The following is a 57,357-nucleotide window of genomic DNA, read 5'->3' as shown; positions in this document are numbered from 1 at the left end:
GCTGATAGTAAACGCGTAAACGGTCTATATGTTTACAATCGTAAGCATAACTGCGTTGAGTCTATTGCCGCCAAATATGTTGCTTTGGCAACGGGAGGCGCGAGTAAAGTTTATCTCTATACTTCGAACCCGGACGTTTCGAGTGGAGATGGGATCGCCATGGCATGGCGTGCAGGCTGTAAAGTCGCCAATATGGAATTCAATCAATTTCACCCAACTAGCCTATATCACCCTGAGTTGCAAAACTTTCTGATCACCGAAGCAATGCGTGGTGAAGGCGCTCTTTTAAGACGCCCAGATGGTTCTCGCTTCATGCCTGATTTCGATGAGCGAGAAGAGCTAGCACCAAGAGATGTCGTCGCTCGCGCAATTGATTATGAAATGAAACGCTTAGGTGCAAACTGCGTCTACTTAGATATTTCTCACAAAAACAAAGATTTCATAATCGAACACTTCCCGACCATTTACGCAAAGTGTTTAAGTGTGGGCTTGGATATTACTAAAGAACCAATCCCGGTCGTACCAGCAGCACACTACACCTGTGGTGGTGTCATGACTGATTTTAACGGTAAAACAGATATTGATAATTTATATGCAATCGGTGAGGTTGCATACACGGGGTTACATGGGGCAAATCGCATGGCAAGTAATTCATTACTTGAATGTATTGTCTTTGCCCACGCAGCAGCACAAGACATTCTGTCAAATATTGATATCCAGCCAGAAATCAACACTCTATCACCTTGGGATGAGAGTCAAGTAAGTGATTCTGACGAAGAAGTCGTTATTACCCATAACTGGCATGAGCTAAGACTATTTATGTGGGACTATGTCGGTATCGTGCGCTCAACAAAAAGACTGGAGCGTGCACTAAGGCGTGTAGAACTGCTTCAGCAGGAAATTCACGAGTACTACGCTAATTTCCGTGTCAGCAATAACTTATTGGAGCTACGTAATCTCGTCCAGGTTGCCGAGCTTATTATTCGTAGCGCACTCGCTCGAACAGAAAGCCGCGGTCTTCACTATACTTTGGACTTCCCTGAACAACATGATAAACCAGAACCAACAATTTTAAAGCCTTAGTTTATCGCACTTGCAATGCAATGCGACTTAAATGACACCAACTGTCAGGGTCCATTGCATTGTCAATAAACATCAGCCTACGCTTTTCACCAGTCTCACTATAAAGGTCAAAGGTAACTATCGATGCATATTTTTGTGCGTTTCTTATCACACCTTCAAAAATAACCTCATTATATGAAAGCTGTACCCAAGCATCTTGCTCTATTAGTATTAAATCACCCGATACAGGCATAATTTGGGCTGTGTGCTTTAAAGAAAATAAATACCCAACGTAGCACAGCGCGCTGATAGACCACCACATGAAGGGAAAGATAAGAAAAAGAATAAAAGCCAATGAAGTGAAGCAGACCACAATTATCTTGTGGTCCAGAATATTGTTTTGAAAAGAGATACTAAACGCGGACTCTATCAAGGATAAATTTCACCATATTTTCAAGGTCAGGGTGAGGACACTTTTCATGGCCCATAAACCACGCAAACAAATCTGGGTCTTCGACCTCTAATAAGCGTTGAAAGACAAGTTTGTCCGCATCACTTAACTGATCATAAGCTTCGTCAACAAACGGCTCAAGCAATACATCTAACTCTAACATGCCACGGCGACAAGCCCACTTAATGCGGGGTTTTGGATACAATTGCTCCATATTGCTCAACTACCTCTTATTTTGCATATAAACATCTCGTGAGGCAGTATAACCGATACTAACTAATCAGGAAAATGAGTTCGTACTTCTATTGCGCTAGCGCAAAACCAACTGCACTGTATAACCCATAATCATTGTTAAGAATTATTGTCATTTGATCTTGCTTTTACCTATCTCAGCACCCATTTATCAGGTAACATTATCTAAATTATTTACTCAGGATCAGCTTGATGGCCACAGTATACAAACTCCCTCTTCGCTTGCTTTCAGTATCCGGGCAAGACAAACTTAGTTACCTACACGGGCAAGTTACCCAAGATATTAACCTAGTCCAAGAAAATAATTTTTTATGGACAGGTCACTGTAGCCCAAAGGGTAAGCTATGGGCAGCACTGCGTGTCTTTCGCCTTGACGATGCTTTTTGCTTACTAGGCTCAGAGCCTGAAGCCGAGGTTGCCTGCCGTGAGCTAGGTAAGTATGGTGTATTTGCCAAAGTAGATATCAAGTTAACTGAACACCTGTGCTTCGGTGTGCTAGCAGATGCCTATGATGAAGTATGTCAGGCACTTAACCTACAGTTCGAAGCAGATAACAATGCATGTCAATTTGCGTCAGGTAAAGCGCTAAAACTAGATGATAGTAGCCTTATATTAATTTTTGATAAAATTGAATCTTTACCTGAGTTGTTCAACATCGAGCAAGATGCAAGTGCCTTTCAAATTCGCGATATTTTGGCAGGAGAGCCACAATTAGGCGAGCGTGGTATCGATGAGTTCGTTCCACAGATGATCAATCTGCAAGCTTTAAATGGTATCAGCTTTAAGAAGGGCTGCTATACTGGTCAAGAGACAGTAGCGCGAATGCGTTATCTGGGCAAAAATAAACGTGCTATGTTCATTGTTCAAGGTCAATCTGACACGCAACTTGATGCTACAGATCTTGAAATGCAATTAGAAGAAAATAACTGGCGTAGAGCAGGTAAAGTCATTCATCAAGCATATGACTCGAAAACTAAAACATATTATGCACTCGCAGTCTTACCAAACGACTTAGAAGATTCAGCAATATTGAGGCCTAAAGACAACGACTCAGTATCGCTAAACATCAAGGCATTGCCTTACTCTATAGAAGATAATTAACGGAAATACTATGAAAATTGCTCAAAATGCAGTGGTAAAAATGCATTATGCTGTTTTGGATGATGACCAAAACACCATTGACAATACGTTTGACGAAGAGCCTCTTGAATTTATCATTGGCACAGGCTTTTTAATTGAAGGGCTAGAGAACGCCCTCATCGATAAGCAAGCCGGTGACAAAATTAGTGTGACTGTGCAGCCTGAAGAAGGCTACGGTGAGCGCAATGACAATTTAACCCAAGCTGTACCTAAGAGTATGTTTGAGGGCATAGAAGTTGAAGTTGGCATGCAATTCCGTGCAACAACAGATGAAGGTGAGCAGGCGGTTATCGTCATAGGTGTTGAAGACGATGAAGTGATCGTCGATGGCAACCACCCACTTTCAGGTCTTACACTGCATTTTGACGTAGAAATACTAGATGTGCGTGAAGCTACAGCCGATGAGCTAGCACATGGTCATGTGCACGGTACTGGCGGTTGTGGCCACGACCATTAAAAAAAGCGCCTATTCGGCGCTTTCTTCTTGCTTTACTTTTTCTTTCATTGCAGCAAGTAAACCAGCTTGATCTGACGTCCCTAATCGGTACTTTGTCCCATCAACCATGCTTACTTCTACAGCTTTAAAACCAGAAACGCTATAAACCCAACCGTCATGGGAAATTCGTATTCCAACCCCATGTCGAAAAGAGTTGGTAACCGCACGTACTTCCTCGATATCATCAAACAAAATCGTTTTCTTTGCGACTTTTGGCCCGAACCACCAGCTAAGTTGCTGATTCTTTGTATCAACTTTAATAGTTAAACCATAAAATGCGACAGCAACTAGTAACAAAATCACACCAAATGAAATAACACCGACATTTGCGCCGAGCAAAACTAACCCAATTACAACAAAAATACCTAGCCAAGCTAGAATTCCCCAAATAGCCCATGCGAGCTGTGTCTTTTGATACATATTGCCTCAATTAAAACTATACACAAAGGTCACACCAAACTCGGTGTCTACTTTACTTTTATCTTCTTCAGGGTCTGAATTATACCGATAAGTATAAGACACTTTAAGTGACAACCCTTCAATCACTTGGCTAATCAAGGATGTTTCAGAAAAACTTCGATTACCGAGACCAGAAACAGATCTTTCATAGCTAAAGTCTTGATTAAAGCGAGTTCGCTTCGAAATATTTCGCTCCCACTGCAAAGAAGCACGTAAAAGATACCCTTTTTCAGTTCTTTTTTCGTGAGGCATTAACTCTGTTTCATCATCAACGCGATAAACTAAAACACCTGGCCCAACATGAAAATCAACCGTGTTTTTCCGCCCCTCGAAAATACGATTTCCATAACCAACTACAAAGGTACTAGTATATTTTCTGCCGTTGAATTCATCAGCTTCGTAGTCTCCATAAAGAAAAAAAGACTCGTTATCTATACCAAATTTATAACTAGTTTGCGCCGAAATAAAGTATCTCGATGCCGTCTCATCCTTAATGCCCGTTTCAGTATCTGTTTCATCAGCGTAATGGCTATCAATCTTAAACTGATTTCGCCAATATCGAAAATCTTGGTAAAGATTCCCTTTTAACTTAAATGAGGAGTTGTCGGTATTACCACTATTGGAAATAAACCCAAACTCTACATCTCCGTATAAAAATTCACCTTTATGTAACTCATGGATTTCTTCTTCTGACAGCTCACCATATTCATGGAAGTCTTCAAATGGATCAACCGCATAGACCTGCATACTGCACAATGCAGAAATAAAAAGGAATAACTTCACACTTCTCACTACACAATTAACTCTTTACGATTGCTTCCAAACAACATGACAAAATGGTGCATCTAAATCTCTGCTTATCAGGACTTTAGCAAATACTTCATCACCATCATCAAATTCAATACCGATTATCACTTGCACAAAATGCGCTTTCTCAGCTTCTTGTTCAAATGCGACAATGTTTTGCCAACTGTCATCAACATCAGCCTCTTCGATAAAGCCAAATTCTTCTCTGTGCTCATTAAATAAATCAATATCTTCTTGTGACAAATTATCTGGCGCCAACTCAAGAAAAATATCGTATGCCTGATGTGTTACCTCTTCTACACTGCTTAATCTGACCGTCATGTCCTCACCCCTTACTAAATAAGCACTTTAATCATATCAAAACCTCTATTTTTTTTTCTACATAGATAGGGTGTAATAAATGAATTTAACGCCAAATAACCACTTTCCAAACCATATTTTGGACTTAACCTGTCAAATACCTCAACAACTACACTTGCTTGTACCCATAAAACAAATAACTGGAAGTGTTAGTTTTTTTACTCTAGTCTTTACCAAAAAGAAAAATAATAAAACCTCGGAGCCTTTATGGTGCACTATGAAGTTACTAATGACATAGCTTGGGTCACACTACAGCGTCCAGAAAAGCAAAACGCGCTGTCTTTTGAAATGTTTAAGCAGCTAGATAAGATCATAAAAGTAATCCGCTCAGACCATAGTATTAGAGCCGTTTTTCTTCAGGGAGAAGGTGAACACTTTTGCGCTGGGCTCGATGTCAAAAGTGTGACTAAGCGCCCAATGCAAATCTTAAAGCTTTTAGCCAAAATACTCCCAGGAAACCAAAATTTAGTACAACGCATTGTGCTTGGCTGGCGAACACTGCCTATTCCCGTATATGCAATTTTACAGGGAAATTGTTTAGGTGGTGGACTACATATAGCACTCGGCGCTGACTTTAGAATTGCTAAATCAAATACCCAAGTTGCCATTATGGAATCAAGGTGGGGGCTTTGCCCCGACATGGGTACGAGCATCATTATCCCATCCTATATACGCCAAGATAATGCTTTACTCCTTGCTATGAACGCTGAACGTATAAACGCACAACGTGCACAAGAACTAGGTATTATCACAACTATCACTGATGAACCGAAAAAATATGTTGAGCAACAAGTCGATGCGCTACGTCATCACTCACCCGATGCATTAGCAGCAATCAAGCTACTTTATAATCAAGCCTATCAGCAGCCCTCACGTAAATTATTATGGTTAGAAACCTGGTATCAAATTAAATTGTTAAGTTCAAAAAACACTCGTATCGCCATGAAAAATGGTGTAAAAAATAGTGACACTCAACCTTATCAGAAGCGTACGAGATGGAAGTAATCTCAGCTTGCTTATTAACTTGTCAATAAAACGCCGTGCAACTATTTAACGCTCTTTTCTCTATGCTCTGTATCGTGGTTTGCCTTTACAGTGCCAAACTGCTCGTCGCACTCACTGCTCTGAATATTCCAGCGCCTTTAGTGGGATTAGTGATGCTCTTTATTTTGCTGCATTGGCGTATTATCAAGCCACAGAGACTCGCACATACCAGCCAATTTTTGATTAAATACTTGCCACTATTTTTTATTCCCGTCGGTGTTGGATTTATCAGTGATTTAAATACAATAACGGACAACTTACTTCTAATAGGCTTACTGCTAACACTATTACCCTGCCTAGTATTAATCCTTGTTGGTAAGCTCGCGTCAAAAGGAAAGTATCGTGATTAGTATGCTTGTTTGTTTATTTACAATTTTACTTTTCATCATAGCGAGAAAAATACACCTTACTTGGCCCAGCCCACTATTAAACCCAGTATTAATCTGTATTGCATTAATTAGTGTGTTACTGCTCATTTCTGGGGGCAGTTACGACAATTACTTTCAGGCGAGTATGCCAATTGACTGGTTTTTAGAACCCGCAGTCGTCGCGCTTGCCTATCCGCTCTATCAGCAATATGCCTATATTAAACCCGTTTTCATGCTGCTGCTCGTATGTACCTTCGCGGGGATTTCGTGTTCAACGGTTATCGCGTATACGCTGTGTACTCTTTTCAATGCAAACGACGTATTGATGAGCACCATGATGGCACTGTCTGTGACCACCCCTATCACCCTACTGATCACAGAATCTTTAGGTGGAATGCCAAGTGTCGCTGCAGCCATGGTCATTTTAATCGGTGTGTTTGGTGGTGTATTTGGCATGCACATCCTAACACGACTAAAAATCACTCAGCCACAGGCCAAAGGGATTGCATTGGGTGTAAGCTGCCACGCCATTGGGACTGCCGCCGCTATGGAACATCACCCTTTAGCTGGGGCATTTGCATCAGCAGCCATGATTTTAAGCGCACTTATCAGTGCGTTTTGGGTTCCTGTATTATTTACTATACTCAATCACCTGAACACTTAGTTAACTCACTCTATAGATCAAGGAGCAACGCTTGATAGAGCAAGAAATCGCCCAGTTTGAAAAGTACTACGATATGATCCGCACATACTTGCTCACTTACAGTATGCAATTACTTGCGGCTATTTTGATATTAATTTTTGGTTTATGGCTTGCCAAAAAGTTGGCTGGTGCAACGCATACGTTGATGGCACGACATGATATCGACATCACCCTAACAAACTTTGTCGCTAACGTCGTCAAGGTCATTGTAGTGACCATGTTCATCATCATTGCCTTAGGTAAAATCGGCATAAGCGTAACGCCGTTTGTCGCAGCCATAGGTGCCGCTTCACTTGGTGCAGGCCTTGCAGTGCAAGGTATGTTATCAAATTATGGCGCTGGACTTGCACTCATAGCAACACGCCCCTTTGTTGTGGGAGATACAATCTCCATTAAGGGCGTCAGCGGGCAAGTGAAGTCAATTGAGCTTGGTCATACTATTTTAATCAATGAACAAAAAGTCGAAATCACCGTACCAAATAAACATATTATTGGTGAAGTGCTGCACAATTCATTCAACTATTCACATGTCGAAGGTCAAATTGGTATCGCTTATAGCGCCTCAGCCGACGCCGCCATTTCGGTGATCGAGAATATCCTCAGCAATTATGAGGGAGTGGCAACAGATCCCGCGCCACAAGTGGGCATTGAAGGCTTTGCTGACAGTGCAGTTACCATCAGCTATCGCTATTGGACACCAACTATTTCTCTGATTGAAAACAAGCTCAACGTTAATTTAGCGATTTACCAAGGCATCAAGGATGCCCAAATCGAAATCCCATTCCCTCAGCGTGTTGTCACTGTTAAATCAAGCGCAGCAAAGTTCGACTGAGCTTGAAGACAGTCAGTGGCACGTGCCACTGACTCACTGCGTTTGCGTACATCGCCAAAATAAAAAAGCCATTGATTAACCCTTAACATAGCTCTATGCTGGATACGTTTTGTTCACAAAACATACAACATGTAAGGAGAAAAACAATGAGAAAAAGCAATATGAGCTATTTGCTCGGTAGTAGCGTGCTGCTGCTATCTAGCATGCAAACCCTAGCTGCAAACTGTACAGGTTTAGCCACTTGGCAAGCGTCTGAAGTCTATCGTGCTGGAGATCAGATCAAGCACTTAAATAGCGCGTTTGAAGCAAGATGGTATAGCCAAAATGAAGATCCTCAACAAAATTCTGGGGACTATCGAGTTTGGAAAAATTTAGGGGCTTGCGGTGGCAACCAAAACCCAGAAATAACCCTATTAACCCCTGCTCAAGGAAGTGTTTTTAAGCAAAATGACAGCGTTGTCTTGTCGGCAAATGCATCCGATGCTGATGGCGCGGTCGGGCAAGTCGAGTTTTTTATCGATGATGTTTCAGTGGGCTTTGACAATCAAGCGCCCTATCAAATTAACTGGGTCGCACAATTGGGCCCGCATGTCGTCTCCGCAGTCGCAACAGATGATCAAGGAGCGATTAGCCAAGCAAGCTCCGCGAATATAGAAGTCAAAGAGACTAGTAATAATACGCCGCCAGTCATTGAACTGAGTTCACCTAATAATAATGACCAGTTTACGCTGGGTGATGTGGTACGTATCACAGCCACGGCAAGCGATACCGATGGCTCGATTGCTAGCGCATCAATTTCAGTCAATAGTACTGAGGTTGCTACATTTGCCAATGGCAATATCGCTTATGACTGGGTTAGTGACACAACAGGTCAAGTGCAAATTAAAATCTCAGCCACCGACAACAGCAATGCAACTAGTGATACCATGGTTAACGTTAAGGTCGCTTCTGCCTCGCAGGGGGGCTGTGCAGGTCTCAAGTCCTATCAAGCAGGGCAAGCCTATCAAAATGGTGAACTTGTCTCTCATAACAATAGAAAATATCGTTGTGACGTCAGTGGCTGGTGTAGCTCAAATGCTCAATGGGCATACGAGCCTGGTGTCGGACAACATTGGTCTGATGCGTGGAGTGATTTAGGCATTTGCGCCATCGCACCTGAAATACGCTTCATTTCCCCACAGCCAAATAGCACTTTATTGCAAGGGCAAGCCACAGAAGTATCAGTGACAGCAAGTGATGCAGATGGCTCCGTAGCACAATTAGATGTCTACGCCGGTCAAACCTTATTAGGTAGCTTTACAAGCGGTACAGCCACGGTCAATTGGCAGCCTTCGACACTGGGGGCCGCCACGTTATCTGCTAATGCCACCGATAATGAAGGTAATATCGCTACCCAGCAGATCCAAGTAAACGTTACAGACAAACCTGTTGTTATTGACTTAACCTCACCCACTGCGGGCACCCAATATGTGATTGGCGATACAATAAATATGAGTGCCCAAGCGCAAGCCCTCACCGGCACCATTAGCAGTGTAGATTTTTACGCCAATGGTACGTTGCTCGGTAGCGACACGACATCACCATACACTTGGACTTATACAGCCTCAGTCCTCGGTAATCAAACTCTGACAGCCGTTGCCAAAGATAGTGCTGGCAATCAAGCAACAAGCTCAGGGACAAGTATCTCTGTCATTGACAAGCCGATAGGTAAAACACATAAGCTCATTGGTTATTGGCATAACTTTGTCAATCCAGCAGGTTGCCCCATCCCATTGGCACAAATGTCGCCTGCATGGGACATCATTGATATCGCTTTTGCAGAAAATGACCGTAATTCAGATGGTACGGTACACTTCAAACCATTTGAAAAAGACATACGTTCAAACTGTCCACCGATCGATCCTGTGCAATTCAAAGCTGATATGAAGGCACTGCAAGCTCAAGGCAAGATATTTGTTTTAAGCTTGGGTGGCGCAGAAGGTACAATCACGCTCAACACTGATGCTGACGAAGCAAAGTTCGTTTCAAGCCTCACCAACATCATTCAAGAGTGGGGGTTTGACGGGCTAGATATTGACTTGGAGAGTGGCTCGAATTTAGTACATGGTTCACAGATACAAGCGCGTTTACCTAGAGCACTCAAGCAAATTGAGCAAAACATGGGCGGGAATATGGTCCTCACCATGGCCCCTGAACACCCTTATGTTCATGGCGGAATGATTGCTTACACCGGCATTTGGGGTGCTTATATTCCACTTATTGATGCACTGAGAGACACGTTAGATTTACTCCATGTCCAGCTTTACAATAACGGCGGACTACCTAATCCATATGAGCCAGGTAGTGCACCTGAAGGCTCTGTGAATATGATGGTTGCTCACGCCAAAATGCTTATTGAAGGGTTTGATTTAGCCGATGGTACGCGTTTCGCACCACTGAGAGACGACCAAGTAGCAATTGGTTTGCCTTCAGGTCCAAAATCGGCAAATTCAGGACAGGCCCCAACTGCAAATATTATCGCAGCATTAGACTGTCTGACAAAAGGCTTAAGTTGCGGAACGATTAAACCCGCCTTTAACTATCCCAAGTTCGGTGGTGTGATGACCTGGTCTATCAATTGGGATAAGTATGATGGATATAACTTCTCTAAACCAATTGGCGATAAATTAACGCAAATGAATCAAGGTAATTAATTACATCGAGTAATTTGCCTCTTAATATTTATAACACCTAACGCCTGATCGAATTTATCAGGCGTTTTATGTTTTCAAAGCCGCTACAGTTACTTGAGCATGCAAAGCTTATTAACCACTCACCTTGCCCTTAAACGGACTTTTTTTTCATCTAGAAAAATATTTTCTATTCCTTTGAACTATTCTTTGTCTTAACAAGGTCTCTATCACGTGATTCAATAACAAAGACTTAAATTATGACAGGACTCAGATCACTATGTAGCCCCGCCATTTCATTCATGGCACAACTTAAGTACAAAACTAAAATTAGCCTTGTATTTGGTATCTTACTCTTACCACTGGCATTAAGTCTGTTTTTTTTAAATTCCACGCTCACTCATTCAATAAAAGTGAGCCAGCAGCAACAAGAAGGACTTAATTTATATCCCAAACTGCTAGAAAACATCATTAATGACAGACAAAAAGACAACCAAAGGCTACTCGCTCAAAGCGGCTTTTCAGTCAACACTCAAGCCTCTAATACCCCTTTAGAACAGGTGTCTATCGCATCAAAGCTGGCCATTGATAACGATTTAAGTCGCTCTTACTTAAATCGCTCATTAGTCGAGTCATTACCCAAAGTTGTCTATCAAATCAATGATATTGCCGAGCAAGCAAATGGTATTATCAACCGTGGCAGATTTACGCCAGACTCCTTTATTGCACTGTCTAACCTCAATAAAGCGCTCCCCATTGTCAAATCACAGCTACTCGACAAACTTGAAGTTGCAGCCATAGAAAGCCCATTTGTTAAACAGCAGCTATCGACCCAAATTAATGCGCTCAACTCAGCGCTCGACAGCTACCAAAGAGCGATTAAAACCAAATTACTCGACCCTGATGACATTGAGTTAACCGCCAATGCTTTTTCAACAGCTCATCGTGATGTTCAGCGAAAAACGCAAAATTTAGTGGAAGCAGCCCTACCCACACTTAAAGCGATGCTGCAAGAAAAGCTTGAGCGCGAACAAACAATTCGCAATTTGGTTGCAGCCGCTTCTATTCTAAGCTTAGCGGTTGCGCTTTACCTGATGCTAGGTTTCTATTTTGCGGTTGTTGACACAATTTCAGAGTTTTCACTCTCAGCACAAAAAGCCGCACAAGGTGATTTACGCTCTCGCGCTATATCACAGGGCAATGATGAGCTTAATGATATTGTGGGGCAATATAACCGAGTTTTAGATGCATTCACTGAGTTGCTAGGAGATGTGCACAATACCACCAGCGATTTACATTATGCGACGGACAAACTCAGCCACATTAGCCAAGATACTCGCCATGATGTTGCTCAGCAGCAAATTAAGATTTCTGGGATCCATACTGCGTTATCAGACATGGCTAACGCCGCTGACTCTGTTGAAACCTCAGCGCAGCATGCCACGGAGCTTGCCAGTGCAGCAGCAGATCAAGTCAAACAAGGTAGCCTGAATACTACTGAATTAGCACAGCATATGACAGTGTTACAAAACGAATTTGAAGAGAGTAGACAAGCACTAGATAAATTAGCCCAAGATAGCCAAAACATCAGTAAAGTCAGCCTAGGGATCAGCGAAATTGCAGAGCAGACTAACCTGTTGGCGCTTAATGCGGCTATTGAAGCTGCTCGAGCTGGTGAGCAAGGAAGAGGGTTTGCCGTTGTAGCTGATGAGGTTCGTACCCTAGCCAAGCGGACTCAGCAACAAACAGAAGAGATCCATACCATCATCAAATCGCTACAAAATGCGTCCAACGATACCCAACAAAAAATGCTCAGTAGCGTTGAAAAAATGGAACGAGGCGTCACTGCAGCCAATGAGACAAATCAAATACTGAGTGCTGCAGAGCAAAGCATGAGTGACATAGATCAACAAGGGCATGTGATCCGAGAGCTTGTGCAACAACAAACGCAAGCGACGCAGCAAGCACTTTCCGAGTCTAGTGAGATAAGTGACCTCGCTGAACATACTTTAGGCTCTGCCGAGGCCACACAAGACGATGCACATCAGTTAAGTAGCATGGCCGCTAACTTAAAATCTGCGATGAGTCAGTTTAAAACTTGACGATCATTGGCAGCTTGGTTTCGGATCAAACAACTCTGCACGTAGCGGAAGTTGAATCGTCGGGCCACAATGTGGTGCTGCTTGTTTTCCTGTTTTCTTATTCACAAATGCCCATTTAACTCCCGCAGGTCGTTCATCAGCTATGGCCTGTGGGTTTAAGGGCTTAAGATAGCGGATATAGAGTTCAAGCGCCCCTGTACCGCCTGTTAACTTAGTTGGTTTGTTATCATCGCGACCAACCCAAGTAACAGTAACTGTATTATGATCAAACCCTGTAAACCAGCTGTCTCTCATATCATTACTTGTGCCTGTTTTACCAGCCAATTGAACAGATGGAAAGTGCTTGTTTAAACGCTTACCAGTGCCACTTTTTGTTACTCTTTTTAAACCATACTTAGTCATGTAAACAGAGGCAGGATCAAATCTCTTTGCGCTTTTTAGTTGATGTTTATAAAGCGTTTTACCACTGGCATTGGTGATCGCAGAGATACTTGTTAACTCGCTGTACTTACCGTTGGCAGCTAGAGTAGTATACATCTGAGCAACATCCAAACTTGATAACTCAACAGCCCCTAATAACATCGAAGGATAAGTAGGAATCTCGCTGTTAACACCCAACTCTGTCATCGTACCTGCGACTTGATGCACACCCACATCCAGTCCTAGATTGACCGCAGGGATATTTAAGCTTTTACTAAATGCCTCATATAGTGGTACTGGACCTCTGAATTTGCGATCAAAGTTTTCTGGCGACCAAGTTTTACCCGCGGAGTCTGTAACCTGTAATGGCGAATCATCAAGCAATGTTCCTAAAGTGTAGTCTTGCTGCAGTGCAGTTAAATAAATTGCGGGTTTAACTAAAGAACCGACGCTGCGTTTAGTATCGAGTACTCGGTTAAAACCCGAAAAGCGCATTTGTCGACCTGACACTAACGCAGATACACCTGCTTTTTCCGTATTCACAGAGACCATCGCCACTTCTAAACCGGATATGCCAAAACGACGTTCCAAGTATGGAAGACCAGAATTGATGGCCTCTTCCATCGCACTTTGCTTTTGTAACTCAAAGTATGTAAATATGCGAACGCCGGCATGGATCACATCGTCATTTGGCACCAAATCCTTCAACTCACGGTTCACCAGTTCAAGATAACCTGGATAGGATTGCAGTAAGCTTTCTTTTAAAGGCTGAATCTCAATTTTTCGATTCAAAGATTGTCGATATTCAGTCGTCGTAATAATACCATTCTCAGCCATCAGCCTAAGCACCAAATCTCGACGTTCCATGGTTCTTTCTGGATATCTGCGCGGATTATAAAATGACGGACCTTTTACCATAGCGACTAATAACGCAATCTGATCGAACTCTAGCTCATCTACCGGTTTAGCAAAGTAGAATTCAGACGCCAGCCCCATCCCGTGCACACCCTGATTGTATGCCTGACCTAAATACACTTCATTAAGATAAGCCTCTAATATTTCATCTTTGCTGTAACGATAATCTAAAATAAGCGCAATAAAAGCTTCATTGATTTTTCGAACCAAAGAACGCTCTCGAGTGAGGTAAAAGTTTTTAGCAAGCTGCTGCGTCAGTGTACTACCACCTTGCACCGTTCTACCCGCACGAATATTACTATATAGTGCACGCATGATTGACCAAACAGAAACACCATGATGTTCATAAAAGTTGCGATCTTCAACAACTAACAGTGCTTGTTTTAAAACACTTGGAAACTTTGCAAGAGGTACAAATTCTCGGTCCTGGTTAGTCTCATTACCAATTCGCGCAATTTGCACCGGCTCCAATCGCTCCCCAGCGATGCGGCGACCGCCTTTATCGACAATATTAGCGAGCTTTTTTCCTGCAAAATTAAGTGTAAATACTCGGGATGATTCAGCACCTTCATAAAACTCAAATGCACGACGGAAAATTGTTATGGTGCGTCCTTGTATTAAATATTGACCTGTCCTATTTATTCTATTCACTCTTGAGTAATTAAGTCTCTCTAGCTCCCAAATAACTTCTTGTTCGGATAAGTACTGATCTGGATAAAAGGTCATGGCGCGCGCATAAACCTGAACAGGCAGTTGCCATTTATTGCCTTCAAACTGCTTACTTACTTTCGCATCTAGATACACAACATACATGGCAACCGCACAGCAAACAGCGAGGCCACCTTTCCAAAATAGCGACCAAAGCGTTTGTAATACTCGAGATTTTAAAATACCTACACGTTGCTTGAACGAGAGCTTTTTTGAGTTTGACGATTTTTTTTTCGTAGTGCGTTTCGGTTTTGGTTTATTTGCAGGCGTACGTTTTTTCTCTGACATTTACCGGAGCGATATTTACCATAATTACAATGATGCTAGAGTAACTTAGATTAACAGCCACTGAAACCAAAAAAGCAGGCTAACGCCTGCTTTTTTAACTGCTTAAGTATTAATGATTTCGTATTGTGACAAATTCTGGGTAAGCATCCACCCCACAGTCATGCTGATCCATGCCACTAAGTTCTTCTTCTTCCGTAACACGGATCCCCATAGTCGTTTTCAATAGTGCCCATATCAAGTATGAAGTGATAAAGACAAACCCAAGAATTGAGACTAAACCAATCAATTGTGTGACAAATTTTGCGTCGCCATTTGAAAACGGCACCATCATCACACCCAAACAACCGCATACACCATGAACAGAAATAGCTCCAACTGGGTCGTCTATTTTCAGTTTATCCAACGCCACAATGCTAAATACCACCAAGCTTCCACCTAACGACCCGATAATACACGCGAGCAGAGGCGTCGGAGAAGCCGGCTCCGCGGTAATGGTGACAAGTCCAGCCAATGCACCGTTTAAAATCATCGTCAAATCCGCTTTCTTCCACATAATTTTACATACGAGTAAAGCTGATATCGCACCTGCAGCGGCAGCTGCATTGGTATTAAGCATGATTTGACTCACTGCAATGGCATTTTCTTTATCTGCTAAGAACAGCTGCGAGCCGCCATTAAACCCGAACCACCCCATCCATAGAATAAAGGTACCAAGTGTCGCTAAAGGTAAGTTAGAACCTGGGATCGGGTAAATCTCACCATGTTTACCATACTTGCCCTTTCTCGCCCCTAACAACAAGACCCCAGCTAATGCAGCAGCCGCCCCCGCACCATGAACAATCGCAGAGCCTGCAAAATCAACAAAACCCAACTCAGATAAGAATCCAGCTCCCCAACTCCAATAACCTTGAATGGGATAGATAAGCCCAGTCAGCACCACAGTAAACAATAAGAATGCCCACAACTTCATGCGTTCCGCCACTGCACCAGAAACAATAGACATCGCAGTTGCGACAAAAACAACTTGAAAGAAAAAATCAGACTCAAGCGCATGGTCAGCATCAGCTGACGCCTCACCTATCAGCGCACCAAAACTTGGCACAAACCCGCCCTCAGTGTTACCAACGTACATAATATTGTAACCAATAAGCAAATACATAGTGCAGGCGATTGCATACAGTGCAATATTTTTAGTTAAGATCTCCGTGGTATTTTTAGATCTCACTAACCCTGCCTCTAACATGGCAAACCCTGCCGCCATCCACATTACCAACACGCCCGATATGAGAAAGTAGAAAGTATTGAGTGAAAATTGTAATTCTATAATTGTGTTTTCCATCAGATTGCACCTCAGATTGCTTCTTCGTCTAATTCACCGGTGCGGATCCGCACGATTTGCTCTAGGTCATAAACAAAAATTTTGCCATCACCAATTTTTCCGGTATTTGCAGCTTGTGTTAATGTATCCACTACCCGTTGGCAGTTTTCACTGTGCGTTGCAATCTCAAGCTTAATTTTTGGTATAAAATCAACTTGGTATTCTGCTCCTCGATACAGTTCTGTGTGGCCACGCTGACGACCAAATCCTTTCACGTCAACGACCGTCATGCCTTCTATACCGAGTTCAGCGAGTGCTTCTCGGACTTCATCCAATTTAAAAGGCTTAATTATCGCACTTATCATTTTCATTGTTGGCCTCCAAAGGAGTGTGATTCCTGTTGATGATGCCATACACAATCCAACCTTTATGCCAAAAAGATTAGTGCTTATTTATCAGTGAGGTATGAAAAAAATAGAAAGGTATTTAGCGAAAAGTGCACTTAGCTGGTGCACTCTTCTAGGATTTGATTTGATTTGGTGCAAGCTGTCACTGCACTATTACGACCTTGTGCTTTGGCTTTATATAGCGCTTTATCAGCATGTCGCATCACTTCACTCAATGTCGCAAACTCACATTTTGCGATACCAATACTCAGGGTGCAATGTAGGCGGTGTTCATCGACTTGAAAAATGTTCTCAGCAAACTTTCGACGAAAAACATCAAATTTGATCTTTGCTTTTTGCACATCACTTTCAGCAAGTAAAACAGCAAACTCCTCTCCACCGACACGAGATACTAAACTATCGGAGAATGACTCATTCAGTAAATGAGCAACCTGAGTGAGGATACTATCACCACCTAAATGGCCATATTTATCATTTATTTCTTTGAACAAGTCTAAATCTAATAGGGCTAAGCAACTATCTTCCAGCCCTGATTTAAGTAATCTATCCATCTGCTGACAAAAATAGCGGCGGTTATATAAACCTGTTAGATAATCACGATGTGCATAGTCTTTAATCTCGGCAATCAGGTTTAATTGCTCCATTGTTTGCATAACACGGCAATGGAACTCCTCGTTCATAAATGGCTTCATTAAGAAATCATTTGCACCATATTTTATGAACTTTGCAGAGAGTCCATGCGTCCCAGCACCGGATAGCCCAACAATAGCTAAATCATCACGTCCACGGAAGTTACGTACTGCTTTAACCAATTCAAAGCCATCCATCGTAGGCATGGCATAGTCGGTTAAAAGAAGCTTAACCTCATGATCAGACTTAAGCATAGTAAGTGCTTGCTCACCGTCTTGAGCCTCAAAAACAGTGAATAACTGCTTTTCTAACATCTGTCTCATAACAGCACGACTGATCATAGAGTCATCGGCAATCAATGCTTTACAGCCTTGATTACGCAGCAAACGGCTTACCAATTTGATGGCATACAAGTAGGAATCGCGATTATCTTTAATCACATAATCAACGACCCCCATTTCAAGCATCTGCTGTCGGCTATACTCATCGATCTTAGAGGTCAAAACTACCGTGGGGACATTGTGACTTAAAGTTAACTGGACGACTTCTGCATCCATTGCATCAGGCAATGTTAAATCTACCAAGGCCAGTGTGTAGCTATTGCTCGCAAGTAACGCTTTACTTTCCTTGAGAGACCAAGCAAAGTCTATATCGACACTTAAATGTTGTGATGCCAGATGGCGTAAGATCTGTTGGACAACCTTACTATCTTCAACAATCAATACTTTTTGCATGGAAACTTTCTCTAGTGACTGCAATGAGAAATGTAGCTAAACAAGTATTTAACAGACTTAAATACTTTAATACTACAGACATAAGGGTGAAATATACGCGATTTTTGTGACAAAAAAAACCTGCACCGCCCCTAAATGGTAAACAAATTGTAATGGGCAGCAAATATTGCGAGTTAGTCTCATTGACTTTGAAATCAACGTTAAAAACGATTTAAATGTAGGCGATAAGTGAAAACACGAGGAACCCCATGGCAGCAGTACCTAAAATAGTATCTAGTTTACTACTACTTTGCGTCAGCACATTCAGTGTTGCTAATAGTAATCAACAAGGCACATTAAGCTTTGATATAGATCATCAAGTCACCACAAAACACAAAGCCACGATTAATGGCTCAAAAATAAACTATACCGTCTCGACTGGCACACAGCCTTTATGGGATGACGAAGGGCACCCAATCGCATCTTTACACTACACTTACTATAAAAAAGACAAAGTGAAAGATATTGCCAAGCGTCCATTGCTCATTTCATTCAATGGTGGCCCAGGCTCTGCGTCCGTGTGGATGCACATTGCTTATACTGGCCCGCGAGTTTTAAAAATTGACGATGAAGGATATCCACTTCAACCTTATGGACTAAAAGATAACCCTTATTCCGTTTTAGACACCACAGACATTGTTTTTGTAAACCCAGTAAACACTGGTTACTCACGAGTATTACCTGATAAACAAGGAAAAATGCCGAGCAAAGACTTTCAGAAAAAGCGTTTCTTTGGTGTTAACGCCGACGTTAAATATCTCGCAACTTGGCTAAATACATTTATTAATCGTCATGACAGAGCGTTATCACCTAAATTTTTAATTGGTGAAAGCTACGGAACAACTCGCGTTGCCGGACTTGCACACGAATTACAAAACCAGCAGTGGATGTACTTAAACGGTGTGATCCTAGTTTCCCCAACAGACATCGGCATCAAACGTGACGGCCCTGTAAAGGCAGCTAATCGACTACCTTATTTTGCGGCAACTGCTTGGTACCACAATGCACTAAATGATCAGCTACAAGATAAAGACTTACTTGAAGTATTGGAAGAGGTTGAAACCTATACACTGAACACTTACCTACCAGCGCTTGCTAAAGGGGCTATGATAAGTAGTGAAGAAAAACAAGCTGTTATAACGCAAGTTTCCAAGTATTCAGGATTAACAGAGCGGTTTGTTGCACAAAATAATTTAGATATTCCAACTTCTGCCTTTTGGAAAGAGCTGCTTCGAGATAGAGAAGTTACACTTGGTCGACTTGACTCAAGATACTTAGGTATCGATAAACGTGTCGCAGGAGACATACCAGATTACTGGCCTGAACTCACGTCATGGTTACATTCTTTTACCCCTGCAATTAATCACTACTTCCGCCAAGAGCTGAATTATAAAACAGACATAAAATACAATATGTTTGGCCCCGTTCGTCCGTGGGACAGAACTAAAAACACGGTAGGTGAGCGCCTAAGATTAGCGATGGCTCAAAACCCATATTTACATGTCATGGTTCAATCTGGATATTACGATGGTGCAACCAACTACTTTGATGGTAAGTACAATTTATGGCATCTAGATCCAAGTGGTAAAATGAAAGACAGGCTAAGCTTTAAAGGTTACCGCTCTGGCCATATGATGTATCTACGTTATGAAGACCTTAGATTATCTAACGAAGACCTAAGAAATTTCATCATCCAAGCATTACCTCAAGCAAGTGAAGCCGCTAAATACTAACTTTAGCTGTGATGTGGAAGCGTTCTTCCACATCACATACGTTGAAATAACACATTATTTTATAAAAAACGTACTCGCCACTAGGTATACTAGTTCCTCAGTTGTAAAAAAAGCATCTAACAAAAAGCTTTATATCATTGAATAGATTAATTCAATGCTTCCGATTACTTTTTGGGTATACTCTTCATATTAGAATAAAATGAGATTGTCTATGAGTGATCAGTTTAGAGTTGTCTTTGTTGGGTTTAACGCCGACACAGATAGCCACAATGCCATGGAAAGCCTAGCAACTAAGCTGGGCGTGTCAAAGCAAAAAGTTGTTTCATTTACTCAAGGGAAGCCCCTATTTGGCACCGCTGAAAAAAATAAATGCTTAAAACAAGCTAAACTCCTGGCGATTTATGGATTTCAAAGTAAAGTGCAAGCCGTGCAAAGCAGCATGACAAACTCGCCTCCAGTTAACAATGCTGCTAATGAACGTGTATTTGAAGCACTTGATTACATCACCAGTAGCCTGATCAGAATCGAAGAAAAGTTAGAAGAACTTGAACAACGAATCGATGGACAAAATAAAAGTAGTGAAGAAAAAGAAGATGGTGAATGGCAAGATGACGAGTTATTCGATGAACTTGATTTAGATACAGAGCCCAAGCCAAGGTCAAAGAAGCTTTTATACACGCTGTTAGCCGTGCTATTCATTTTACTTATTGTACTCGGATTTAGTTTGGCTTTCCCTGAAATGGTTCAGTTCTAATGAAAAAAAATTCAAGTTCAAACACGAAAAAGGCGGAAACACGCAAAAAAATTCGAAGAGAAATAAGAATACAGCGAAACGCTCTTGATGAAAATTTTCAAACTTCTGCTGAAACCGACCTGAGTATTAATTTTTTTCAACACGAATCACCTACTAAAAACGCCGCAATAGGGATCTACTTACACAACGATGGAGAGCTTAGAACTAACCTTTTAATTCAATCACTTTGGGATAAAAACATTCAAGTATATCTGCCCGTAATCCACCCCTTCAGTGGCACTAGTTTACTGTTCCAAAAATATGAAAAAAACTCAACCATGATTCAGAACCGCTATGCTATCTTAGAACCTAAATTGAATTGCTATGAAATTTGCCCAATTGAGCAACTAGATTACTTGTTGATGCCGTTAGTCGCTTTCGACGAGCATGGTAATCGATTAGGCATGGGTGGTGGCTATTACGACAGAACGTTAGCTAACTACTATTCACAAGGGTGGAGAAAGCCCAAATTAATAGGGTTAGCACATGACTGCCAAAAAGTTAGTGAATTACCAATTGAAGCATGGGATGTACCTTTGCCTGCAATACTAACGCCTACCCAATATTATCAGTGGTGTGAATAGAACCCACTGGTAAAAAATCTGCGCTTAAGAGTGTAATTTATTTTCATACAATTCGAGTGTTTAAGCGTATAATCTCAACTTAATTAAAGACAACAAAGTGATTACGTTATGACACAAGATGAAATGAAAAAAGCTGCAGCATGGGCAGCGCTTGAACATGTAAAAGAAAACACCATTGTAGGTGTTGGAACAGGTTCCACAGTCAATCATTTTATCGATGCACTTGGTAGCATCAAAGATGATATTAAAGGTGCGGTTTCGAGTTCAGAAGCATCAACAGAAAAACTAAAAGCACTCGGTATTGAAGTCTTTGAGCTTAATGATGTTGCACAATTAGATGTGTATGTTGATGGTGCTGATGAAATTAACGAACATGGACACATGATAAAAGGCGGTGGTGCTGCGTTGACCCGTGAAAAAATCGTTGCCGCGGTTGCTGACAAGTTCGTTTGTATTGTCGATGAGAGTAAACATGTTGACACGCTGGGTAGCTTCCCATTGCCGGTTGAAGTTATACCAATGGCACGTAGCTTCGTTGCTAGAGAGCTATTAAAGCTTGGAGGCGACCCAGTATATCGCCACGGCGTCGTCACTGACAATGGCAATGTCATTTTAGATGTACATGGATTAAGTATCACGGATCCAAAAGCGCTGGAAGAAAAAATAAACCAAATCGTCGGTGTTGTAACCAATGGGCTATTTGCTCACCGTGGTGCAAATACCGTAATTACAGGGACACCAAAAGGTCCACAAACTAGGTAATAGGAATGAGTCATGAGTAAGGTATCTTTGTCTAAAGATAAGATTAAAATATTATTGTTAGAAGGCGTGCACCAAAGTGCAGTCGAAACATTAAAGCGTAATGGATACAGTAATATTGAGTATCTCAAGACATCGCTACCTGAAAATGAGTTAATTGAGCGTATCAAACATGTTCACTTTGTCGGTATACGCTCACGTACCCACCTTACGGAAACTGTCTTAAATGCAGCTGAAAAACTCGTTGCTGTTGGTTGTTTTTGTATTGGTACAAACCAAGTAGATTTAGATGCAGCAAAACGTCGTGGTATTGCCGTATTTAACGCGCCATTCTCAAACACACGTTCGGTTGCAGAATTAGTACTTGGTGAAATCTTGTTACTCCTTCGCGGTATTCCGAAGCGAAACGCCATGGCACATCGCGGTCAATGGTTTAAATCTGCTATTGGCTCTTTTGAAGCTCGCGGAAAAACCCTTGGTATCATAGGCTACGGCCACATAGGAACACAACTCGGCATCATGGCTGAAAATATCGGTATGAAGGTAGAGTTTTATGACATAGAAGATAAGCTCACTCTTGGTAATGCACAACAGGTACAAAACCTTACACAGCTGCTACAACGTGCAGATGTGATCAGCCTACATGTACCAGAAACACCGCAAACTAAAAACCTGATTGGTATGGCTGAAATTGAAGTCATGAAACAAGGTGCGATCCTTATCAATGCATCACGCGGAACCGTTGTAGATATTGATGCCCTCGCAGAAGCTCTACAACATGAAAAACTTGCCGGTGCTGCCATTGATGTTTTCCCCGTTGAGCCGAAATCAAATGATGAGGAGTTTGTGTCTCCACTTAGGGAGTTTGACAATGTCATTTTAACGCCGCATGTGGGTGGCTCTACACAAGAAGCACAAGAAAATATCGGTATTGAAGTGGCGGGTAAATTAACCAAGTACTCAGACAATGGCTCCACTGTTACAGCTGTAAACTTCCCAGAAGTATCACTGCCAGAACTGTCTAACCGCAGCCGTTTATTACACGTGCACGAGAATAGACCGGGTGTGCTAACGCAGATCAACCAAGCGTTTGCTCAACATGGCATTAATATCGCTGCTCAGTATCTGCAAACAGACGATTGCATTGGTTACGTAGTTATTGATGTAGACAGTGACCACTCAGAAGTTGCGCTAAAAGAACTAAGCGCTGTTGAAGGGACGATCAGAGCACGTATTTTACACTAAATGTTTAATACATGAATTGACAAAAAAGCCGGTAAACTGCCGGCTTTTTAATGACTGAATAAACATGTCATGCAAAATAAAAAAAGCTGCTTTAAAAGCAGCTTTTTTTCAGGGTCATTTCTAGGCATTAAGCCATGAAATCAACACCTTCTTTAATGTCTTTTTCAAGAGTAGCTAACATGTCGTCTTTTGCTTTTTGTTCAAAAGCGCTTAGCTCGCCGTATGGTAATAGCTCTTCAACGCCATTTTTACCAAGACGGATAGGCTGTGCAAAGAACTCTGCATCGCCAGTGTTACCTTCAACGTACGCGTACTCAAATACGTTTTCTTCACCTTGAAGACCTTTAACAAGTGAGAAACAGAAACGAGCTGCTGCTGCACCCATTGAAAGCGTTGCAGAACCGCCACCCGCTTTTGCTTCAACAACTTCAGTACCTGCGTTTTGGATACGCTTAGTAAGAGAAGCAACTTCCTCATCAGAGAACTCAACACCTTCAACTTGAGAAAGAAGAGGTAGAATAGTTGTACCAGAGTGACCACCGATAACAGGTACTTTTACTTCTGATACGTCTAGGCCTTTAAGCTCTGCAATGAATGTTTCAGCACGGATAACATCTAGTGTTGTTACACCGAAAACGCGTGCAGCATCATATGTGCCTGCTTTTTTGAATACTTCACGTACAATAGGTACAGTGCCGTTTACTGGGTTTGTGATGATACCAACAAACGCCTTAGGGCAGTTTTTAACGATACCTTCAGCCAGAGTTCTAACGATACTCGCGTTCACATTGAACAGATCCGCACGGTCCATACCAGGCTTACGTGGCATACCAGCTGGGATCAAAACGATGTCAGCGCCTGCAAGAGCAGGATCTAAATCATCTTTACCGTAACCTGCAACTGACACAGCAGTTGGGATGTGAGAAAGATCTACAGCAACACCTGGAACAACTGGTGCAACATCGTATAGTGCTAGCTCAGAGCCTGCAGGCAAACCGTTTTTAAGCAGAAGAGACAATGCTTGACCGATACCACCAGCGGCACCTAATACAGCAACTTTCATTATAATTCTCCATATATTGAAGGTAGGAATTTTGTGTGCTGTAAAGATAATGAAAAGCGAGGGTAAAGACAAATTTATCCGCATTATTTTCAAGATTTTTTCGACTATAGTTGTAAACAAGAGACAACTTTGTCGCAATTTGCCTTTACGATATACCATGAAAATTACTCCAGCGTTAAAATTTGGGTAACTGTTGGGATTTGTGTAAAATCGGGCAACCAAAATTAATAGAAGAGATGTATATGCAAGCGCAAGACAAACAAGAAGCCTTAGTTAAAGCCTTTAAAGCACTTTTAAGAGAGGAAAACTTTGGCTCTCAGGGCGAAATCGTTGATGCGCTGAAAGATCAAGGCTTTGACAATATAAGTCAAAGTAAAGTATCAAGAATGCTGAGCAAATTCGGCGCGGTTCGCACCAGAAACGCCAAACAAGAAATGGTTTACTGCTTGCCAGCAGAAATGGGTGTACCAACAGCAAAAAGCCCGCTGAGACAGCTTGTTATCGATATCATGCACAATGAGATGATGATCATTATCAGAACCAGCCCCGGTGCAGCGCAGCTGATCGCTCGTCTGCTAGACTCTTTAGGCAGTGCAGATGGTGTATTAGGCACAATCGCAGGTGACGACACTATTTTCATCGCACCCGCGAAAATATCTGAGATTGACGCGACTTTAGACAAAGTAAAAACCTTGTTTGACAACGTTTAAACTTAACCGTCAGCCATTATTTGCGCCATCTCTTTCAAAAATTGTAAGGATGGTGCAAAAAAAGACGCCCCCATATCTGCTTCAGAATAATCTAGTAGTGGATCGTAACACTCTTGCCCTGATAACAAACCGAATCGGCTCATTAGTACCGTCTCAAATGCATTTCCGTGAGCTGCACAACTCAGATTAATGCTACCTTGCTCAAACACATCCCCAAACGGCATACTCTGATCCAACAGCAGCACTAGCCCCTGTGCATCTTTAAGCTCTGCACGACTAGCATGACTAAATGCCACTGTCGGCTCAATCAGCTTATTATCTAAGCGCGTACGGCCCATCAGCGCCTCTTGCTCATCAATTGCAAGTTGCTGCCACCTCGCCAAATCAAACTTCACTCGCTGAATATGAATGTAGCTACCTTGATGATCTAGTCCTTCGGGGTTATCAACTAACGCGACTTGACGCTTAAAGCGACCGTGTGGTGCCTCACTGGCGTAAATAAAGCCGTTAAAATTGCGTCCATCCAAAAAGCGAAAACCACGCACGTGCGCGACAAGCTCAACACAGCCTCCCAACATATGTAAAACACTTTGCGCAAATAGATGATTTACATCTTCTCGATCTGAGCGTATGACATAAAGCAAATCAAAAGGCTGACTATGTATTAAGTGATCGGTAGAACGAATATGAGGAAAGCTTTTTAGTTCAGGTGGTATAAATTCAGGATAGATATGAGGCCAATATTGGGCACCAATAGCAACGAAGCTACTAAGCATAGATTCAGAAAATCTATCACTTAACTCATCTTGCAGTCGCCCAGCTTGCGCTAGTGCTTCTCGCACAGCTTCATCCTGCCCTTCAAGCACATTGAAGAATAAATGTAAGCCATGCAAGTTTGCCTCTGCACAGATCCCCGATTGCGGCTGGGCCATACCTTTTCCTTATAGTTTATCGCTCTAAGAAAAGAAATTTACCGCATGGGGCTTAATTTTTAAAGAGATAGGTTTAGACAAATCTAACGGTTTGTCAGCAGGCTTTGCTATTTCTAGCTGTTGACCCTGTAATTCGATGGCATACAAATACTCAGTACCCACAAACCTCTCTTGATTCACTTGGATCGCACCATGGTCAGTATTATACAATTCGATGTGGCTCGGTCTGACAAATATTTTCCCCTTATCTTCAGCATCATTTTGCTGAGTTAATGAGTTCACTTGCCCAAATTGAGTGCTAAATGCTCCATTACCGGCATGTGTTGCATCTAAATAAATTCCCTGCCCCAAAAACTCTGCAACCACTTGGTTTTTTGGCTGATGGAATAATTCAGTTGGACATCCTAATTGTGCTATTTGGCCTTTGTGCATAATGGCAAGCCGATCGGAGAAGGCAAATGCTTCGTCCTTTGAGTGACTGACAAAAATCGCAGATACTTTTTGGTCTTTAATAATACTTCGTATGTCACTGATAAGTTGAAAGCGCACTTGTGCGTCTATATTCGAGAAAGGCTCATCTAAAAGCAACAAGCTAGGGCGATAAGCCAGCGCTCTTGCAATGGCGACCCTTTGCTGCTGACCGCCGGATAACTCATGTGGGAAACGTGCGGCATAGGCACCTAAATGCACCAGCTCTAACATTTCAGACACACGAGATTGCTTTTCTGCACGGCTTAACTTTCCTAGCCCAAATGCAACATTTTGCGCTACCGTCAAATGTGGAAATAAAGCATAATCTTGAAACATCATGCCGACATTTCGATGTTGCGGCGCTAAAAATATGTTTTCACCGTTAACTTGCTTTTGGCCAATTTTAATGATGCCTTGTTGCGGCCTGATAAGTCCAGCAATGGCTTTAAGTGTGGTCGTCTTTCCACACCCACTGGCGCCCAACAAGCAGACGATTTCATTTTCTTTTACCTGCAAGTCAAGGTTGTCGATCACAGCATGACCGTCATAACTGTATTGCAAAGATTCTATAGCTAGGCTGTACATTATGTTTGCTGCTCCATTGAGCGGTTAACCAAATAAAGCGGGATTAACCCAACCAGTACGATAAACAAGGCAGATATTGATGCTAACTCTAACTGTTCATCGCTTACAAACTGAAAAACATGGGTTGCGAGCGTTTCAAAATTAAACGGCCTGAGCAGCAATGCTGCCGGTAGCTCCTTCATGCACTCAATAAATACCAATAAACCTGCGGTTAATATACCGCGCTTTAATAGAGGAATATGCACGCGACCCAATGTTTGTAGATTATTTTTCCCCAAAGATGCACTCGCCATATCAATACTCGGGCTGATCCGTACAAAGCTCGCTTCTACCGCGCCCTGAGCTATGGCGTAAAAGCGCACCACATACGCAAAAACGAGGGCAAAAATGGTACCACTGAGTAACAGCCCGGGTTCAAATCCAGTGCCATCCAACCAACGGTTTAAATAGTCATCAAATAATGTGAGGGGCAGTAACACCGCGATAGCTAAAACGGTTCCTGGCAAGGCATACCCCATACTCGCGACCTTCCCAGGAACGCTCTTGGTTTTTTGCTCGCCTATGCGCTGATAAAACACCACCAAAATACTAAAGAAAATAGCGATGGCGCTGACATAAAGGCTGATTTTTAAACTTTGCCACGCATAATTAAAAAACGCGTCATTCCAAGCCTGATCAAAGTAACCAATCGCGTAACTGGTCAATACACCTACAGGGACAAAAAACGCGACAATCAATATAAGACTACAAAAACCTGTCGCCAACCAGCCACTTTTACCGTTCAGTTCATATAGGCTGGTATCATTTACACTACTCTGACGCTCATGTACGACCTTGCTTTTACGACTCATTTTTTCTAGTGATAATGCGATGAAGAGAAATAGCAACATGATGCCTGAAATTTTTGCAGCAGCAGTGAGGGAATAGTAACCAAGCCAAGTATCATAAACAGCGGTGGTAAGTGTACTGACTGCAAAATAATGCACTGTAGCAAAGTCCGCCATCGTCTCCATGCTTATTAAAGCAAGTGCAGCAACAATGGCACCGCGGGATAAAGGCAGACTTACTTTGAGAAAACTCTGAAATGGTGATAACCCCATTAACTGACTGGCCTGAACCAATTTGAAGGACTGCTCTCTGAGTGCTGTTTTAAAGATTAAGTATAAGTAGGGGTAAAGTACCAAAGCTATCATCACAATAGCACCGGGCAAAGTACGTATATCGAAGAACCAGTAATCATCAGGACTTGTCCAGCCAAACCAGTCTCTTAGAAAAATCTGTACAGGGCCTGCATAATCCAATAAATCTGTATACACGTAGGCTATTATGTAGGTGGGCATCGCAAGTGGCAGCATTAAAGCCCATTCAAACATTCGCTTACCGGGGAAATGACAATATGCTGTTAACCACCCAAGGGGCAGTGCAATTAATGAACTCAGTAACAATACCCCAGCAATCAGCCAAATAGTATTACTGATGTAGTCCCAAAGAACTGTATCCCACAAATGTGAGAATACTTCAGATTCTCCTTGTAATGATTCAAAAATGAGAAAAGCCAGCGGGGTCGACAGGCATATGCCAATCACCCACGCTGTTATCTGCCAATTGGACAGTTTAATTTTTAGCTGCATTAAAGGTCAAATTTTACCTCATCGATTAGCTTTAGAGCCAATGGACGGTATTTACTAATTTCAGCAAGTGGCAAGCTGTCTTCCTTAAACACTCCCCATGACGCTACCATTTGAGATAATTCGACGCCCGGCTTAACCGGATATTCCATATTCGTCGATGCGTACATATTCTGGGCCTTATTGTCCGTCATAAACTCTATGAGTTTCAAGGCATTTTCTTTATTTTTTGCATACTTGGTTAGAACTACACCAGATACATTTAAGTGCGAGCCGCGATTTTTTTGGTTAGGGAAGTTAATGTAAACTGACTCAGCCCATGACTTTTGCTTTTCATCAGCCATCATCTTTCCAAAATAATAGCTATTACCTAATGCAATATCACACAAACCTTCTTTAACCGCTTTAACTTGAGCACGGTCATTACCTTGAGGTTTACGTGCAAGGTTGTTTTTAACCCCGACCAACCATTCTTTAGTTTCAGTTTCACCGTGATGCGCGATCATAGATGCAACTAATCCTAAATTATACGGATGCTTACCAGAGCGAGTACAAATTTTTCCTTTGTACTTTGGGTCAGCCAGCTCTTCATAGCTTAGTGACTCTAACTTACCAAGTCTTGCTTTTGATGAGTATACGTTACGCACACGTTTGGTCAGCGCAACCCATTGCCCCTCAGGATCTCTAAAAGATGCTGGGATATTTTGCTCAACGGTCTTACTTGCGATTTGCTGCGTAAGGCCAAGGTCTTCTAACTGGATCATTGCGCTGAAATTTGAGGTTAACACTAGGTCTGCACGTGAATGCTTCCCTTCTCTTTTAACGCGTTCAATTAAGCCTTTTTTTGCAAAAACAACATTTGTTTTAATCCCAGTCTGCTTTGTAAAATCATCAAGGATAGGTTGAATTAAAAACGGTTGGCGAAATGAGTAGATATTTACTTCATCGGCTGCAAAAGCTGGCATACAGGTCACAGCGGTCAATAATGTGGCGATAGCTCGTTTCATGAAGACTCCAAATCCAAACAATTATTATTATCAAGTAATTCTAACGCGATTATACATAAATTACAGCCCGCTGAGTGGGTGAACAAAATTATTATTACCGCATAAAGACAATTTATCTGTAAGAGATTTCTCACTCTGTCTGTAGATATCGAGTAATCTACTCCTGATTTAACCGCCCTCAAATAAGGAACCTATTGTTATTTAATAAATTTTATATCTCAAATAGAAGATAGTCCTTTTTTGATAATCTTCAAGCCAATGTATTAATGCTCAGCACAGCATATAATTTAACTGTCTCTTGGGGAGAGGCATAGCAGGGAAAACGGATGTGATAGGCGCAACATGGATTGACCCCCGAATGGAGTATGGAACTAGGATTATGATGTATTTGCAGGACGCAAGTATTTAAGTAAGGATGTTCAGATATTCAGGATGTCAGGACTAGATGGAATTAGGAAGGGTAATGGATAAGCCCATAAGGAATAATTGCAGGGTAATGTCAAACAATGGATACGTTTGATGCAAATGAGGATGGGATCAGGATGATCCAAGTGGACTAGTACAGGATGTGCAAGAATTCGCAGAACCAAAACACCAAGCGAATTGTATGGAAATGAATTAGGGAGTTGAGTTATTCAACATAGCAGGATGCTGTTTAGAAGATTCCGTCAAGCGCGGCTCGAAAGAGTCGCGCTATCTTCATGTTTATATGTCAGAAAACTTACTTCGTTTGCCTCGTAAATACGCATCTCTAAAATCAATAAAGTGCGATGTGAGATTTTCAGCCGCTTCCGTTTCTCCATTTTCTTCGAGTACCACACAAGCTACTTCCGCCGTACCGAGCTGGTGCTCATGAGGCGCAACCCTTAACTTATAATTTGACAAACTTTGCGGAGAAATAGATAACACTGGGAATTGATCCAAATACGGGCTCTTTCTGAACATTTTCTTAGCTTCGCGCCACGTACCATCAAGAAAGATAAACAGCGGCTTTTTCCCCTCTATACGCTCTACTTTTTTTATCACCCGCTGTGGTTGTACATTTTCTTCGGGAAAAACCACAATAGGCTGATACTGAGGATTCTCTAACAACGCAATCAATGCGTCGCTCGGCTCTGTTCGATCCCATCGAAATGCATAGTTATCAGGAACAATATCTGCGATTAAACGCCCTGTATTGGATGGCTTAAAACTTTCATTGTGATACATTAACAAGCACACTGCACTTGAGCACTTAGCCTGCTTAACGCCAGCGCAAATACATAAAGGCTCCGCGAGTAAACAAGTCTCACATCGAGTAAGTTTTGAACCCCGTGCTTTGAACTCTCTTTTAGATTCAGAAATTTGCTGTGCACGAAGCGCCAATACAGAGTTACCCAAAATATTCTCCAAACAAAAATAACGCAGTATTGTACCAAGTCTAATAATAAAAGGATAAATCAATTACCATGAAAGTTAATCAGACAAATCGACTCAAATATCGACTACTCACTCCAGACGATGCCCACCTGCTCTTTCAATTAGATCAAAATCCTGCTGTGATGCAGTTTATCAATGGCGGCAAGGTCACGAGCCAAGAAGACATAGACTCAATATTCATACCTCGACTCAAGCAATTCTCTAACTCAGACAGTGGATGGGGATTATGGGGCTGCTTTTTACAACAGAGTAACGACTTTATCGGCTGGATCCTAGTGCGCCCTATGGACTTTTTTACAGAAAAAAGAGACGACTCCAATCTGGAAATAGGTTGGAGATTTATGCAAGCGAGCTGGGGCAAGGGCTATGCAACAGAAGCCGCAAAGCAGATTGCCGATGCCATAGCCGAACATAAAGTCGCTACAAAGCTTACAGCCTTAGCTCACCCAGACAATCAAGGCTCAATTAATATCATGAAGAAAATTGGCTTGGAATACCGTACAAAGGCTATACACACAGAACCTTTGGGCAGCGCCGAAGTGGTGGTTTACGATAAAAGTTTTGACTAATCACACATCAAAAATAATGGGGCTCATATCGCCCCATATCAAGTTACATAGATAAATAGATGACCAAGAAGGCCCCTAGTGCAAGTCGATAAATTACAAATGGCAGCATACCCATCTTCTCAATAACCTTTAAGAAAAAGTGAATACATGCATAAGCCGCAAAGAATGACAACACAGCGCCGGTAGCAATATCCGCAATATTAAACTCATCTCCTTCAGAAATAAGCTTATAAGTTAGATAGCTGCCAGCAGCAGCAATAACTGGAATTGACATTAAAAATGAAAATCGTGCTGCACTTTGCTTGTTCAGGCCCATCAGTAAGCCTATTGTCATCGTGATCCCCGAACGAGACGTACCTGGAAGTAGCATTGCAATGACCTGAGACAAACCAATGCAAAGCGCCATCAACCAGTTGATCTGGTATATTGTTTTTATTTGCTTCGCCGTTTTATCTGCATACCAAAGTAACAAACCAAAACCAATGGTCGTCCCTGCTATGATCCAAGCATTTCTTGAGTACTCTTCAACCAAATCTTTGGCAAAATAACCAATCACCAACGAAGGTAATGTAGCTAATAAAATAAACCAACCTAATTTGCTGTCATCAGTTGTCCCTTGACTGCCAAAGGATTTAAACCACGCGGCTAGAATTTCACTTACTTCTTTGCGAAAATAAATGATCACTGCAAAGAGAGTCCCAACGTGAACCGCAACATCAAATGCTAAGCCTTGATCTTGCCAACCAAAAACCTGCGAAGGTAATATTAGATGAGCAGAGCTCGAAATTGGTAAAAATTCAGTTAAACCTTGGATTAAGGCCAGAACGATGATTTCAATCAAACTCATTGTAAATTAGAACTCCACTTTCCATAGTTTTTGGCTAGGGTTATGATAATTTTCCCAAATAGATGAAATTGTCTCACCTGTGGTTGGGAGAGATATGTGCCCGCCGACTTCAGACAGAGGCAATAGTACAAAAGCGTTTTTTGTAATTTCGTCCCGAGGCAACTGCGCAGGTTGCTCACAGATCAAATCGTCGTAAAGTAACAAGTCGAGATCTAAAGTACGGGGACTAAACTTTTTATCCCCTTGTGTACGACCGTTATCACGCTCAATTTTTTTGAGTAAGTGACAAACTTCATCCACTGACATTTGAGTTTTAGCAGCAAATACCGAATTGAAAAAGTTTCGTCCATTAAAGCCCACCGGCTCGCTCTCATAAACATTTGAATGCTTATAATCTGGGAAGTGGTCGATTAAAGCCGTCAACCCATTTTTAAAATGCCGCTCCCGATCTACATTGGAACCAATACTGATATAAATCTCTGACATGCTATTTTTTCCGATATATTTCAATGCCAACAGTAGATGCTTGTGCAACTGCTGCAGGTTTACTGACTTTAATTCGAACATCACTGACAGTAAATTCAGCCAAAATCATACTAGCCAATTTTTCTAGCAAGGTTTCCAATAGCTCTACTTGAATTGATTCAGATAAACCAATCACTCGTTCGCTAACTTTTGCGTAATCTACGGTAAGATTTATATCGTCAGTTTGCGCTGCTGGGGTAATATCTGTAGACATTTCAATATCAAAATAAAGGCTTTGTTTACTTTCTTTCTCAAAGTCGTAAACTCCTATTATGGTCTCGACGTGTAATTGCGAGATATAGACCTTGTCCATGTATACTCCTAGCATGACTAAAACGGGGTCGGCGAATAATATTAGGCCGTGTAAAAAGAATCGCGATCATAGCCCAAAACAGAGCAATAAAAAATAAGGAAGCTTGTGTTAGTCATTTTAATGTGTATTTGTGCTTATTTATTTGGTTCTATTTCCTCAGCAATTTTAATATCAAGATTGTTCTCTTTGCCTGATCCCCGCTTTTCAGGTTCGAATAATCCCGGCGCTACCAATGTATTGCGAATTGGTGGAAAACTGCCGGCGGCACTGGTACTTATTTTCGATGTTTTAAAAGGCACTATTCCTGTTTGGGGTGCTTACTTTTTAAATATAGAACCGATTTGGTTAGGTGCAGTCGCTGTGAGTGCTTGCCTTGGACATATTTACCCCATTTTCTTCCACTTTAACGGTGGGAAAGCGGTCGCCACCGCGTTCGGAGCTTTATTACCCATTGGCTTACATTTAGCTGGCATGCTCATAGTAACATGGCTGCTTGTTCTTTGGGCTTTTCGCTTTTCGTCCCTTGCAGCTATTGTGACAGTCACCGCAGCGCCGTTTTATACTTGGCTTATAAAGCCACAGTACACGCTCCCGGTTGGCTTTTTAACACTGCTTATTATTTTCCGTCACAGAGCAAATATCTCTAGGCTCCTCCAAGGAAAGGAGCCTAAAGTTGGGAAGAAAAACACTGAAAAAAATTAAGAAATCGCAGGTAGGCTATCTAAAGGCCAGCGGGGTTGGGTTTTCATATCAAGTGGTGCTGTATGACCTGCCTTTAAGCGCTGCATACCAGCAAACGCAATCATAGCTCCGTTATCAGTACAGAATTCAGTACGAGGATAATAAACACGTCCTTTCATCCCCTGCATCATACGCTCAAGCTTTGTTCTCAGCTCAACGTTAGCGCTAACCCCTCCAGCGATGACAAGGCGTTTTATGCCTGTTTGCTTTAACGCGCGTTTACACTTAATAGCCAATGTATCAATCACAGCAGTTTGAAACGCATGTGCAATATCAGCCTTAGTCTGTGTGTCATCACCCTCATTCTTTATCGTGTTTGCAGCAGCCGTTTTAAGACCACTAAAACTAAAGTCCAATCCAGGTCTATCTGTCATTGGCCTCGGGAATACAAAACGCTCAGGTACTCCTTGTGTCGCAAGCTTTGCGAGCAATGGGCCGCCAGGGTAATCTAAACCCAGTAGTTTCGCAGTTTTATCAAATGCCTCACCTGCGGCATCATCCACTGACTCACCCAATATTTCATACTCGCCAATTCCAGCCACTTTAACCATCATAGTATGCCCACCAGATACCAAAAGCGCTACAAAGGGAAACTCTGGTTTGTCATCTTCTAACATGGGTGCAAGTAAATGACCTTCCATATGATGCACAGCAACTGCTGGAATATTCCAGCCAAATGCCAACGAACGCCCGATTGAAGTACCAACCAGCAATGCCCCTACCAAACCAGGGCCCGCGGTATAGGCAATACCATCCAATGACTCTGGACCACAGCCAGCCTGCTCAAAAGCGGCTTCGATCAGTGGAATAGTTTTACGTACATGATCTCGAGAGGCCAGCTCTGGGACGACGCCACCATAATCGGCATGTACTTTCACTTGACTATAGAGCTGATGTGCAAGCAAACCTTGTTCATCATCATAAATGGCGATGCCAGTTTCATCACAGGAAGATTCAATACCTAAAATACGCAATCTTATTCTCCACTACACTTTTTACTACACATTCTCAATAGCCAAGCCAATGTTAGTTTGACCATCAATTATCGCTTGCGCTTTTAACTGTTTAACGCTTTCAGAAGAAATTCGTCCCATCTTTTCAACAAAGTCGATTAGCTCACCCAATACTTCAATTTCATATTGCATCAATGGGTGTTCACGAACCTGTTTATTATCGGGGATAATATCTTCTTGGGCGAAAAGAAATTCGATATATCGCGCCACGGTGGCTTGCGATATTTTCGCGACATTGACGAATTCTACGTCATCTTTGGTCATGATCCCTTGGATAAAGCCCAATAGTGCAGTTGCAACATCTATCGCAGGGTATGTACCAAACATATCAAAGTCGGATAATTCGGGTACATTAGGTTCAATTTTCTCAATTTGCTTCTCTAAGCTGATTTTACTTTTTGGTAGTAACAGCTTTTCCCAGCATAAATTCAATGCACTTCTGAAAACTTGCTCGTCACCAAACCCAGTTGCTTCACTAAATAACCCATAGTTTGGTGTCATTCTTTCCAAAATAGCAGCTGCAAGAACCGCTTTTTGTAAATAGTTCAGTTCACGAATGCGCTGAAAGTTGTTTGCTTTACTCATACTCTCTTCCACAGTGCCAACAATACTCGAAAGCTGAGCCATTGAGCTCATTGCAATGCTGACATTGCCAATCTAATTTCGATTTTTTCTGGTGGTAGTTTACCAATATTTCTTCGCCAAGGGGCAACTTTATCGCTGGTACAAAGATCTTAATGGTATTATCAGCAAATGGAAGCTCCCCCAGAGTAGATGATAATGCCTCCCCTTGCATAGTCGTCTTGATACGAGCTTGATGTAATAGACCATTCACAAGATGGGCTTCAATCATATTATCAGTGCTAAAGACACAGCACCATTTATCTAAATCATTAACCATCGCACTCAATGTTAATTTTGCTATCATAAACAATATTGTAGTGTGTAAATTGGAAGAGCTCTATGACGCTTACCACCCCGGGGTTATTATTCCCTGCTATTTCGTTGCTATTATTGGCTTATACGAATCGCTTTTTAGTACTTGCTCAGTTAATCAGAGAGCTCAATGCACGTGAAGGAGATACTTTGCGCCCGCTGGTTGTGCAGCAAATAAACAACTTAAAAAAACGTATTAAACTAATTCGTTTAATGCAAGTCTGGGGAGTTTTTTCATTTATTCTCTGCACGCTCTCCATGTTCGCTCTGTTTATTGACATCAGTTTACTCGGAATAGTGCTATTTGGTGCCAGCCTTTGCTGTCTAGTTGCTTCTCTTATGCTCTCTCTTTACGAAATCCATATTTCATGTGATGCAATAGAAATTGAACTCAATAATATCGAAAAAAAGCCGATGCAAGAGTAAGCAACTCGTTTCGACCTTACTATACTGAGATTATCAATAGTTGAAGGTGGGTCATGTGTGAGCGGTTTTCTTTTTTCAAATGAGCAACTAAGAGAAGAAGCATCACAACCTGAAGAGCGCGCTTTTTGGGATGTGCTAGTCGTTGATGATGAGGAGGACATTCACCAAGTCACCAAATTAGTTCTTTCTGATTTTAAATTTGAGGATAAAGCATTACGTTTCCATCACGCTTATTCAGCCAAACAAGCCATGGAAATCCTAGAGACTCAAGATTGCATATCAGTCGGCCTGATTGATGTAGTCATGGAGAGCAACCATGCCGGTCTCGATCTCATTAAGTTCATCCGAAATGAAATGGCTAACCATGACATTCGGTTAATTCTTCGAACGGGTCAACCTGGTGAAGCGCCAGAAGAATCCGTAATACGTGACTATGATATCAACGACTACAAAAATAAAACTGAACTTACCGCGGTAAAACTAAAAACTTTACTGTATTCAGCGCTTCGTTCACACCGAGATATTCAAACCATCGAACTTCACAAAAAAGGGCTAGAACGCATCATTGCCGCATCTTCTAGCTTTTTAGAATGTGACAATGTGCAAGATTTTGCATCAACTATCCTAGAACATGTTGCACAAGTATTGGGGCTATCTGATTCAGAGATATACTGTGCTGCAGCAACCAACAAACAAACGGACTCTGGCTCTCAATTCAAATTATTAGCAGCGTCTGGAGAAGGTATTGAACCAAGCTCAGATAAAATTCCGAGTAACGTAAAAAATCTATTCATCGAAACTCACAACAGAAAAACTTCTTGCAAGTCATGCAATGAATATGTCGGCTATTTTACCTCTAAAGGCGGGCTCGAAACCATGCTATATGTAAGTAAAAAAAGCTCTCTTCGCAGCACCGATTGTCAACTTCTTGAATTTTTTGCAAATAACATTGCTCTGGCACACGACAATATAAAACTGCGTGAAACTGTCAAAGAATCACAGCGTGAACTTTCATATATTTTAGGTGAAGCGGTAGAAAAGCGCTCAAAAGAAACTGGTTCACACGTAAAGCGTGTCGCGATGTACAGCAAATTACTTGCCGAATTATCAGGCATTAATAGTTACAAAGCAGAAATAATAAAAATGGCATCACCATTACATGATATCGGGAAAATAGGTATTCCTGACGTGATATTAAACAAACCAGGTAAACTGACCAATGATGAATGGGAAATAATGAAAACACATGCGCAGCTAGGCTATGATATCTTGAAAAAATCAACGAATGAAATATTGCAATGCGGCGCAACAATTGCCCATCAGCATCACGAAAAGTGGGATGGTTCAGGTTACCCTCAAGGATTACAGGGCGAAGATATTGATATTGTAGGAAGAATTACCGCTATTGCTGATGTTTTCGACGCATTGGGAAGCAAACGGTGCTATAAAGCCGCTTGGTCGTTAGAAAAAGTACTTGACGAGATAAAATCTCAAAAATCCAAGCAATTTGATCCCAAATTAGTTGATTTGTTTATAAATAATCTGGAACAATTCATTTTAATCAGGGATACCTATCCCGACTAAAACTTTGTAAGCGAAATGTAAAAAATTCACTTGGATGTTTCCTGAAACTGTATTAGTATTAGGAAATCAACGTCATGATTGCATTTTTGTTGAAATAAAAGGAATTTCAAATGAGATTTGAACAACTTGAGCAATTCGTTGCTCTTGGCAACCTTCGTCACTTCAGACAGGCTGCCGAACAAACCCAGATAAGTACATCGGCTTTAACGAGAAGTATACAAACTCTGGAAGATGAAATTGGGTGTGAGCTAGTAAAGCGCTCTACACGCTCAGTAAAACTAACCGAACAAGGTGAATTATTTCTCAATTACTGTAAAGCGACCCTAAGTGAACTGGACGTCACGAAAAATACGATTAAACAAAGTCTATTTGGCAGAGATCAACAAAAGTTGGTCGTTGGGTATACAGCCAAAGCAAGCGAAATTGTCCCTATGTCATGCGGCCGATTCTTAGCAGACTCTCCAAATGTAAAAATTGAGATGCAGCTGCTAGATGAACATGAATTGACAAGAAAGCTTCAGCTAGGTGAAGTAGACATTAGTGTCTATTTATCATCTGCAACTAGCCTTATCAGTGATATTCATTTACCTGATCAGCTGATTTTGTTTGTATCAAAGCAACACCCTCTTGCTCAGCAAGAGTGTATACGTAGAGGAGAGTTATCACAGTACCCAATGTACAGCTGTTTCTCGCAATCTAAGCAAGTGCAGAGCATGTTAAACGAGTCTGTGGAAGGTCTTAATAAGTCAACAAGTGTGAAAATAGGGAATATCACTCAAGTTATTGACGGACTTAAAAACAGCCAAAGTTTTGCTATTGCAAGTATTGAACACTCGAAAACGATTGCACAAGACCCTGAGTTAGTCCTTTTAAAGACCAACAAAGACAATAGCCATGAGCAATTAGTTATTAATACCAACCACCAACTTAGTGGAAACAGTCATGTAAACAGCTTACTTCAATTGATTGAAAAGACAGCAGCTCAATTGCAAGTAAATGGTGCGCCAGTGCATTCTTGATTCTTTTTATACTCGACGCGCTAAGCCCACACTTTAGAGGTGTGGGCAAAAGCACCTAACCTAAAGTCACACCAATAAATAACGTTAACCCTACATAGTTGTTATTTAAAAAAGCTTTAAAGCATGCCTCTCTATTGCGCTCTACAATCTCATGTTGCAAATATACCAACATCAGAGTTGCAATAGTAAATGCAACCCAATACCACGTACCTAACATGAAATAGACCCCGACTATCAACATGCATATTAAAAAGCATATATTTAATAATGCAATAATGTGTCTATCCCATTTACCAAATAAAATGGCGGTCGATTTAACGCCAATCTTAATATCATCATCCCTATCCACCATGGCATACATCGTATCGTACGCAACAGTCCAAAGTACATTTGCAACAAATAACAACCATGCAACTAGAGGGACTTCGCCTGTTGCTGCCATAAAGGACATAGGAATGCCCCAGCTGAATGCCGCACCTAAAACTACTTGAGGCAAATGCGTATATCGCTTCATAAATGGATATAGAGCAGCTAATATGACTCCACCGACTGACAGGGCAATTGTTTGCCAATTTAAAGTCAGTACTAATAGGAATGATAATAAGATCAATAAAAAGAAAAGTGTCAGTGCTTCTTTTTCAGAGACAGTGCCTCGCGCTAATGGTCGCATTGCTGTTCTTTTCACTGAGCCGTCGACTTTTCTGTCAGCATAATCATTAATCACGCAGCCTGCACTGCGCATCATAAACGTGCCTAAACCAAAAACAATGATATGTAAAAAGCTTGGCATGCCTTCAGATGCTATCCACAAGCTCCACATAGTCGGCCACAACAATAAAAATGTGCCAATGGGCTTATCAGTTCGCATCAATTGTTTGTATTGGGCAACATTGGCATATTGCAACGAAGCTACTTTCATTTATTTAATCTCATTGTTAAAAATTTCGCATACCAACACTTTAGCAGAGCCTTTAGTAAATACGCTGCGTCTAGCAAAGATAGGACCATGCTGTGCGCCGAGTAAGTCGCATAGCTGCATATGTGAGTGTCTGTCATCTACGTAACTTACTTCCAACTCCCCTCTATGCCAAAGCGACTGTTGGAATAACTTTTCTCCAAGCGGTTGTTCACCTAGATTCGTCAAGCCTTGTTCGTTTGCCCCCAACAAAATCCAACTTTGCGCATAAACATGAGGCTGATCATCACAATACAGCAATACTTGTCGACATACAGCTTGTTCAACCTCATTTTCAAGTACTTTTGCAATATTCGGCGGCAGCATCAAATACTGCTCATCGATAACTTTTACTTTAAAGCTGTTACTTTGACTTTTTAGCAATGCCGTTAAGGAGCCTTGCTCAATCAAACGTTCATATATTTTTGAAGGCACTTTATCGACAACTTCGTCGTAGCCCCCCCACTGAAAATCTAAAGAAATAGGATGTTTTAACAATGCAATAATTCAATTAAGACTAAACCGCAACCATAATAGCAAAGCTTAGCAATCCAAAAAAGTTCATGATTATCTAAATGCCGGCTGTTCATGTTTAAAGTTTAAGTATAAACTAACCATATTGTTGATATTTAGTTACGTATTTTCAGACGATTATGGTTCGCACTCTTTTATTATTTATGGCGTTAACGGTCAGTGTTGCAAGCTTTAAGCTTAAAGCAGAATCAAATGTTGGCTATTACGGTTTTGAGCCAGATATCATTACGAACTACATTGGCCAGTCCAATAAAAAGCTTGGCTACGTGCGCGTTACCATTGACTTGATGCTAGATGACATTGCCAATATCGCTGTAGTCGAGCACCACACACCTTTGCTAAGGGATGCGATTGTTCAAATCTTAAGTAAAGAACCAGAAGAAACGATAAAGTCTCTTACTGGCCGAGAAGAGATCAGGAAGCGCTGCGCTGAAAAATTGAAAACACTGCTCAAAGATGAAACTGGACAAGAAATTATCCGAGAAGTTTTATTTACGAAGTACCTTTACCACTAGTTTGATACATCACCGCGGCAAGGCTCATTCCTGTTAGTAGTCCAACTAAGTGGGCCCAGTTTGCCATACTGATAAATAGCACATCTGTAAATCCTAAAATCATCCACACTAGCATAAAGCCGATCATGGGTTTAGACAAAATAGCCTGCTCATCTTTATTAAAATATGAGTAGATCCAGCAAAAACCCATTTGTGCATACACAACACCGCTCAGACCGCCAAAGTTCTCATCTACTAGTAAAAACTGCGCCCAATTGCTCAATAATGCACTGACCGTGAAAATAGATAGCAAAATTATAAAACCTGCTCGGTTGACGATTTGGTTACCCAAAAAAACCCACCAGCTTAAGTTAAACAATAAATGTACCGCACCAAAGTGCATAAAAGCAGGTGTTAGCCAGCTCCAAGGGTGGTTTATGTCAAATTTAAGCGCTTCGAATACAGCCGATGGCGTGAAGTAATAAAAACTGATGTAGACAAGTAAAGCGATGATTGTGACAGCCTGTACGAGCCAGTTTAGACGCACAAAACGCTGAAATAAGTTTAGCTGTGTGCCTTGATATTTTAATACCCCGTCTGTCTCACCCACTTGCCAAGAGGCATTGCTATACTTTTCATGATAAGGGTTATCGAGAAACTCTTGCCAAATCGCTTGAGCGGTCAACAAATCATTCTCTTGTACCCACACTGACACAGTTCTTCCATCTTCACTGTGTAACTTACTTTCTACCCCAAGTGTTCTTAGGTAATCAACGGCTCCTTGAACCGCTCTAGGGTCTGAAAAGGAGCCAAGTAGCTTCATTTTTCTACATGTTCCGGAAGTGTTTGCTCCCATTGAGTAAAGCCGCCATCCATACTATAAACATCTTCAAAGCCTTGCTCGACTAAATAGTTTGCAGCATTTTGAGAGCTGATCCCGTGGTAACAAACTATAATGATAGGCTGTTCAAACTCTTTTTCCTGCATAAAATGGGCTAAGTTTTCATTCGAAAGGTGCTCTGAACCAGGAATGTGTCCCGCTGCAAACGAGTTAGGGTCGCGAATATCTGCAACAACTACGTTATCTTGTGCGATTAACGCTTGTGTTTGTTCAATACTAATATGTTTAAAAGCCATATCTCTCTCATTAAAAAAGCGGCTCAATTAATACAATACCTTATACAAAGGAAAGTACAATTTAAAGCCGCCTGTTGGACTTAAATTACTTTGTCCAGTCTAGGATCACTTTACCTGACTGGCCTGAGATCATTGTATCAAAGCCTTGCTGGAAATCATCCACATTAAATTCATGGGTAATGATGGGCTCTAGGTTCAAACCAGACTGAATCAAACTTGCCATCTTGTACCAAGTCTCGAACATTTCACGTCCGTAAATGCCTTTGATAACTAAGCCCTTAAAAATGACTTGGTTCCAATCAACAGCCATATCACTTGGTGGAATGCCCAGCATCGCAATTTTACCACCGTGATTCATATTGTTCAGCATGCTATTAAATGCAACCGGTACACCAGACATTTCTAGGCCTACATCGAAGCCTTCAGTCATACCCAGCTCTTCCATCACATCTTCAAGGCTTTCGCTTGCAACGTTGACCGCCTTAGTGGCGCCCATTTTACGTGCAAGATCTAGTCGATATTCATTCACATCAGTGATCACAACGTGGCGCGCGCCTACATGTTTAGCAACCGCTGCGGCCATAATACCAATTGGACCTGCGCCAGTGATTAATACATCTTCGCCTACTAAATCAAATGATAAGGCAGTATGTACAGCATTACCAAATGGGTCAAAAATCGATGCTAACTCATCTGAGATATTATCTGGTATTTTAAATGCGTTATAAGCTGGGATAACTAAGTATTCAGCGAATGAACCTTCTCGATTAACACCCACACCTATGGTATTACGACATAAGTGTACTCGACCTGCTCGGCAGTTTCGACAATGTCCGCATGTAATATGGCCTTCACCAGAAACACGGTCGCCAACGGCAAAGCCTCGTACCTCTTGGCCCATATCGACGATCTCACCCACATACTCATGGCCAACGACCATAGGTGTTGGGATCGTATTTTGAGACCACTCATCCCACTTATAAATATGGACATCGGTGCCACAAATTGCCGTTTTGCGGATCTTGATGAGTAAGTCGTTGTGCCCCATTTCAGGTTTAGGCACATCGGTCATCCAGATCCCTTCTTCAGCTTTCAACTTGGATAATGCTTTCATAATATTCACTCGTTAGAAAGTAGGTGCATTAGCACCTAGCAATTAAATCACACCTAAATCTTTACCAATGCGGATAAACGCTGTAATCGCTTTGTCCAATTGTTCTTTAGTGTGCGCAGCTGAAATTTGCGTACGAATACGAGCTTGACCTTTTGGCACCACAGGGAAAGAGAAACCAATCACATAAATACCTTCAGCTAGCAATCTATCTGACATTTCTGCTGCCACTTTTGCATCGCCAAGCATAACAGGAATGATTGCATGATCTTTACCTGCACATGTAAAGCCCGCCGCTTCCATCTCGCTGCGGAAGTACGCTGCGTTTTCCCATAGCTGGTCACGTAATGCTTTACCGTCTTTAAGCATATCAAGCACTTTGATAGATGCTGTCACGATAGATGGCGCTAGCGAGTTAGAGAACAAATATGGACGAGAGCGCTGACGTAACCACTCTACAATCTCTTTTTTACCTGATGTGTAACCACCAGATGCGCCACCTAGTGCTTTACCTAAAGTACCTGTGATAATGTCAACTCTGTCCATAACGCCACAGTACTCAGCCGTGCCTGCGCCATTTTCACCAACAAAGCCAACTGCATGTGAATCATCTACCATAACAAGTGCATCGTACTTATCCGCAAGATCACACACTGCTGCTAAGTTACAGATAACACCATCCATTGAGAAAACACCATCAGTTGCTATCAGCTTAGTTTTAGCACCAGCTTCAGTCGCGGCAATCAACTGCTTCTCTAAATCAGCCATGTCATTATTTGCATAACGGAAGCGTTTAGCTTTGCACAGACGTACACCATCAATGATAGATGCATGGTTCAAAGAATCTGAGATAATTGCGTCTTCTGGGCCAAGAATCGTTTCAAACAAGCCAGCGTTAGCATCAAAGCATGATGAGTATAAAATCGTATCTTCAGTTTTTAAAAACTCACTGATTTTTTCTTCTAACGTCTTGTGAATATCTTGAGTACCACAAATAAAGCGTACAGATGCAACGCCAAAACCATGATCAGATAAACCGCTTTGCGCTGCAGCAATCAGATCTGGATGGTTAGCCAAGCCTAGGTAGTTGTTTGCACAAAAGTTAATAACGCTTTCACCCGTTGATACAGCGATTTCTGCTTGCTGTTGTGATGTAATAATGCGTTCTTTTTTATATAAGCCTTCAGCTTTCACTTCTTCTATTTGTTGTTGAAGTTGGCTGTAAAATGCCGCTGATCTCATGTAGAGTCTCCATTGGTTGCACGGAGTGTGTACGCCTAATTTTGCTTCTGAGGTGAACACACGACTATGATGCCTCGAATACTGCATGATTTATTTAACTCAATGCAATGTCGTTTCGATTCGATAGACGTTGAAACTCAGGTTAAATCAATTAAAAGGGTACACACCAAATGAAAAGTCATACTCAAGCCAATTACCCACTTGTTGTATGAATGAGTTAAATTACTTGAGTATATTTTAAAAGGTTCGCAAGCTAAATGCACGGATTGTGATTATCTTGTTTTATATGAGCGTAAAGCTAAATGGGCGTTAACCTAATTTTTGCGGCAACTGCGCCAAAGAGTCACAAACAAAATCTGCAAATGATTCATCTTCAGCAGTGAACTCTTGTCCTGAACGCACCAATATTTTGGTTGCCACTCCTGCTGCAATAGCAGCTTTCATATCTGAAGCCTTATCTCCAACCATGATGCTGTTTGTAGGATCAATATCATGCTCATCAATCGCTTGTAATAGCATGCCAGGTTTTGGCTTTCGACAATCACAATCACGCAAGTACTGCGGTAGTGCTTTTTTGGGGTGATGTGGGCAAAAGTAAACGCCCGCGATGTCAATACTATGCCTATTAAACTGTTCACACATCCACTGCGTTAAGCGCTGGAACTGAGCTTCATCGTAATATCCGCGACCAATACCAGATTGGTTCGTCACCACAACAAGCTTATAGCCTAATTCTGTAAAGTATTGACACGCTTCAAACACACCGTCGATGAACTCAAAGTCTTCAATGGCATGAACATAAGCATGATCATGATTGATCACACCATCTCTATCTAAGAATACTGCTTTAGATTTCATAATTTCTCTTGCTGAACTACTTTATCAAACATCGCTGTTACATCATCAACACTAATTTGTGCCATTAAATCTGCGCCTTTTACTCGAGTGCCCCAGGGCAACTCACTGGCCGACTTGCCTTTTTGTTGCAGTAAACTTTGGTGATATACCTCAACAACATATTGCTGATATAAGTATGGCCCTGTTCGCTTTGGATTGGAATGTGCATATAAGCCAATAACTGGCGTGCCCACCGTCACTGCCATGTGGGCAGGCCCTGTATCAGGCGCAAGTACTAACTTTGCTTGTTTAAGTACACATAAAAGGGTTTTCAACCCAGTTTGGCCCACTAGATTTAAAATCTGACATTTTGCATGCTCAATAATGGCTTGACTAAGACTGACTTCTAACTCAGTTGGGCCTCCGGTAATCACAACCTGAAAGCCTTGCGCTGTGGCATAGTCTGCAAGCGCTGCATAACGCTCTGGCAACCAGTTTCGCTCTTTTTTACTCGCTGCTGGTGAAATAACAAACACTCGCTCAAGACCGTGTAAAAGCGCTTTTGCCTGTCCCTCATCTTCTGATGTATAAGGCATACTCCAAGTTGGGTCTTGAGGCTGTACGCCAATTGCCCGAGCGAAATGATGAAAACCCTCTAGGACATGTGGCTCGGTTTGGCCAGTAATGCGTTGATTGACGACTAACGAGTGCAACTCTTTGGAACGCGCGCTATCAAAACCAATTTTCACCTTTGCAGGAATACACAGCGCCGCAACATTAGACCGAAACGCAACTTGCATATGCAGCAGCACATCAAATTTTGTGCCCTTAAAGTGAGTCTTTAAATCCTTAAAAGCCGCTTTGCCGCGTTTTTTATCAAACACCACAAATTCAACACCCGGTAAATCGGCCAATAACATCGCCTCTACTTTACCTATTACCCAAGTTATTTTCGCTTGAGGGTGCGCGCGTTGAATCGCTTGGACGGCTGACACTGCATGGCATACATCACCAATAGCCGATAATCGAAGCACGCAAATAGAAGAAATTGTTTTTGACACTCGCCTTACCCAATCAGTTTAAGAGCTCACGATCTTAAATTAATCGTCTCGATTTGCAACACTTGTGCATTTCCCTCTTGAGAAAAAATCGCTAAACTTGCGGCATATTTCCACTTTGCTAGCCACTTATGCTCAAAATAGACAATACCGGCAACCGCTTCATATTAATGCCACAAAATAGCGTATTAAACATTAACCATAACTGGTTTGATGTCGAATATTGGCGGAAAAAAGACGCTATCGTAAACAGTAAGCTTGGTCGCGCGCCGGCTTGGTTTATTCAATATCAGAATGGAAATATTGCCGTACTAAAACATTATTGGAGAGGCGGCTTAATAGGCAAAGTATTGAATGATCAATACCTATTTTTAGGCTTGGAGAAAACCAGAGTATATAAGGAATTTAAGCTTCTTTTAGAGCTGAAGGCGTTAAACCTACCTGTGCCAGACCCCATTGCGGCATATGTTGAACAAGCCTATGGTATTTATCGTGCTGATATACTGACACAAGCTATCCCAAGCGCACAAAGCTTGTGTGAAAAGCTACAACAAAGCCACTTATCAGAAAGTGAATTAGTGTCCGTCGGTCAAACCATTGCTGATTTCCACCGCCAAGGTGTTTATCATGACGATCTCAATATCAATAATATCCTTTTTGATGGACAGGATAACGTCAATTTAATCGATTTCGATAAAGGCGAGATTAGAGCCATAGATAAAACATGGCAACAAGATAATATTGATAGGCTTGCGCGTTCTTTTAAAAAAGAAGCCGGCAAATGGCCGACTTTCTTTTTTGATGATTCACACTGGCAAGTACTGCTTCAGGCTTACAAAAAGCACTTGAACATTTAACCCTTGCTTAAACGTGCTTTTTTAATAATATTCGAGGTTGAGCAACCGTCTAAAAAGGACAATACCTCAACCTGACCACCTTGTGCCAAAACATGATCAGCACCCGCGATCTCCTCGACTTTATAATCACCGCCTTTGACAAGCACATCAGGGCTTATCGTCGCAATTAAATTAGCAGGCGTATCTCCTTCTACTTCCTTACCAAAAGGAATCACCCAATCAACAGACGCCAAAGCTGAGATAACCATCGCACGCTCGCTTAAAGGGTTAATTGGCCTATCAGCTCCTTTCAAGCGTGAAATGGATTCATCGTTATTCAACCCAACAACTAAGCGATCTCCCATCGCTTTAGCTTGCGCTAAATAACGCACATGCCCTGCGTGTAAAATATCAAAACAGCCATTTGTAAACACTATTTTTTCGCCATTTTGCTTAGCAAACGAAATATGTTGTAGCACATCTTCAAATGGTGCCTGATAATGCTCGCCTGTTTCTTTCAAGTACTGGCTCAATTTCGCACTCAACTCTTCCGGTGTCACTGTGGCTGCGCCTAGTTTCCCAACCACGATACCCGCTGCTAAATTCGCCATTTCAACAGCATCTTTGGCATTCATGCCCGCGCCTAACATAGTCGTGAGCGTAGCAATAACCGTGTCACCTGCCCCTGTCACATCACTTACTTCAAGTACTTGTGCAGGGAAGTCATGCTTTTCACCCTCAGATATAAGAGACATCCCATGTTCAGAACGCGTAAGTAACATCGCATTGATGCCCGCTTCTGAGATTAACTGTCGAGCACTTTGAGTAATTGCAGCCTCTGAGCTGACATCACCACCTGCGAGCTTAAATTCATTTAGATTCGGCGTAATGAAATCGGCCCCACGATATAACGATAAATCACTTAACTTAGGATCAATAAGTACCGTTTTACCTGCACGTTTTGCAATAGCAATCATTTCAGAGATATTAGCAAGTGCGCCTTTGTTATAGTCAGAGAACAATACATAGTCATATGCGTCAATTACTTGCTCAAGCTTTTCAGTAAGAAGCGCACTGTGTTCTGGTAAGAATTGCTCTTCCATGTCTAAGCGAACAACTTGCTGGTGACGACTAATCACGCGCATTTTTGCAATGGTTGGTAAATTTTCTACGCTAACTAACTGAGAGTCGATATTCTCATCTTCTAAGATACCATTGAGCTTTCGGCCATTATCATCTTGACCAATCAAACCAAGAAGACCAACTTTACCATCAAGGTGTGCAATATTTTTAGCAACATTGGCAGCACCGCCCGCTTTGTCATCTAAACTACTTACTTTAACGACAGGCACAGGGGCTTCAGGTGAAATCCTACCAGTATCACCATGCCAATATCTATCTAGCATCACATCACCTACAACAAGCACACGTGCATTATTCAGGTTTTGTAAGGCAGCTAAATTCATTTGCTTTGCTCCGCAATTAGAAGGTCAACCGCTTCACAAAGCCAATGACCAATAAACATATGTGCTTCTTGAATACGCGCAGTTTCGTCGAAATTAATAATAATTGGCAATTTAGCGATGTCTTTTACTTCGCCACCCTGACGACCAGTTAAAGCCACTGTATAAGCACCAATTTCATTTGCTGCAGCCAAAGCTAGATTAATATTTTCACTAGTACCTGACGTTGTTAGTCCTATGACTAAGTCTTCTGGTTTACATAAGGCTTGTACCTGCCTCTCAAACACAGTATTAAAATGGTAATCGTTGCTATGAGCAGTCAGTATTGAAGTATCTGTCGTAAGTGCGATTGAAGCCAGTGGGCCTCGCTCTAGTTTATAGCGCACGACAAACTCAGCGGCAAGATGCTGTGCATCTGCAGCGCTGCCACCATTACCAAACCATATAACCTTACCACCAGAAGCAAGCGCTTTTTGACACGCTTTCAGAAGAGCTATCGACTCTTGATGATAATTCGCCATATTCGCAAATAGTGCCATATGGCGTTCCAAACTGTCTAAGTAGCTATTTGCAATTTGTTCATTAACTGACATAGTGAACCTTAAAATTCTTACAAGTCCAAAAGTAGGGCTCGTTTTTAATTATTACCCGTGTATTACCAGTATACATTGACTGACAGCCAAGTGTAATTTTCTCCAAAGACATCTTTGCCCACAGTTAAGCTTGTTTCTAGCTGATAATCATCGACTTTTCTAGAGTTAGAGAGTTGAATTTCATTTTGCTTCTCATATTTGTACTCAGCATCATCTTGGTTTTCTACTGTTGTCCACTTTAAACGCCATAGAGAGTTAAAGCTTTCGGCATATGTGAACTCTACTACCTGACTTTCCGTTGCTGCGCCGTGATTAAATACACGATGATTACTAGCAAAGTGACCTAATACAAAGTCATTTATGCTATTCCCCTTAGTTAGATAGATATGATGAACATACCAAAGTTCACTTATGTCTGAAAACTCATAACGTAAAGAGATATCTTTTGCTAATTCAGGAACATAAAAACCGAAATTCGTTACAGAGTTTCCAAATAAATAATTTTTATGCTCTCTAGTATCTTCCCCGCCATGTTCGATGTACCACTCTACAGGCATATACCAATTTGTTTTTAATGATGTCGTGACTGTAGCCCATTGGTCACCAAGCTCCTTGTCTGTACTACCGGTAAGACCGTTATTATCATTTCCCGCTGGGTCAAAAAACGCTTTTAATACATCTTTCCCTGATACTTTTCTCGGCCCACCACCAAACTGCATCATGCGATTAATACCTATTTTCCAGTTTTCAACGGGCTCAAAACTTAAATGTGTCCCCGCCAACTTAGGTGTACCATCATGACTTTCATTTTGATAGATAATCCCTTTTTCGACATGTTCAAGCTCTGCATAAAAAAGCTCAAAGTCGAAATTCCACCAATTTTGAAGTGGTGAGTTTAACCCTAAAGAAACTGAGAGTGGCGTTTGTGCATTTGTTGAATAAACTTGCGCTGAGTGTTTAAATGGCGAAAACCAATGCTCCTTGTACCCTAAATTAAGCTGTAAATTCTCTCCGCCCAGAGCGTAAAAGGTATTGTAGGGTACGAGTCGACCCGCTTCTACACGATACTCTGCGCCTAATTGTAATAAAGAGTGGTCGCTACCTCGATAGATTCCATCTAACGAAATTTCCGCATATTCGTTCGAATAATTGCCACGATCATTCGCAATTTTCTGCTCTTCTCCGGAATCCACTCGTAATTTTATTCCTTTGCGTGTAATAGCATCTTTCTGAAGGTAAGGCGCAATTCGAGTCCTAATGCTTGCTTGCAAAGCGGGGTCTATATTGCCAAGTTTAATAATATGTTTGTTAATTTCAGTTACGCGGTATGGTTTACTCATCGGCGTTACTGCCGTCAGCGTAAACATTTTCTCAATTTGATATTCTAGGATTTTATCTTTTCCAATAGGAAGATAAGCTGTCGGCATAGCCAAGGCTGATATAGAACCCAAAGACAGAGATAAAGAAACTGAAAACAACAACTTTTTATAAATTGACAACATTTTATTTCTTTCAAAAACAATTAGGGGCGAGCATACTAGCAAATTAAGTGCTTTTGGGCACGTCTCGATATGTGTAAATTTGTTATTGTCGTTTCCATTCATCAGTAATCACGTTACACTGCGCTTTTATCTATGTCCTGATACCATGACTCGATTTATTTACTCACTCACCTTATTGCTACTTGCACCGCTTATTGCGTTTTATTTATATCACATCAGAGGCAAGAAAAACCCAGGTTATAAGGCACACTTTTCACAAAGGTTTGGCACAGTGAGTTCACATTTGCCACAAGAGGCAATTATTATTCATTGCGCCTCAGTTGGTGAGGTATTGGCAGCGGCACCTTTAATCAAAAAAATACAATGCCAGCACACAGCGCATCCCATAATTATTTCGACGAACACACCAACTGGTAGAGCTGAAATTAATAAACAATTTAAAGAATCAGTCCATACCTGTTACCTGCCTATTGACTTGGGTTTTGCAACACGTCGGTTTATAAAGCGTTTGAAGCCTAAGTTACTTGTCGTATTAGAAACTGAGCTTTGGCCGAACCTATTTCACTACGCAAACCAAGTTCAGTGTCCAGTTGCAATTATCAATGCACGGTTGTCTGATAAATCCTTGCGCGGGTATCAAAAATTTTCTTCACTCAGTAAAAGTATCATGGACAACATCACTGTGCTTGCTAGTCACAACGATGAAGATGCTAAAAGATTCATAAAGCTGGGGCTCAAACAGAATAAAGTCATTACGACTGGGTCTATTAAGTTTGACGTCACCCTCAGTAATCGTGAAATAGAGCAATTGAAATTATTGAAGTCTCAACTAGGAGATAGACCTATTTGGATTGCAGGCTCAACACACCCAGGTGAACATGACCAAATCATTGAAGTACACAAGCAATTGCTGGAGAAAACGCCTACAGCGCTTCTAGTCATTGCGCCTCGTCATCCTGAACAGTTTAATCCTGTCGCGGCTTTGCTGACAGAGTCAGGCCTCAATTTTAGCCGTCGAAGTGGGGAATTTGATGCAAACAACCCAGTTTTGTTGGCAGACACCCTTGGCGAGTTAAAATTTCTTTATGGCTGCGCTGACATTGCATTTGTCGGTGGCAGCTTAATTGAGCGAGGTGGTCACAATCCACTAGAGGCCGCAGCAAGCTCCATCGGCGTTTTAAGCGGGCCGAGTACCTATAACTTCTCTCATATCTACCCGCAATTAATCGCAGCAAACGGTGCACAAATTTGCTCAGATAAAAACGAATTATTTCAGCAATTAAGTCTATATTTACACGATAATACTGCCGCGAAAAAGCTAGGGCAAAACGCACACACTTGCCTTGCAAGTAATCAAGGCGCCATTAATCGTACCCTAGATGTTATCGATTCACTATTGGAGCAGTAAATGAGTGAACACATTAGCAACGCGATGAAAAACTGGGTCAGTAATGTCATCGTTAAATATAACTTTTGTCCATTTGCCAGAAAAGAAGTGGAACAAAATGCCATACATTACTGTATCAGCGAGGCACTGAGTCATGACGATGCCGTCATGGATATGTTGGAACAATGTTTTGAGTTGAATCAAAACCAAGATAGAGAAACCACCCTACTTGTTTTCTCTAATGGTTTCAGCGATTTTGACGCCTTTTTAGATTTAGTCGATTTAGCCAACGCGATGCTTTGCGCGCAAGGCTTTGAAGGGATTTATCAAATAGCTAACTTTCATCCAGATTATGTCTTCGCAGATAGCGATGAAGACGACCCCGCAAACTATACTAACCGTGCGCCATACCCTACTTTGCACTTGATCAGAGAAGATAGTATGGCTGAAGCGCTTGAAATGTACGATGATCCTGAATCTATACCTGACAATAACATTCGCCTAGCTAGACGTAAAGGCGAAGCATTTTGGCAACAGTTACTGGCTAGCTGCATTCACAAAAAGTAAGGCGTCAAATATGATAACTGCGCTTATTCAGCGCAGTTATTGCAGAGTGGCTTTATTTTTTCACCCACTTGCCATTTACTTGAATGAAATGCCCAGAAGAGGTCTTCTTATAGGTTTTTTCTGCTGCAAGCTTTTCCACTTGTGACAAACTAATACCGTTTTTCTTTGCCAACTGCTGATACTTTGCTTTGCGTTTTTTATTAATATCAGCGACCAGTTTCTTCACATCACCTGATCCCTTAATAACGCCTAAATAGCCTGCTGAGGTTTCACCGACCATGCCTTGTGATTTAGCTTCATTAATCGTCAAAGCCATCACCGAAAAGCTCATACATGCCGCTGCGATGGTAGTCAGTATAATTTTTGCTTTCATGTTCTCACTCCTTAGAATAATTCACTGTCGTCACTAAACAAGTCGTCTAGTTCTTTGTCTACTTTAACACGGATTTCGTGGTCAACTTTTACATTTAAATTGATGGTAATTGGCTCTTTTGTCTCTACCTGAACTTTATGAGTACAGGCTGAAGTAACCAAGACCAGCATCAAAGTTAGCATCCATTTCATGCTTTCTTGCTCCTATTAGTTTAATGCTTTTTCAACTTCTTTGGTGATTTCATCGCTCAATCGCAATGCCCTAAATAACTGAAAAATATTCTCTTTGTGTGTGTAATTAAAATTAATTGGCTGCCCCTGCTGCTCGTTCACACCCGTAATTTGTACAGCCAAGTCAAGCCATCCATCCGATGACATATTCACGTCGCTGGTTAGCTTCTCTATGTTTAACCGCTCTAACATGCCAAAAGCCGTTTCCAAACTTGGCTGCTGAGCCTTAAGCGCTTCCACAGATTGATTATTCTCAATGCTCAATAAGCCAACATCTATGTTATTTAGCTTGCCGCCATGAATTTCCAACGCGCCATCAACAACAGTTACAGGCAGTTGCCCATAAACACGCCCACTGAGTTCGACACCTGCGTTTTTAGCTGCATGGGCTATTACAGCCAACTCCCAATCTTGTGCTTCAACCAGAAAACTCTGATCTTCCTCGGATAAACTGATCTGCTGAGCACTTAGCTGACCATCAAATATATAAGCACTGATATTGCTCAACATGGGCTTTGAATCATAAGATGAGAGACTCGCTTGAAAGTTCTCAAGCACTGCCCCAGAGCGGATCTCTCGAATACCTATCGGTGACTCTTCAATGACCAACTGTTGGCCCTTGATCATGCCGGTGATTGGCATATTCAAACCACTTAAATAATGGGAATCGTATAAGATCCCCCCTTCTTCTAACGTCATATCAAAATGGTAGCTTTGTTCTGAAACATCCCCACTGATATTGGCCGAAATTGTCCCTTCACTTAGCTGTATCTTTGGATCAAATTGTTGAATGATAGGCTGTAGCGTTAAAAAGCTTTGTTCAGGTACCGAAACATCAACTTCGTTTAGCTGTGGCCCGACTTTATGCTTTATCAATACTTCAAGCTCTTCCAAGTGTAAGACATGGTCTAAATTAAATTGCTCATTAAAGTTCCCTGAAGAGGTCACAACCGCATTTCGAAAAGAGAGTTGAGGAGTGGCAACTAACCCAAGATGGGTTTCACCATCAAAGTGAATACTCGTTTCTACATTCGCTAATTCACCTTTAAACGTCATGCTCTGTGAAACATCTTTCCCTCTTAGTTCACCCCTTTTAAATGAGCCAACGTCCATATTAAGTTGACCTTTGAAGTGTTTTAACTCATCAGTATTAAGCTTACTCTCCAACCAAATATGCTTTCCAAGCGCCTCTTCAAACCTGTATCGTTCCACGCTCACTTGAGTATCAAACACATCCACTTCAAATGCCTGAAGCGGATCCGCTGCCAATATACTCAAGTCAGCACTTAAACGCGTGCTTAAATTCAGCTCTGTATTGTTCAGCAACACTTGTGTATTTTTTAGCTCACCCATTGATGTTTGAGTTGCTAGCTCAAGATTGATATTTTGGTCAAGCATGCCGACCAAAGTAAACTCTCCTTGGCTAACCAAATCTTCGATTGCTACTTCATTCACAAGATTTAACGCAGCACTACTTAACAACCAATCTCCACTTGTTGATACGTGATTGCCTTTGGCAGATAACTTTGCTTGGATCTCTAACCAGCCAAATTGAGGGTTCTGATGACTCAGGTTAATATCTATCAACGCACTTTTTTTCGGCACAGCAAGTCGTAGGTTCTTTAAAGCTATATCAGTCACACCATTTTGATCTTTGATGCTGAGCGAAGGTATTTCCACTTTCGCCAGCGTCGCTGTAAATGGCTCAGGTATAAATAGTTGCCAATCTGTACTCACTACCTCTGCGGGTAAAGACTGCTGGAAATCTGTGAGCTTTCGGCAAGACTTGCCATTTATTTTCACCTGCAGCTTGGATAAATCGACGTTAGCTAAGAGTAAGTTTAAATTTAGCTGACTCACCAAACCACCCTTTATATCCGCCATCATATGGCAATCCGCCAGACTGGCATCCAAAATACTCGCTTGTAAATTGGCCCTAGAATCAATTTCAACACCGTCAAATGTAAAAGATAATAGCCCGGATAACGCCTTTATTTGTGTTGGTAAGTAAGGCTTAAATCCTTGGCTAGATAAATCCGTTTCAACACTAATTTGATCCGGCAACAAGGCAACGAGTGCAGATACATCACCATCAATACGAAATCTATTGAGTTCTGATTCATTGATAGAAAAAGAGAGCGGCTGCTGCAATTGCGGCGACTTAATATTCACATCTTTTATCGTCAACAACGGTCGGTTTTCAACCAGCGGTAGCAACAACTTTTGCAATGGCTTTGATTGTTGCGCAGACGGTTCAGTAATATGCTCAATCTGCAAATGCTCTACCAAAAGAGCATCTGGTGTCACCGTTACCTCTTTTGCCGTGATATTTGCTTGTGTATGTAACAAGCACGCTTTACTGATGTCGACTTTGGTAAACCCTGCAATTGACCATTCTAAACAAGTTAGCTCACCCTGCTCTTGCGTTAAGTAGTGATCCGCCACCATAAGACTCAAAGGCATCCGAAATATATACAAAGAGATCAGCAATAAGCAAAAGCTTATCCCTGCATAAACTAAAAAGCGCCGCATGCGTTCCTAAACTAACTTTTCATCAAAACAATGAGTTTAAGCCATCACGCTCACAATGTAATGTAGAAGAGCGTAAGAAGTTGTAAAATTAACAAAAATACCTGATAGGTTATCGCTGCAAGTATGTAACAGCCTGCTTGTTAGCCATAATTAATGCCATCATATTTTTTTGAGAAACAAACAAAAAGGTCACCAAAGTGACCTTTTGTGGCATTAGTCAAGTTCAACTAATACTCTAACATAAATATAGTCCCCAAATTCAGCTCTATGGCGAGATTCCCCCCTTGCAATAAAGTCTAACAACTTGGCATATGTTTCACTGTCTTTTACATTGCCTTTATATCCATATATGTAAGCACCAAGCTCTTCTAACTTAGTCTCTTCTACTGGCAGAGCAAATACATCACCAAAGGAGAGCTGCGGAATAGTGCCCTTAATACCACCATTTATCTTCCAGTCGTAACGAGTCTCTGTATTATCACTGACCAAATAGCTATATCTAAATTCGACGCGGGCCAAGTCCTCATTTATTGCACTGAAGTCATAAGTCACGTTGTCTCTGCCTGAAACGCTCATTACCTCATCATTCAAACTATCAGATAACAATGGTATTTCATTCACGCCAAACTCATGCTCAGTATTCGCTCTGCTTCTGGCCGATTTCCACACCTTGAACCTAGCGGTATCAGTCGTGGTTTGATTGAACTCTACTTGGTGGTAGTAACTGTGCTCAACTGCATCAGGGAAAATATACAGCGGCATCGTTTCATCTGTTGCTTGCCTTTGATTAAATACCAAAGAAGATGCGTCTGTTGCAGCACCAAAAGCACCGATTATTTGCGCACTGGCACTGATTTGTTTATCCACGATTACGCCATTATGAGTGAAGTCCGCATCAGAGATTACTATTGTTTGAGGGCTTGTTGGTAACGAGATAACTGCGGCTTTTGCATCATTATGCTCACGTGATATCGCTGCTAAATATAATGTGTCACTACCATCACAAACGGCTAAGTTACCGTTGGATGGCAAAGTGCTATTCGAAAGTAGAAAATACCCATTTTTTGTTAAGGTTAGCGCCGAATCATCGACACGATACATCTCACAGCTACATTCTGTAGATGTTTTAAAATAGTAAGTTCCTAAGTTTTCTCTATGCTCAATATCTAATTCTGTCCGAATATATTTATACTCACCGTCAGCACTGTCGCTCACTTCACCAATAACAGAAAGGTGCTTTGTACCTACCGGCAGCTCTCCTGAAAAATCGCCATTCGAATTCGTCTTTGCAGACCCTAGAGATGCCCCATTCTCATCGTGAAATACAATATCAACTTGCTTAGGTTGATAATTCGAGCACTCTTGAGATTCTGCTCTTAAAGTAATTTTTTGTGCTTCAA

60 protein-coding genes (2 of these 60 running past the window's edge) are annotated in these 57,357 nt (G+C 41.6%); 24 read left to right on the top strand and 36 right to left on the bottom strand.

Going from position 1 to position 57,357, the window contains the following annotated elements:
- Positions 1-1,083 carry the 3' portion of an L-aspartate oxidase gene (gene nadB / locus QNM16_RS18910; RefSeq protein WP_284021905.1) on the top strand. It extends 513 nt beyond the left edge of the window, so 1,083 of the gene's 1,596 nt are visible here — the last part of the coding sequence; its start codon lies off the left edge, out of view; it ends in the stop codon at positions 1,081-1,083.
- 1 nt (position 1,084) lies between these two features.
- Here nadB and QNM16_RS18905 read toward each other — a convergent pair whose 3' ends face one another.
- Positions 1,085-1,384 carry a hypothetical protein gene (locus QNM16_RS18905; protein ID WP_284021904.1) on the bottom strand — a complete coding sequence of 100 codons (300 nt, stop codon included), beginning with the start codon at positions 1,382-1,384 and terminating at the stop codon, positions 1,085-1,087.
- Between the two features lie 91 nt (positions 1,385-1,475).
- Positions 1,476-1,727 carry an FAD assembly factor SdhE gene (locus tag QNM16_RS18900; RefSeq protein ID WP_063360688.1) on the bottom strand — a complete coding sequence of 84 codons (252 nt, stop codon included), beginning with the start codon at positions 1,725-1,727 and terminating at the stop codon, positions 1,476-1,478.
- Positions 1,728-1,957: 230 nt separating this feature from the next.
- On the opposite strand from QNM16_RS18900, the gene ygfZ reads away from it, so the two are divergent.
- Both ygfZ and QNM16_RS18890 read left to right on the top strand, forming a co-directional pair.
- Positions 1,958-2,866, top strand: coding sequence for a CAF17-like 4Fe-4S cluster assembly/insertion protein YgfZ (gene ygfZ / locus QNM16_RS18895; protein WP_284021903.1), 909 nt, complete (start codon positions 1,958-1,960; stop codon positions 2,864-2,866).
- A gap of 10 nt (positions 2,867-2,876) precedes the next feature.
- A complete protein-coding gene (locus tag QNM16_RS18890) occupies positions 2,877-3,362 on the top strand; it encodes an FKBP-type peptidyl-prolyl cis-trans isomerase (RefSeq protein WP_284021902.1) in 486 nt (161 codons plus the stop codon).
- 9 nt (positions 3,363-3,371) lie between these two features.
- On the opposite strand, the gene QNM16_RS18885 is transcribed toward QNM16_RS18890, so the two are convergent.
- The 3 genes from QNM16_RS18885 to QNM16_RS18875 are packed head-to-tail and all read right to left on the bottom strand — an operon-like array spanning position 3,372 to position 4,988.
- Entirely contained in the window at positions 3,372-3,821 is a 450-nt protein-coding gene (locus QNM16_RS18885) for a hypothetical protein (RefSeq protein ID WP_284021901.1), read from the bottom strand.
- A 6-nt stretch (positions 3,822-3,827) separates the two neighbouring features.
- Positions 3,828-4,607, bottom strand: a complete 780-nt coding sequence (locus QNM16_RS18880; RefSeq protein WP_284021996.1) for a DUF481 domain-containing protein — start codon at positions 4,605-4,607, stop codon at positions 3,828-3,830.
- A gap of 60 nt (positions 4,608-4,667) precedes the next feature.
- Positions 4,668-4,988 (bottom strand): DUF440 family protein, encoded by a 321-nt coding sequence (locus tag QNM16_RS18875; RefSeq protein ID WP_284021900.1) that lies wholly within the window; start codon positions 4,986-4,988, stop codon positions 4,668-4,670.
- Positions 4,989-5,234: 246 nt separating this feature from the next.
- Between QNM16_RS18875 and QNM16_RS18870 the strand changes: the two genes are divergently transcribed.
- The 6 genes from QNM16_RS18870 to QNM16_RS18845 all read left to right on the top strand — a co-directional run bounded on the left by QNM16_RS18870 (position 5,235) and on the right by QNM16_RS18845 (position 12,745).
- A complete protein-coding gene (locus QNM16_RS18870) occupies positions 5,235-6,032 on the top strand; it encodes a crotonase/enoyl-CoA hydratase family protein (protein WP_284021899.1) in 798 nt (265 codons plus the stop codon).
- 35 nt (positions 6,033-6,067) lie between these two features.
- A complete protein-coding gene (locus QNM16_RS18865; protein ID WP_284021898.1) occupies positions 6,068-6,421 on the top strand; it encodes a CidA/LrgA family protein in 354 nt (117 codons plus the stop codon).
- Between the two features lies 1 nt (position 6,422).
- A complete protein-coding gene (locus QNM16_RS18860) occupies positions 6,423-7,103 on the top strand; it encodes an LrgB family protein (protein WP_284021995.1) in 681 nt (226 codons plus the stop codon).
- 31 nt (positions 7,104-7,134) lie between these two features.
- On the top strand, positions 7,135-7,974 hold the full coding sequence (locus QNM16_RS18855; RefSeq protein WP_284021897.1) for a mechanosensitive ion channel family protein: 840 nt from the start codon (positions 7,135-7,137) through the stop codon (positions 7,972-7,974).
- Positions 7,975-8,120: 146 nt separating this feature from the next.
- Positions 8,121-10,667 carry an Ig-like domain-containing protein gene (locus tag QNM16_RS18850; protein WP_284021896.1) on the top strand — a complete coding sequence of 849 codons (2,547 nt, stop codon included), beginning with the start codon at positions 8,121-8,123 and terminating at the stop codon, positions 10,665-10,667.
- A gap of 236 nt (positions 10,668-10,903) precedes the next feature.
- Complete coding sequence (locus tag QNM16_RS18845; RefSeq protein WP_284021895.1) at positions 10,904-12,745, top strand: methyl-accepting chemotaxis protein; 1,842 nt, start codon at positions 10,904-10,906, stop codon at positions 12,743-12,745.
- Positions 12,746-12,748: 3 nt separating this feature from the next.
- On the opposite strand, the gene mrcB is transcribed toward QNM16_RS18845, so the two are convergent.
- The 4 genes from mrcB to QNM16_RS18825 all read right to left on the bottom strand — a co-directional run bounded on the left by mrcB (position 12,749) and on the right by QNM16_RS18825 (position 18,165).
- Entirely contained in the window at positions 12,749-15,076 is a 2,328-nt protein-coding gene (mrcB, locus tag QNM16_RS18840; RefSeq protein WP_284021894.1) for a penicillin-binding protein 1B, read from the bottom strand.
- Between the two features lie 109 nt (positions 15,077-15,185).
- Positions 15,186-16,415, bottom strand: a complete 1,230-nt coding sequence (locus QNM16_RS18835) for an ammonium transporter (RefSeq protein WP_284021893.1) — start codon at positions 16,413-16,415, stop codon at positions 15,186-15,188.
- Positions 16,416-16,426: 11 nt separating this feature from the next.
- On the bottom strand, positions 16,427-16,765 hold the full coding sequence (locus QNM16_RS18830) for a P-II family nitrogen regulator (protein ID WP_023399545.1): 339 nt from the start codon (positions 16,763-16,765) through the stop codon (positions 16,427-16,429).
- Between the two features lie 131 nt (positions 16,766-16,896).
- On the bottom strand, positions 16,897-18,165 hold the full coding sequence (locus QNM16_RS18825; protein ID WP_284021892.1) for a GGDEF domain-containing response regulator: 1,269 nt from the start codon (positions 18,163-18,165) through the stop codon (positions 16,897-16,899).
- Between the two features lie 248 nt (positions 18,166-18,413).
- Here QNM16_RS18825 and QNM16_RS18820 point away from each other — a divergent pair, with 248 nt between their 5' ends.
- The 5 genes from QNM16_RS18820 to serA all read left to right on the top strand — a co-directional run bounded on the left by QNM16_RS18820 (position 18,414) and on the right by serA (position 23,318).
- A complete protein-coding gene (locus QNM16_RS18820; RefSeq protein ID WP_284021891.1) occupies positions 18,414-19,937 on the top strand; it encodes a S10 family peptidase in 1,524 nt (507 codons plus the stop codon).
- 211 nt (positions 19,938-20,148) lie between these two features.
- The gene (locus QNM16_RS18815) at positions 20,149-20,691 is read left to right on the top strand and encodes a hypothetical protein (protein ID WP_284021890.1); all 543 of its coding nucleotides are present in this window, start codon (positions 20,149-20,151) and stop codon (positions 20,689-20,691) included.
- On the top strand, positions 20,691-21,314 hold the full coding sequence (locus QNM16_RS18810) for a 5-formyltetrahydrofolate cyclo-ligase (protein ID WP_284021889.1): 624 nt from the start codon (positions 20,691-20,693) through the stop codon (positions 21,312-21,314). The genes QNM16_RS18815 and QNM16_RS18810 overlap by 1 nt, the downstream gene beginning before the upstream one ends.
- Positions 21,315-21,422: 108 nt before the next feature.
- Positions 21,423-22,076: a ribose-5-phosphate isomerase RpiA gene (rpiA, locus tag QNM16_RS18805; protein WP_284021888.1), complete on the top strand. Its 654-nt coding sequence runs from the start codon at positions 21,423-21,425 to the stop codon at positions 22,074-22,076.
- A 12-nt stretch (positions 22,077-22,088) separates the two neighbouring features.
- Positions 22,089-23,318: a phosphoglycerate dehydrogenase gene (gene serA, locus QNM16_RS18800; RefSeq protein ID WP_284021887.1), complete on the top strand. Its 1,230-nt coding sequence runs from the start codon at positions 22,089-22,091 to the stop codon at positions 23,316-23,318.
- A 127-nt stretch (positions 23,319-23,445) separates the two neighbouring features.
- Here the strand turns inward: serA and mdh are convergent, their stop codons facing one another.
- Complete coding sequence (mdh, locus tag QNM16_RS18795; protein WP_039611712.1) at positions 23,446-24,381, bottom strand: malate dehydrogenase; 936 nt, start codon at positions 24,379-24,381, stop codon at positions 23,446-23,448.
- A 242-nt stretch (positions 24,382-24,623) separates the two neighbouring features.
- On the opposite strand from mdh, the gene argR reads away from it, so the two are divergent.
- Entirely contained in the window at positions 24,624-25,091 is a 468-nt protein-coding gene (argR, locus tag QNM16_RS18790) for a transcriptional regulator ArgR (RefSeq protein ID WP_046354427.1), read from the top strand.
- A gap of 2 nt (positions 25,092-25,093) precedes the next feature.
- Here argR and QNM16_RS18785 read toward each other — a convergent pair whose 3' ends face one another.
- The 5 genes from QNM16_RS18785 to QNM16_RS18765 all read right to left on the bottom strand — a co-directional run bounded on the left by QNM16_RS18785 (position 25,094) and on the right by QNM16_RS18765 (position 31,094).
- Entirely contained in the window at positions 25,094-26,023 is a 930-nt protein-coding gene (locus QNM16_RS18785; protein WP_284021886.1) for a Dyp-type peroxidase, read from the bottom strand.
- A gap of 24 nt (positions 26,024-26,047) precedes the next feature.
- Positions 26,048-27,079: an ABC transporter ATP-binding protein gene (locus tag QNM16_RS18780; RefSeq protein ID WP_284021885.1), complete on the bottom strand. Its 1,032-nt coding sequence runs from the start codon at positions 27,077-27,079 to the stop codon at positions 26,048-26,050.
- Positions 27,079-28,710 (bottom strand): ABC transporter permease, encoded by a 1,632-nt coding sequence (locus QNM16_RS18775; RefSeq protein ID WP_284021884.1) that lies wholly within the window; start codon positions 28,708-28,710, stop codon positions 27,079-27,081. The genes QNM16_RS18780 and QNM16_RS18775 overlap by 1 nt, the downstream gene beginning before the upstream one ends.
- The gene (locus QNM16_RS18770) at positions 28,710-29,714 is read right to left on the bottom strand and encodes a Fe(3+) ABC transporter substrate-binding protein (protein WP_063360710.1); all 1,005 of its coding nucleotides are present in this window, start codon (positions 29,712-29,714) and stop codon (positions 28,710-28,712) included. Before QNM16_RS18770 ends, QNM16_RS18775 begins: the two co-directional genes overlap by 1 nt.
- A 705-nt stretch (positions 29,715-30,419) precedes the next feature.
- Positions 30,420-31,094: a tRNA-uridine aminocarboxypropyltransferase gene (locus QNM16_RS18765; RefSeq protein ID WP_284021883.1), complete on the bottom strand. Its 675-nt coding sequence runs from the start codon at positions 31,092-31,094 to the stop codon at positions 30,420-30,422.
- A 68-nt stretch (positions 31,095-31,162) separates the two neighbouring features.
- Here QNM16_RS18765 and QNM16_RS18760 point away from each other — a divergent pair, with 68 nt between their 5' ends.
- Positions 31,163-31,702 (top strand): GNAT family N-acetyltransferase, encoded by a 540-nt coding sequence (locus QNM16_RS18760; protein WP_284021882.1) that lies wholly within the window; start codon positions 31,163-31,165, stop codon positions 31,700-31,702.
- Between the two features lie 43 nt (positions 31,703-31,745).
- Here the strand turns inward: QNM16_RS18760 and QNM16_RS18755 are convergent, their stop codons facing one another.
- Genes QNM16_RS18755 through folB form a run of 3 tightly spaced genes read right to left on the bottom strand, consistent with a single transcriptional unit; the run spans position 31,746 to position 33,387 of the window.
- Positions 31,746-32,549: an undecaprenyl-diphosphate phosphatase gene (locus tag QNM16_RS18755; protein WP_284021881.1), complete on the bottom strand. Its 804-nt coding sequence runs from the start codon at positions 32,547-32,549 to the stop codon at positions 31,746-31,748.
- 6 nt (positions 32,550-32,555) lie between these two features.
- The gene (gene folK / locus QNM16_RS18750) at positions 32,556-33,035 is read right to left on the bottom strand and encodes a 2-amino-4-hydroxy-6-hydroxymethyldihydropteridine diphosphokinase (RefSeq protein WP_284021880.1); all 480 of its coding nucleotides are present in this window, start codon (positions 33,033-33,035) and stop codon (positions 32,556-32,558) included.
- Position 33,036: 1 nt separating this feature from the next.
- Positions 33,037-33,387 carry a dihydroneopterin aldolase gene (gene folB / locus QNM16_RS18745; RefSeq protein WP_284021879.1) on the bottom strand — a complete coding sequence of 117 codons (351 nt, stop codon included), beginning with the start codon at positions 33,385-33,387 and terminating at the stop codon, positions 33,037-33,039.
- Positions 33,388-33,492: 105 nt separating this feature from the next.
- Between folB and plsY the strand changes: the two genes are divergently transcribed.
- Positions 33,493-34,089, top strand: a complete 597-nt coding sequence (plsY, locus tag QNM16_RS18740; RefSeq protein WP_284021878.1) for a glycerol-3-phosphate 1-O-acyltransferase PlsY — start codon at positions 33,493-33,495, stop codon at positions 34,087-34,089.
- Here plsY and tsaD read toward each other — a convergent pair.
- The 3 genes from tsaD to QNM16_RS18725 are packed head-to-tail and all read right to left on the bottom strand — an operon-like array spanning position 34,086 to position 36,069.
- Complete coding sequence (tsaD, locus tag QNM16_RS18735) at positions 34,086-35,102, bottom strand: tRNA (adenosine(37)-N6)-threonylcarbamoyltransferase complex transferase subunit TsaD (RefSeq protein WP_237135194.1); 1,017 nt, start codon at positions 35,100-35,102, stop codon at positions 34,086-34,088. The two genes, plsY and tsaD, sit on opposite strands and share 4 nt — an antisense overlap.
- A gap of 24 nt (positions 35,103-35,126) precedes the next feature.
- Positions 35,127-35,726: a YjaG family protein gene (locus tag QNM16_RS18730; RefSeq protein WP_284021877.1), complete on the bottom strand. Its 600-nt coding sequence runs from the start codon at positions 35,724-35,726 to the stop codon at positions 35,127-35,129.
- A complete protein-coding gene (locus QNM16_RS18725; RefSeq protein WP_231098055.1) occupies positions 35,719-36,069 on the bottom strand; it encodes a putative signal transducing protein in 351 nt (116 codons plus the stop codon). Before QNM16_RS18725 ends, QNM16_RS18730 begins: the two co-directional genes overlap by 8 nt.
- 35 nt (positions 36,070-36,104) lie before the next feature.
- Between QNM16_RS18725 and QNM16_RS18720 the strand changes: the two genes are divergently transcribed.
- The 3 genes from QNM16_RS18720 to QNM16_RS18710 all read left to right on the top strand — a co-directional run bounded on the left by QNM16_RS18720 (position 36,105) and on the right by QNM16_RS18710 (position 39,106).
- Positions 36,105-36,503, top strand: a complete 399-nt coding sequence (locus QNM16_RS18720) for a DUF2721 domain-containing protein (RefSeq protein WP_284021876.1) — start codon at positions 36,105-36,107, stop codon at positions 36,501-36,503.
- A 57-nt stretch (positions 36,504-36,560) separates the two neighbouring features.
- Positions 36,561-38,087, top strand: coding sequence for a DUF3369 domain-containing protein (locus tag QNM16_RS18715; RefSeq protein WP_284021875.1), 1,527 nt, complete (start codon positions 36,561-36,563; stop codon positions 38,085-38,087).
- Positions 38,088-38,197: 110 nt separating this feature from the next.
- Positions 38,198-39,106: a LysR family transcriptional regulator gene (locus QNM16_RS18710; protein WP_284021874.1), complete on the top strand. Its 909-nt coding sequence runs from the start codon at positions 38,198-38,200 to the stop codon at positions 39,104-39,106.
- Positions 39,107-39,161: 55 nt separating this feature from the next.
- Here the strand turns inward: QNM16_RS18710 and ubiA are convergent, their stop codons facing one another.
- Together ubiA and QNM16_RS18700 are read right to left on the bottom strand one after the other, a co-directional pair.
- Complete coding sequence (ubiA, locus tag QNM16_RS18705) at positions 39,162-40,025, bottom strand: 4-hydroxybenzoate octaprenyltransferase (RefSeq protein ID WP_284021873.1); 864 nt, start codon at positions 40,023-40,025, stop codon at positions 39,162-39,164.
- Positions 40,026-40,559, bottom strand: a complete 534-nt coding sequence (locus QNM16_RS18700; protein WP_284021872.1) for a chorismate--pyruvate lyase family protein — start codon at positions 40,557-40,559, stop codon at positions 40,026-40,028.
- A gap of 155 nt (positions 40,560-40,714) precedes the next feature.
- Between QNM16_RS18700 and QNM16_RS18695 the strand changes: the two genes are divergently transcribed.
- On the top strand, positions 40,715-41,110 hold the full coding sequence (locus QNM16_RS18695) for a flagellar basal body-associated protein FliL (RefSeq protein WP_063360724.1): 396 nt from the start codon (positions 40,715-40,717) through the stop codon (positions 41,108-41,110).
- Here the strand turns inward: QNM16_RS18695 and glpG are convergent.
- The 6 genes from glpG to QNM16_RS18665 form a co-directional block, all read right to left on the bottom strand.
- Complete coding sequence (gene glpG / locus QNM16_RS18690; protein ID WP_284021871.1) at positions 41,088-41,912, bottom strand: rhomboid family intramembrane serine protease GlpG; 825 nt, start codon at positions 41,910-41,912, stop codon at positions 41,088-41,090. The genes QNM16_RS18695 and glpG overlap by 23 nt on opposite strands.
- A complete protein-coding gene (gene glpE / locus QNM16_RS18685; protein WP_284021870.1) occupies positions 41,909-42,226 on the bottom strand; it encodes a thiosulfate sulfurtransferase GlpE in 318 nt (105 codons plus the stop codon). The genes glpG and glpE overlap by 4 nt, the downstream gene beginning before the upstream one ends.
- A gap of 85 nt (positions 42,227-42,311) precedes the next feature.
- Positions 42,312-43,340: an L-threonine 3-dehydrogenase gene (gene tdh, locus QNM16_RS18680; RefSeq protein ID WP_284021869.1), complete on the bottom strand. Its 1,029-nt coding sequence runs from the start codon at positions 43,338-43,340 to the stop codon at positions 42,312-42,314.
- Positions 43,341-43,382: 42 nt separating this feature from the next.
- Complete coding sequence (locus QNM16_RS18675; RefSeq protein ID WP_284021868.1) at positions 43,383-44,579, bottom strand: glycine C-acetyltransferase; 1,197 nt, start codon at positions 44,577-44,579, stop codon at positions 43,383-43,385.
- 309 nt (positions 44,580-44,888) lie between these two features.
- Positions 44,889-45,437, bottom strand: coding sequence for a D-glycero-beta-D-manno-heptose 1,7-bisphosphate 7-phosphatase (gene gmhB / locus QNM16_RS18670; protein ID WP_284021867.1), 549 nt, complete (start codon positions 45,435-45,437; stop codon positions 44,889-44,891).
- Positions 45,434-46,477, bottom strand: a complete 1,044-nt coding sequence (locus tag QNM16_RS18665; protein ID WP_284021866.1) for a glycosyltransferase family 9 protein — start codon at positions 46,475-46,477, stop codon at positions 45,434-45,436. The genes gmhB and QNM16_RS18665 overlap by 4 nt, the downstream gene beginning before the upstream one ends.
- 128 nt (positions 46,478-46,605) lie before the next feature.
- On the opposite strand from QNM16_RS18665, the gene QNM16_RS18660 reads away from it, so the two are divergent.
- Positions 46,606-47,331 carry a 3-deoxy-D-manno-octulosonic acid kinase gene (locus QNM16_RS18660; protein WP_284021865.1) on the top strand — a complete coding sequence of 242 codons (726 nt, stop codon included), beginning with the start codon at positions 46,606-46,608 and terminating at the stop codon, positions 47,329-47,331.
- On the opposite strand, the gene hldE is transcribed toward QNM16_RS18660, so the two are convergent.
- The 3 genes from hldE to QNM16_RS18645 all read right to left on the bottom strand — a co-directional run bounded on the left by hldE (position 47,328) and on the right by QNM16_RS18645 (position 50,868).
- Positions 47,328-48,776 (bottom strand): bifunctional D-glycero-beta-D-manno-heptose-7-phosphate kinase/D-glycero-beta-D-manno-heptose 1-phosphate adenylyltransferase HldE, encoded by a 1,449-nt coding sequence (gene hldE / locus QNM16_RS18655; protein WP_284021864.1) that lies wholly within the window; start codon positions 48,774-48,776, stop codon positions 47,328-47,330. The genes QNM16_RS18660 and hldE overlap by 4 nt on opposite strands.
- The gene (locus QNM16_RS18650) at positions 48,773-49,366 is read right to left on the bottom strand and encodes a D-sedoheptulose-7-phosphate isomerase (RefSeq protein WP_284021863.1); all 594 of its coding nucleotides are present in this window, start codon (positions 49,364-49,366) and stop codon (positions 48,773-48,775) included. Before QNM16_RS18650 ends, hldE begins: the two co-directional genes overlap by 4 nt.
- A gap of 62 nt (positions 49,367-49,428) precedes the next feature.
- Positions 49,429-50,868 (bottom strand): capsule assembly Wzi family protein, encoded by a 1,440-nt coding sequence (locus QNM16_RS18645; RefSeq protein WP_284021862.1) that lies wholly within the window; start codon positions 50,866-50,868, stop codon positions 49,429-49,431.
- 145 nt (positions 50,869-51,013) lie between these two features.
- Between QNM16_RS18645 and waaA the strand changes: the two genes are divergently transcribed.
- Positions 51,014-52,276 carry a lipid IV(A) 3-deoxy-D-manno-octulosonic acid transferase gene (gene waaA / locus QNM16_RS18640; protein WP_284021861.1) on the top strand — a complete coding sequence of 421 codons (1,263 nt, stop codon included), beginning with the start codon at positions 51,014-51,016 and terminating at the stop codon, positions 52,274-52,276.
- Entirely contained in the window at positions 52,277-52,822 is a 546-nt protein-coding gene (locus tag QNM16_RS18635) for a DUF1415 domain-containing protein (protein ID WP_284021860.1), read from the top strand. It begins immediately after the preceding gene.
- Between the two features lie 52 nt (positions 52,823-52,874).
- Here the strand turns inward: QNM16_RS18635 and QNM16_RS18630 are convergent, their stop codons facing one another.
- The 4 genes from QNM16_RS18630 to QNM16_RS18615 all read right to left on the bottom strand — a co-directional run.
- On the bottom strand, positions 52,875-53,195 hold the full coding sequence (locus QNM16_RS18630; RefSeq protein WP_284021859.1) for a YdbL family probable chaperone protein: 321 nt from the start codon (positions 53,193-53,195) through the stop codon (positions 52,875-52,877).
- Between the two features lie 11 nt (positions 53,196-53,206).
- Positions 53,207-53,386 (bottom strand): YnbE family lipoprotein, encoded by a 180-nt coding sequence (locus QNM16_RS18625; RefSeq protein ID WP_023399504.1) that lies wholly within the window; start codon positions 53,384-53,386, stop codon positions 53,207-53,209.
- 15 nt (positions 53,387-53,401) lie between these two features.
- Positions 53,402-55,957 carry an intermembrane phospholipid transport YdbH family protein gene (locus QNM16_RS18620; RefSeq protein ID WP_284021858.1) on the bottom strand — a complete coding sequence of 852 codons (2,556 nt, stop codon included), beginning with the start codon at positions 55,955-55,957 and terminating at the stop codon, positions 53,402-53,404.
- Positions 55,958-56,170: 213 nt separating this feature from the next.
- Positions 56,171-57,357: the 3' portion of a hypothetical protein gene (locus tag QNM16_RS18615; protein ID WP_284021857.1), read on the bottom strand. It continues 148 nt past the right edge of the window; the window shows 1,187 of its 1,335 coding nt (coding positions 149-1,335); its start codon lies beyond the right edge, outside the window; its stop codon occupies positions 56,171-56,173.

It is taken from the genome of Pseudoalteromonas umbrosa (assembly GCF_030125375.1).
GTDB lineage: Bacteria > Pseudomonadota > Gammaproteobacteria > Enterobacterales > Alteromonadaceae > Pseudoalteromonas > Pseudoalteromonas umbrosa.
This window is presented reverse-complemented; position numbering and strand designations above follow the sequence as displayed.

Excerpts from the sequence above, each read along its gene's own strand:
- QNM16_RS18905 (WP_284021904.1), bottom strand. The coding sequence starts at position 1,384 with ATGTGGTGGTCTATCAGCGCGCTGTGCTACGTTGGGTATTTATTTTCT.
- QNM16_RS18900 (WP_063360688.1), bottom strand. The coding sequence starts at position 1,727 with ATGGAGCAATTGTATCCAAAACCCCGCATTAAGTGGGCTTGTCGCCGT.
- ygfZ (WP_284021903.1), top strand. The coding sequence starts at position 1,958 with ATGGCCACAGTATACAAACTCCCTCTTCGCTTGCTTTCAGTATCCGGG.
- QNM16_RS18890 (WP_284021902.1), top strand. The coding sequence starts at position 2,877 with ATGAAAATTGCTCAAAATGCAGTGGTAAAAATGCATTATGCTGTTTTG.
- QNM16_RS18885 (WP_284021901.1), bottom strand. The coding sequence starts at position 3,821 with ATGTATCAAAAGACACAGCTCGCATGGGCTATTTGGGGAATTCTAGCT.
- QNM16_RS18880 (WP_284021996.1), bottom strand. The coding sequence starts at position 4,607 with ATGCAGGTCTATGCGGTTGATCCATTTGAAGACTTCCATGAATATGGT.
- QNM16_RS18875 (WP_284021900.1), bottom strand. The coding sequence starts at position 4,988 with ATGACGGTCAGATTAAGCAGTGTAGAAGAGGTAACACATCAGGCATAC.
- QNM16_RS18870 (WP_284021899.1), top strand. The coding sequence starts at position 5,235 with ATGGTGCACTATGAAGTTACTAATGACATAGCTTGGGTCACACTACAG.
- QNM16_RS18860 (WP_284021995.1), top strand. The coding sequence starts at position 6,423 with ATGCTTGTTTGTTTATTTACAATTTTACTTTTCATCATAGCGAGAAAA.
- QNM16_RS18850 (WP_284021896.1), top strand. The coding sequence starts at position 8,121 with ATGAGAAAAAGCAATATGAGCTATTTGCTCGGTAGTAGCGTGCTGCTG.
- QNM16_RS18845 (WP_284021895.1), top strand. The coding sequence starts at position 10,904 with ATGACAGGACTCAGATCACTATGTAGCCCCGCCATTTCATTCATGGCA.
- mrcB (WP_284021894.1), bottom strand. The coding sequence starts at position 15,076 with ATGTCAGAGAAAAAACGTACGCCTGCAAATAAACCAAAACCGAAACGC.
- QNM16_RS18835 (WP_284021893.1), bottom strand. The coding sequence starts at position 16,415 with ATGGAAAACACAATTATAGAATTACAATTTTCACTCAATACTTTCTAC.
- QNM16_RS18830 (WP_023399545.1), bottom strand. The coding sequence starts at position 16,765 with ATGAAAATGATAAGTGCGATAATTAAGCCTTTTAAATTGGATGAAGTC.
- QNM16_RS18825 (WP_284021892.1), bottom strand. The coding sequence starts at position 18,165 with ATGCAAAAAGTATTGATTGTTGAAGATAGTAAGGTTGTCCAACAGATC.
- QNM16_RS18820 (WP_284021891.1), top strand. The coding sequence starts at position 18,414 with ATGGCAGCAGTACCTAAAATAGTATCTAGTTTACTACTACTTTGCGTC.
- QNM16_RS18815 (WP_284021890.1), top strand. The coding sequence starts at position 20,149 with ATGAGTGATCAGTTTAGAGTTGTCTTTGTTGGGTTTAACGCCGACACA.
- QNM16_RS18810 (WP_284021889.1), top strand. The coding sequence starts at position 20,691 with ATGAAAAAAAATTCAAGTTCAAACACGAAAAAGGCGGAAACACGCAAA.
- rpiA (WP_284021888.1), top strand. The coding sequence starts at position 21,423 with ATGACACAAGATGAAATGAAAAAAGCTGCAGCATGGGCAGCGCTTGAA.
- serA (WP_284021887.1), top strand. The coding sequence starts at position 22,089 with ATGAGTAAGGTATCTTTGTCTAAAGATAAGATTAAAATATTATTGTTA.
- mdh (WP_039611712.1), bottom strand. The coding sequence starts at position 24,381 with ATGAAAGTTGCTGTATTAGGTGCCGCTGGTGGTATCGGTCAAGCATTG.
- argR (WP_046354427.1), top strand. The coding sequence starts at position 24,624 with ATGCAAGCGCAAGACAAACAAGAAGCCTTAGTTAAAGCCTTTAAAGCA.
- QNM16_RS18785 (WP_284021886.1), bottom strand. The coding sequence starts at position 26,023 with ATGGCCCAGCCGCAATCGGGGATCTGTGCAGAGGCAAACTTGCATGGC.
- QNM16_RS18780 (WP_284021885.1), bottom strand. The coding sequence starts at position 27,079 with ATGTACAGCCTAGCTATAGAATCTTTGCAATACAGTTATGACGGTCAT.
- QNM16_RS18775 (WP_284021884.1), bottom strand. The coding sequence starts at position 28,710 with ATGCAGCTAAAAATTAAACTGTCCAATTGGCAGATAACAGCGTGGGTG.
- QNM16_RS18770 (WP_063360710.1), bottom strand. The coding sequence starts at position 29,714 with ATGAAACGAGCTATCGCCACATTATTGACCGCTGTGACCTGTATGCCA.
- QNM16_RS18760 (WP_284021882.1), top strand. The coding sequence starts at position 31,163 with ATGAAAGTTAATCAGACAAATCGACTCAAATATCGACTACTCACTCCA.
- QNM16_RS18755 (WP_284021881.1), bottom strand. The coding sequence starts at position 32,549 with ATGAGTTTGATTGAAATCATCGTTCTGGCCTTAATCCAAGGTTTAACT.
- folK (WP_284021880.1), bottom strand. The coding sequence starts at position 33,035 with ATGTCAGAGATTTATATCAGTATTGGTTCCAATGTAGATCGGGAGCGG.
- folB (WP_284021879.1), bottom strand. The coding sequence starts at position 33,387 with ATGGACAAGGTCTATATCTCGCAATTACACGTCGAGACCATAATAGGA.
- QNM16_RS18730 (WP_284021877.1), bottom strand. The coding sequence starts at position 35,726 with ATGAGTAAAGCAAACAACTTTCAGCGCATTCGTGAACTGAACTATTTA.
- QNM16_RS18725 (WP_231098055.1), bottom strand. The coding sequence starts at position 36,069 with ATGATAGCAAAATTAACATTGAGTGCGATGGTTAATGATTTAGATAAA.
- QNM16_RS18720 (WP_284021876.1), top strand. The coding sequence starts at position 36,105 with ATGACGCTTACCACCCCGGGGTTATTATTCCCTGCTATTTCGTTGCTA.
- QNM16_RS18710 (WP_284021874.1), top strand. The coding sequence starts at position 38,198 with ATGAGATTTGAACAACTTGAGCAATTCGTTGCTCTTGGCAACCTTCGT.
- ubiA (WP_284021873.1), bottom strand. The coding sequence starts at position 40,025 with ATGAAAGTAGCTTCGTTGCAATATGCCAATGTTGCCCAATACAAACAA.
- QNM16_RS18695 (WP_063360724.1), top strand. The coding sequence starts at position 40,715 with ATGGTTCGCACTCTTTTATTATTTATGGCGTTAACGGTCAGTGTTGCA.
- glpG (WP_284021871.1), bottom strand. The coding sequence starts at position 41,912 with ATGAAGCTACTTGGCTCCTTTTCAGACCCTAGAGCGGTTCAAGGAGCC.
- glpE (WP_284021870.1), bottom strand. The coding sequence starts at position 42,226 with ATGGCTTTTAAACATATTAGTATTGAACAAACACAAGCGTTAATCGCA.
- tdh (WP_284021869.1), bottom strand. The coding sequence starts at position 43,340 with ATGAAAGCATTATCCAAGTTGAAAGCTGAAGAAGGGATCTGGATGACC.
- QNM16_RS18675 (WP_284021868.1), bottom strand. The coding sequence starts at position 44,579 with ATGAGATCAGCGGCATTTTACAGCCAACTTCAACAACAAATAGAAGAA.
- gmhB (WP_284021867.1), bottom strand. The coding sequence starts at position 45,437 with ATGAAATCTAAAGCAGTATTCTTAGATAGAGATGGTGTGATCAATCAT.
- QNM16_RS18660 (WP_284021865.1), top strand. The coding sequence starts at position 46,606 with ATGCTCAAAATAGACAATACCGGCAACCGCTTCATATTAATGCCACAA.
- hldE (WP_284021864.1), bottom strand. The coding sequence starts at position 48,776 with ATGAATTTAGCTGCCTTACAAAACCTGAATAATGCACGTGTGCTTGTT.
- QNM16_RS18650 (WP_284021863.1), bottom strand. The coding sequence starts at position 49,366 with ATGTCAGTTAATGAACAAATTGCAAATAGCTACTTAGACAGTTTGGAA.
- QNM16_RS18645 (WP_284021862.1), bottom strand. The coding sequence starts at position 50,868 with ATGTTGTCAATTTATAAAAAGTTGTTGTTTTCAGTTTCTTTATCTCTG.
- waaA (WP_284021861.1), top strand. The coding sequence starts at position 51,014 with ATGACTCGATTTATTTACTCACTCACCTTATTGCTACTTGCACCGCTT.
- QNM16_RS18635 (WP_284021860.1), top strand. The coding sequence starts at position 52,277 with ATGAGTGAACACATTAGCAACGCGATGAAAAACTGGGTCAGTAATGTC.
- QNM16_RS18630 (WP_284021859.1), bottom strand. The coding sequence starts at position 53,195 with ATGAAAGCAAAAATTATACTGACTACCATCGCAGCGGCATGTATGAGC.
- QNM16_RS18625 (WP_023399504.1), bottom strand. The coding sequence starts at position 53,386 with ATGAAATGGATGCTAACTTTGATGCTGGTCTTGGTTACTTCAGCCTGT.
- QNM16_RS18620 (WP_284021858.1), bottom strand. The coding sequence starts at position 55,957 with ATGCGGCGCTTTTTAGTTTATGCAGGGATAAGCTTTTGCTTATTGCTG.